The sequence below is a fragment of the Streptomyces griseoruber genome (assembly GCF_001514205.1).
Lineage (GTDB): Bacteria > Actinomycetota > Actinomycetes > Streptomycetales > Streptomycetaceae > Streptomyces > Streptomyces griseoruber.
This window is the reverse complement of record NZ_KQ948767.1, coordinates 240,343-298,013: the sequence shown is the minus strand read 5'-3', so window position 1 is coordinate 298,013 and position 57,671 is coordinate 240,343. Positions and strand designations below refer to the sequence as shown.

44 protein-coding genes, 1 tRNA gene and 5 pseudogenes (1 of these 50 running past the window's edge) are annotated in these 57,671 nt (G+C 70.0%); 30 read left to right on the top strand and 20 right to left on the bottom strand.

All coding sequences use genetic code 11. The features are described 5' to 3' along the window. Positions 1–1,561, bottom strand: the 5' portion of a protein-coding gene (locus AQJ64_RS16495) for a sugar ABC transporter ATP-binding protein (protein WP_059202738.1). It extends 8 nt beyond the left edge of the window; only the first 1,561 of its 1,569 coding nucleotides appear in the window; the start codon lies at positions 1,559–1,561; its stop codon lies off the left edge, out of view. A 226-nt stretch (positions 1,562–1,787) separates the two neighbouring features. Further along, the gene (locus tag AQJ64_RS16490; protein ID WP_055635943.1) at positions 1,788–2,546 is read right to left on the bottom strand and encodes an IclR family transcriptional regulator; all 759 of its coding nucleotides are present in this window, start codon (positions 2,544–2,546) and stop codon (positions 1,788–1,790) included. Between the two features lie 217 nt (positions 2,547–2,763). Between AQJ64_RS16490 and AQJ64_RS16485 the strand changes: the two genes are divergently transcribed. The 4 genes from AQJ64_RS16485 to gnd are packed head-to-tail and all read left to right on the top strand — an operon-like array spanning position 2,764 to position 6,664. Further along, positions 2,764–3,726 carry a cyclase family protein gene (locus tag AQJ64_RS16485; RefSeq protein WP_055635944.1) on the top strand — a complete coding sequence of 321 codons (963 nt, stop codon included), beginning with the start codon at positions 2,764–2,766 and terminating at the stop codon, positions 3,724–3,726. Next, entirely contained in the window at positions 3,726–4,814 is a 1,089-nt protein-coding gene (locus AQJ64_RS16480; protein WP_055635945.1) for an NAD(P)-dependent oxidoreductase, read from the top strand. The genes AQJ64_RS16485 and AQJ64_RS16480 overlap by 1 nt, the downstream gene beginning before the upstream one ends. After that, positions 4,811–5,764, top strand: coding sequence for an NAD(P)-dependent oxidoreductase (locus AQJ64_RS16475; RefSeq protein WP_055635946.1), 954 nt, complete (start codon positions 4,811–4,813; stop codon positions 5,762–5,764). Before AQJ64_RS16480 ends, AQJ64_RS16475 begins: the two co-directional genes overlap by 4 nt. Before the next feature lie 3 nt (positions 5,765–5,767). After that, positions 5,768–6,664, top strand: a complete 897-nt coding sequence (gnd, locus tag AQJ64_RS16470) for a phosphogluconate dehydrogenase (NAD(+)-dependent, decarboxylating) (protein WP_055635947.1) — start codon at positions 5,768–5,770, stop codon at positions 6,662–6,664. A 51-nt stretch (positions 6,665–6,715) separates the two neighbouring features. Here gnd and AQJ64_RS16465 read toward each other — a convergent pair whose 3' ends face one another. Both AQJ64_RS16465 and AQJ64_RS50820 read right to left on the bottom strand, forming a co-directional pair. After that, positions 6,716–6,871, bottom strand: a complete 156-nt coding sequence (locus tag AQJ64_RS16465) for a hypothetical protein (protein ID WP_157881022.1) — start codon at positions 6,869–6,871, stop codon at positions 6,716–6,718. Positions 6,872–7,177: 306 nt separating this feature from the next. Continuing rightward, positions 7,178–7,768: an FGGY-family carbohydrate kinase gene (locus tag AQJ64_RS50820; RefSeq protein ID WP_420876546.1), complete on the bottom strand. Its 591-nt coding sequence runs from the start codon at positions 7,766–7,768 to the stop codon at positions 7,178–7,180. A gap of 475 nt (positions 7,769–8,243) precedes the next feature. Between AQJ64_RS50820 and AQJ64_RS16455 the strand changes: the two genes are divergently transcribed. The 5 genes from AQJ64_RS16455 to AQJ64_RS16435 all read left to right on the top strand — a co-directional run bounded on the left by AQJ64_RS16455 (position 8,244) and on the right by AQJ64_RS16435 (position 12,807). Beyond that, on the top strand, positions 8,244–9,116 hold the full coding sequence (locus AQJ64_RS16455) for an NAD(P)-dependent oxidoreductase (RefSeq protein WP_240512757.1): 873 nt from the start codon (positions 8,244–8,246) through the stop codon (positions 9,114–9,116). Beyond that, positions 9,113–9,886, top strand: coding sequence for an SDR family oxidoreductase (locus AQJ64_RS16450; RefSeq protein WP_055635951.1), 774 nt, complete (start codon positions 9,113–9,115; stop codon positions 9,884–9,886). The genes AQJ64_RS16455 and AQJ64_RS16450 overlap by 4 nt, the downstream gene beginning before the upstream one ends. A gap of 75 nt (positions 9,887–9,961) precedes the next feature. Beyond that, positions 9,962–11,038: an L-idonate 5-dehydrogenase gene (locus AQJ64_RS16445; RefSeq protein WP_055635952.1), complete on the top strand. Its 1,077-nt coding sequence runs from the start codon at positions 9,962–9,964 to the stop codon at positions 11,036–11,038. Between the two features lie 49 nt (positions 11,039–11,087). Continuing rightward, on the top strand, positions 11,088–12,119 hold the full coding sequence (locus AQJ64_RS16440) for a 2-hydroxyacid dehydrogenase (protein WP_055635953.1): 1,032 nt from the start codon (positions 11,088–11,090) through the stop codon (positions 12,117–12,119). Between the two features lie 376 nt (positions 12,120–12,495). Beyond that, positions 12,496–12,807 carry a hypothetical protein gene (locus tag AQJ64_RS16435; RefSeq protein ID WP_055635954.1) on the top strand — a complete coding sequence of 104 codons (312 nt, stop codon included), beginning with the start codon at positions 12,496–12,498 and terminating at the stop codon, positions 12,805–12,807. Between the two features lie 16 nt (positions 12,808–12,823). On the opposite strand, the gene AQJ64_RS16430 is transcribed toward AQJ64_RS16435, so the two are convergent. Continuing rightward, positions 12,824–12,898, bottom strand: a tRNA-Met gene (locus AQJ64_RS16430). 240 nt (positions 12,899–13,138) lie between these two features. Between AQJ64_RS16430 and AQJ64_RS16425 the strand changes: the two genes are divergently transcribed. From AQJ64_RS16425 to AQJ64_RS16390, 9 genes are all read left to right on the top strand, one after another. Continuing rightward, positions 13,139–13,870 (top strand): TnsA-like heteromeric transposase endonuclease subunit, encoded by a 732-nt coding sequence (locus AQJ64_RS16425; protein WP_240512758.1) that lies wholly within the window; start codon positions 13,139–13,141, stop codon positions 13,868–13,870. After that, complete coding sequence (locus AQJ64_RS16420; RefSeq protein ID WP_055635956.1) at positions 13,867–16,002, top strand: DDE-type integrase/transposase/recombinase; 2,136 nt, start codon at positions 13,867–13,869, stop codon at positions 16,000–16,002. Before AQJ64_RS16425 ends, AQJ64_RS16420 begins: the two co-directional genes overlap by 4 nt. Beyond that, positions 15,999–17,126, top strand: a complete 1,128-nt coding sequence (locus AQJ64_RS16415) for an AAA family ATPase (RefSeq protein WP_055635982.1) — start codon at positions 15,999–16,001, stop codon at positions 17,124–17,126. Before AQJ64_RS16420 ends, AQJ64_RS16415 begins: the two co-directional genes overlap by 4 nt. Next, on the top strand, positions 17,123–19,654 hold the full coding sequence (locus AQJ64_RS16410) for a TniQ family protein (protein ID WP_055635957.1): 2,532 nt from the start codon (positions 17,123–17,125) through the stop codon (positions 19,652–19,654). Before AQJ64_RS16415 ends, AQJ64_RS16410 begins: the two co-directional genes overlap by 4 nt. A 169-nt stretch (positions 19,655–19,823) precedes the next feature. Further along, on the top strand, positions 19,824–20,906 hold the full coding sequence (locus AQJ64_RS16405) for a protein kinase family protein (RefSeq protein ID WP_055635958.1): 1,083 nt from the start codon (positions 19,824–19,826) through the stop codon (positions 20,904–20,906). A gap of 150 nt (positions 20,907–21,056) precedes the next feature. Beyond that, positions 21,057–21,797 carry an SUKH-3 domain-containing protein gene (locus tag AQJ64_RS45830; RefSeq protein WP_206189781.1) on the top strand — a complete coding sequence of 247 codons (741 nt, stop codon included), beginning with the start codon at positions 21,057–21,059 and terminating at the stop codon, positions 21,795–21,797. Between the two features lie 542 nt (positions 21,798–22,339). Continuing rightward, positions 22,340–22,543 (top strand): hypothetical protein, encoded by a 204-nt coding sequence (locus AQJ64_RS50815; RefSeq protein ID WP_055635960.1) that lies wholly within the window; start codon positions 22,340–22,342, stop codon positions 22,541–22,543. 97 nt (positions 22,544–22,640) lie between these two features. Further along, positions 22,641–22,784, top strand: coding sequence for a hypothetical protein (locus AQJ64_RS50810; protein WP_240512759.1), 144 nt, complete (start codon positions 22,641–22,643; stop codon positions 22,782–22,784). Between the two features lie 307 nt (positions 22,785–23,091). After that, complete coding sequence (locus AQJ64_RS16390; protein WP_055635961.1) at positions 23,092–24,231, top strand: lytic polysaccharide monooxygenase auxiliary activity family 9 protein; 1,140 nt, start codon at positions 23,092–23,094, stop codon at positions 24,229–24,231. A gap of 737 nt (positions 24,232–24,968) precedes the next feature. Here the strand turns inward: AQJ64_RS16390 and AQJ64_RS16385 are convergent. The 4 genes from AQJ64_RS16385 to AQJ64_RS16370 are packed head-to-tail and all read right to left on the bottom strand — an operon-like array spanning position 24,969 to position 30,665. Next, positions 24,969–26,948 carry an acetoacetate--CoA ligase gene (locus tag AQJ64_RS16385; protein ID WP_055635962.1) on the bottom strand — a complete coding sequence of 660 codons (1,980 nt, stop codon included), beginning with the start codon at positions 26,946–26,948 and terminating at the stop codon, positions 24,969–24,971. Then, the gene (gene mhpA / locus AQJ64_RS16380; protein ID WP_055635963.1) at positions 26,945–28,525 is read right to left on the bottom strand and encodes a bifunctional 3-(3-hydroxy-phenyl)propionate/3-hydroxycinnamic acid hydroxylase MhpA; all 1,581 of its coding nucleotides are present in this window, start codon (positions 28,523–28,525) and stop codon (positions 26,945–26,947) included. The genes AQJ64_RS16385 and mhpA overlap by 4 nt, the downstream gene beginning before the upstream one ends. Positions 28,526–28,544: 19 nt before the next feature. Continuing rightward, complete coding sequence (locus tag AQJ64_RS16375) at positions 28,545–29,483, bottom strand: fumarylacetoacetate hydrolase family protein (RefSeq protein WP_055635964.1); 939 nt, start codon at positions 29,481–29,483, stop codon at positions 28,545–28,547. A gap of 36 nt (positions 29,484–29,519) precedes the next feature. Beyond that, entirely contained in the window at positions 29,520–30,665 is a 1,146-nt protein-coding gene (locus AQJ64_RS16370) for a VOC family protein (protein ID WP_055635965.1), read from the bottom strand. Between the two features lie 135 nt (positions 30,666–30,800). On the opposite strand from AQJ64_RS16370, the gene AQJ64_RS16365 reads away from it, so the two are divergent. Continuing rightward, complete coding sequence (locus AQJ64_RS16365; RefSeq protein ID WP_206189782.1) at positions 30,801–31,436, top strand: TetR/AcrR family transcriptional regulator; 636 nt, start codon at positions 30,801–30,803, stop codon at positions 31,434–31,436. A 2-nt stretch (positions 31,437–31,438) separates the two neighbouring features. On the opposite strand, the gene AQJ64_RS16360 is transcribed toward AQJ64_RS16365, so the two are convergent. Together AQJ64_RS16360 and AQJ64_RS16355 are read right to left on the bottom strand one after the other, a co-directional pair. Next, entirely contained in the window at positions 31,439–32,221 is a 783-nt protein-coding gene (locus AQJ64_RS16360) for an LmeA family phospholipid-binding protein (RefSeq protein ID WP_079061707.1), read from the bottom strand. Between the two features lie 36 nt (positions 32,222–32,257). After that, positions 32,258–32,896 (bottom strand): TetR/AcrR family transcriptional regulator, encoded by a 639-nt coding sequence (locus AQJ64_RS16355; RefSeq protein WP_055635967.1) that lies wholly within the window; start codon positions 32,894–32,896, stop codon positions 32,258–32,260. A gap of 221 nt (positions 32,897–33,117) precedes the next feature. On the opposite strand from AQJ64_RS16355, the pseudogene AQJ64_RS50805 reads away from it, so the two are divergent. Beyond that, positions 33,118–33,513, top strand: a pseudogene (locus AQJ64_RS50805) (MFS transporter); the annotation flags it as partial. Between the two features lie 718 nt (positions 33,514–34,231). Here the strand turns inward: AQJ64_RS50805 and AQJ64_RS50800 are convergent. Both AQJ64_RS50800 and AQJ64_RS16345 read right to left on the bottom strand, forming a co-directional pair. Next, positions 34,232–34,531 (bottom strand): annotated as a pseudogene (locus AQJ64_RS50800) (DUF1330 domain-containing protein); the annotation flags it as partial. Positions 34,532–34,564: 33 nt separating this feature from the next. Beyond that, positions 34,565–35,254, bottom strand: a pseudogene (locus tag AQJ64_RS16345) (SDR family oxidoreductase); the annotation flags it as partial. A gap of 79 nt (positions 35,255–35,333) precedes the next feature. On the opposite strand from AQJ64_RS16345, the gene AQJ64_RS16340 reads away from it, so the two are divergent. Next, a complete protein-coding gene (locus tag AQJ64_RS16340) occupies positions 35,334–35,792 on the top strand; it encodes a winged helix-turn-helix transcriptional regulator (RefSeq protein WP_059202737.1) in 459 nt (152 codons plus the stop codon). 965 nt (positions 35,793–36,757) lie between these two features. Here the strand turns inward: AQJ64_RS16340 and AQJ64_RS16335 are convergent. Both AQJ64_RS16335 and AQJ64_RS16330 read right to left on the bottom strand, forming a co-directional pair. Continuing rightward, entirely contained in the window at positions 36,758–39,418 is a 2,661-nt protein-coding gene (locus AQJ64_RS16335) for an alpha-L-rhamnosidase (protein ID WP_055635970.1), read from the bottom strand. Positions 39,419–39,459: 41 nt separating this feature from the next. Further along, complete coding sequence (locus AQJ64_RS16330) at positions 39,460–40,506, bottom strand: LacI family DNA-binding transcriptional regulator (RefSeq protein WP_055635971.1); 1,047 nt, start codon at positions 40,504–40,506, stop codon at positions 39,460–39,462. A 250-nt stretch (positions 40,507–40,756) separates the two neighbouring features. Here AQJ64_RS16330 and AQJ64_RS16325 point away from each other — a divergent pair, with 250 nt between their 5' ends. From AQJ64_RS16325 to AQJ64_RS16295, 7 genes are all read left to right on the top strand, one after another. Continuing rightward, on the top strand, positions 40,757–42,091 hold the full coding sequence (locus tag AQJ64_RS16325) for an ABC transporter substrate-binding protein (protein WP_055635972.1): 1,335 nt from the start codon (positions 40,757–40,759) through the stop codon (positions 42,089–42,091). Next, on the top strand, positions 42,091–42,996 hold the full coding sequence (locus tag AQJ64_RS16320) for a carbohydrate ABC transporter permease (RefSeq protein ID WP_055635973.1): 906 nt from the start codon (positions 42,091–42,093) through the stop codon (positions 42,994–42,996). Before AQJ64_RS16325 ends, AQJ64_RS16320 begins: the two co-directional genes overlap by 1 nt. A 2-nt stretch (positions 42,997–42,998) precedes the next feature. After that, entirely contained in the window at positions 42,999–43,898 is a 900-nt protein-coding gene (locus AQJ64_RS16315) for a carbohydrate ABC transporter permease (protein WP_157881024.1), read from the top strand. Positions 43,899–43,926: 28 nt separating this feature from the next. After that, on the top strand, positions 43,927–44,514 hold the full coding sequence (locus AQJ64_RS16310) for a hypothetical protein (RefSeq protein WP_157881025.1): 588 nt from the start codon (positions 43,927–43,929) through the stop codon (positions 44,512–44,514). A 65-nt stretch (positions 44,515–44,579) separates the two neighbouring features. Continuing rightward, positions 44,580–46,697 (top strand): beta-galactosidase, encoded by a 2,118-nt coding sequence (locus tag AQJ64_RS16305; protein WP_055635976.1) that lies wholly within the window; start codon positions 44,580–44,582, stop codon positions 46,695–46,697. A 55-nt stretch (positions 46,698–46,752) separates the two neighbouring features. After that, positions 46,753–48,150: a glycoside hydrolase family 5 protein gene (locus tag AQJ64_RS16300; RefSeq protein ID WP_206189783.1), complete on the top strand. Its 1,398-nt coding sequence runs from the start codon at positions 46,753–46,755 to the stop codon at positions 48,148–48,150. Between the two features lie 11 nt (positions 48,151–48,161). Continuing rightward, complete coding sequence (locus AQJ64_RS16295; protein WP_063788789.1) at positions 48,162–49,931, top strand: family 43 glycosylhydrolase; 1,770 nt, start codon at positions 48,162–48,164, stop codon at positions 49,929–49,931. Between the two features lie 939 nt (positions 49,932–50,870). On the opposite strand, the pseudogene AQJ64_RS16290 reads toward AQJ64_RS16295, so the two are convergent. From AQJ64_RS16290 to AQJ64_RS49065, 4 genes and pseudogenes are all read right to left on the bottom strand, one after another. Next, positions 50,871–51,029, bottom strand: a pseudogene (locus tag AQJ64_RS16290) (transposase); the annotation flags it as partial. 138 nt (positions 51,030–51,167) lie between these two features. Next, positions 51,168–53,765, bottom strand: coding sequence for a SpoIIE family protein phosphatase (locus AQJ64_RS16285; RefSeq protein ID WP_206189784.1), 2,598 nt, complete (start codon positions 53,763–53,765; stop codon positions 51,168–51,170). A 631-nt stretch (positions 53,766–54,396) separates the two neighbouring features. Next, complete coding sequence (locus tag AQJ64_RS16280; protein WP_055635978.1) at positions 54,397–54,690, bottom strand: hypothetical protein; 294 nt, start codon at positions 54,688–54,690, stop codon at positions 54,397–54,399. Beyond that, positions 54,690–55,259 carry a hypothetical protein gene (locus AQJ64_RS49065; RefSeq protein WP_157881026.1) on the bottom strand — a complete coding sequence of 190 codons (570 nt, stop codon included), beginning with the start codon at positions 55,257–55,259 and terminating at the stop codon, positions 54,690–54,692. The genes AQJ64_RS16280 and AQJ64_RS49065 overlap by 1 nt, the downstream gene beginning before the upstream one ends. Before the next feature lie 104 nt (positions 55,260–55,363). Here AQJ64_RS49065 and AQJ64_RS16275 point away from each other — a divergent pair, with 104 nt between their 5' ends. Together AQJ64_RS16275 and AQJ64_RS52285 are read left to right on the top strand one after the other, a co-directional pair. After that, complete coding sequence (locus AQJ64_RS16275) at positions 55,364–56,434, top strand: polyprenyl synthetase family protein (protein WP_055635979.1); 1,071 nt, start codon at positions 55,364–55,366, stop codon at positions 56,432–56,434. Beyond that, positions 56,431–56,691: pseudogene (locus AQJ64_RS52285) on the top strand (GNAT family N-acetyltransferase); the annotation flags it as partial. The gene AQJ64_RS16275 and the pseudogene AQJ64_RS52285, both read left to right, overlap by 4 nt. Positions 56,692–56,719: 28 nt before the next feature. Here the strand turns inward: AQJ64_RS52285 and AQJ64_RS16270 are convergent. Then, positions 56,720–57,043, bottom strand: coding sequence for a hypothetical protein (locus AQJ64_RS16270; protein ID WP_157881027.1), 324 nt, complete (start codon positions 57,041–57,043; stop codon positions 56,720–56,722). Between the last annotated feature and the right edge of the window lie 628 nt (positions 57,044–57,671).

The following is a 57,671-nucleotide window of genomic DNA, read 5'->3' as shown; positions in this document are numbered from 1 at the left end:
TGCCCGTTCCGGTCAGCGCCGGCATGGCCGACGCGGCATGGGTGAGTTCGGTGACGGTGAGGTCCTCGCCGGACAGTTCCGCCGTCACGCCGCCCCGGACGAAGACCAGGGCGCGGTGGCACACGTCGGCGACCTCCTCGAAGTCGGTGGAGATGAGCAGAACGGCGAGTCCTTCGGCGAGAGCGTCGTCGAGGAGTCGGTAGATCTCGGCCTTGGCGCCGACGTCGACTCCGGCGGTGGGCTCCTCGAGGATCACCACGCGACGGCTCAGCCGCAGCCAGCGACCGATCATGATCTTCTGCTGATTGCCACCGGACAGGGTGGCGATCGGTGCCTCGGAGTCGGCGGGGCGCACGCCGAACCGCTCGACGAGCGACCGGGCCTCGGCCCGTTCGCGGCGGGGGCTGATCCAGCGCCAGGGGGAGCGGGCGTCGGCGCGGGGATTGGCCAGGAAGTTCTCCCGCACGGTGAGTTCGAGGGCGCAGCCCTCCTCCTGGCGATTACTGGTGACGAAGCCGATGCCCGCGTCCACGGCGGCGGCGACCGAGCCGGGACGGTAGGGCCCGCCGTCGAGCAGCACCTCGCCGCCGGTGAGGGGCCGGGAGCCGGCCAGAGCGCGGCCGAGGTCCATGTGGCCGGCTCCGGTGAGACCGACCATGCCGAGGACTTCTCCGGCGCGCAGTTCCAGGTCGATGGGACCGGCTCCCTCGGTGGTGACACCGGTCAGGCTCAGCACGGTGGAGGCGGGGGTGCCCGTGGTGCGGGGGGCGGGCGGGCGGTGGCTCTCCGGCTCGTGGCCGACGATGTCGTGCACGATCCGGTCGGGGCCGTGGTCGGCGAGGAGGCCCTGGCTGATGAGGTGGCCGTCGCGCAGGACGGCGAAACGGTCGGCCACCTGGTAGACCTCGTCGAGGCGGTGGCTGACGTAGACGATGGCCTGGCCTCGGTCGCGCAGGGTGTGCAGGACGTCGAAGAGCCGGGCGCAGTCCGCGGCGGGGAGGCTGGCCGTCGGTTCGTCGAGGACGATGAGGCGGGCGCGGGTGGCCAGGGCGCGGGCTATGGCGACGAGGGAGCGTTCGGCGCGCGTGAGGTCGGCGACGGCCGCGTCCGGGTCGAGGTGACCCGCCACGATGTCCAGGGCCTCGGTGCAGCGTCGGCGCACCTGCCGCCAGGAGACGAGCCCGCCCCGGCGGGGGTAGCCGGTGCCCAGGGCGACGTTCTCGGCCACCGTCATCCACTCCACCAGACCAAGGTCCTGGTGGATGAAGGACATCTCGGTGGACGCGGCGCTGGAGCCGAGGGGATGCCCGGCGACGGTGACCTGACCTTCGTCGGCGCGGTAGACACCCGCAAGGATCTTGATAAGTGTGGATTTTCCGGCACCGTTGTGTCCCAATAGGGCAAGGACGCTGCCACCGTGGAGGTCGAGGTCCACATCGGCGAGGGCGAGGGTGCCGCCGAACCGCTTGCGCAGTCCGCGGATCGTCACCAGTGGGCGGGAGGCCGCGTGCCCGTCGGGCGACGGAGGACTGGAGGCTGTGTCGTCGGGAGCGTCGTTCACGGACTTCTCCGGGGGATCTGCAGGCCGAGGACCACTCCATCGGCTCGACCAGAATCCTGAACTCGTTACAGCATCCTGGTCAATACTCCCGCTGACATTTGTTGCCTCAAAGTCGCCCCGAAGTGGCCCCGAAGTTAAGGCGGCCGCACGGAGAGGTTCCGTACGGCCGCCGTCACATCGCGATCACCCCGCGGGCCCCGGCCACCCGGGCGGGGTCAGGTCCGCCTCATCCGCCGCCCGCGGACATGCCCTTCGGGAGCATCGGGTTCTCCATCCCTGCCGCGATGGCGCGCAGATCCTTGAGCAACGCCTCGCGGAACTCGTCGTCGAGTCGCGCCTTGAGCACGGTGACACTGATCGCGAACGGCGCCGAATCGGTGCGGAACCCGGTGACCGGCACGGACAGGCAGAGGACACCCGCCGTGGCCTCCTCGTCGTCGATCGCGTAACCCCGCTCCCGGGACACCGCAAGGTCCTGCAGCAGTGCGGGCACCGAGGTGATGGACCGCTCACTGAGCGCGGGAAGGGTACGGCCGCGCAGCCGGTCCTCCGCCACCGCGGGATCCAGGGTCGAGAGGATGGCCTTCCCGGTCGCCGTGCAGTTCGCGGGGAAGCGGTCGCCGATGTTGGCGGTGAGCCTGAGCGGCTGGGTGCCGTCGTACCTGGCCAGGTAGAGCACGTCCAGGCCGTCCAGGACGGCCACCCGGGCGGTCTCCCGCGAGATGTGGGCACTGCGCCTGCACAGCTCGTAGAAGTCGCGCAGCTGGTCGACCGTGGACAGATAGCGGCCACCGAGTTCCACCAGCTTGCGCCCCAGGCCGAAGCCCGTGCCGTTGCGCGTGATCATGCCCGCCGCCTCCAGGGAGGCGCAGAGATTCCCCGTCGAGGACTTCGGCAGGCCCAGGGCACGCGCGATCTCGCTGACGGACAGCGGTCGGCCCTCCGCCTCACCGAGCACGTCGAGAATCGCCACCGCTCGGGTCACCGCCGGGACAAGGCTTCCCGGGTCGCTTGCGCTCACCGTCGTTTCCACCCATCATTCTGTTCGTCGTTCAGCATGTTGTTATTGTCCCTCGTCTGTCACCGAACGACAATGCCGTCGCCGCGCGCTTTGCCATCGAGATTCGCCGAGTCTCCCGACCGTAGCGCGCCTTCCGGGCCGGCCGACGACACCCTCCGAGCCTTGGAGCGCTGAGCAACTCATGACCAGCAGCCCAACCCATGCCCCGCCGCCACCTCCTCCCGACAACGGCCCTCGCCTCTCGCGCGAGGAGTTCGACTCCCTCTTCGACGCCGTACGAACGTGGGGCCGCTGGACGCCCGCCGACCGCGGCGCCTGGAACCGGGTCACCCCGGCCCACGTGCAGCGGGCCACCGCACTGGTCCGCAGCGGCACCACCGTCCCCATGGCCCTGCCCTGGAACACGACGCCCGGCCCGGACAACGGCAAGCCCGCCCTGCACTACATGTCCGACCTCGGCGACGTCGAGGCCCCGGAGCCCTCCTGCCACAAGGACTTCATCGCCGTCGACTACCACGGCAAGGGCGTCAGCCACCTCGACGCGCTCTCCCACATCGCCTACCGCGGGCGGCTCTACGACGGTCACACCGCCCGCGAGGTCGTCGACGCCGCCGGCGCCCGCTTCGGCGCGGTCTCCGCCCTGGGCCCCCTCGTCACCAAGGGCGTTCTGATCGACCTGCCCGCCGTGCACGGCACCGACTGGCTCGAGCCCGGCACCGCCGTGCACGCCGAGGACGTGCTCGCGGCGGAGAAGGCGCTCGGTGTGACGATCGGCGAGGGCGACGCGGTGCTGCTGCGCTCCGGTCACTTCCGGCGCCGTGCGGAACTCGGCGCCTGGAACCCCGACCACGCCAGTGCGGGCTTCCACGTGGACGCCGTACCCCTGCTGGCCGAGCGCGGGATCTCCCTGCTCGGCGGCGACGGCGACAGCGACGTACGCCCCTCCCCCGTCGAGGGACTGCACTCCCCCGTGCACGCCCTCACCATCACCGCCATGGGCGTACCGCTGCTGGACAACCTCGACCTGGAGGCGCTGTCCACCGCCTGCGCGAGGGAGGGCCGCTACGAGTTCCTGCTCGTCGTGACACCGCTGAACGTCCCCGGCGGCACGGGCTCGCCCGTCAACCCCGTCGCGGTGCTGTGATGGCGGCCTCCCGGCCGGCCGACGGCCGGTTCACCGTGGGTGTCAGCCGCGACTTCCTCGACGCGGACGGACGCAACGTATGGGGCGACATCCGGCTCGGTGAGCTGGACTCCGCGGGAATCGCCTGGCACTACCTGCCGCGTGACACCGACGAGCTGCTCGCGCCGGACATCGACGGCCTGGACGCCGTCCTGTTCGCCGCCCCCGCCGTCACCGCCCGCACGTTCACCGGCCTCAGCCGGCCGCCTCTTCTCTTCGCCCGCTTCGGCGTCGGCTACGACGCCGTCGACCTCGACGCCTGCTCACGCCACGGCGCCCTGGTCACCATCACCCCGGACGGCGCCCGGCGCCCCGTCTCCACCGCCGCCCTCACCATGCTGCTGGCCGTCCTGCACAACGTCACGGCCAAGGACCGGCTGGTGCGTCAGGGACGCTGGTCGGAGCGTGAGCAGTGGATGGGGCTCGGGCTCACCGGCCGCCGTATCGGCCTGCTCGGCCTGGGCAACACCGCCCGTGACCTGGTCGGGCTGCTGCGGCCGTTCGACACCGAGGTCATCGCCTACGACCCCTACTGCCCGCAGGAGACCGCCCGGGAACTCGGCGTACGTCTCGCCGACGCCGACACCGTGATGGCAGAGGCCGACGCGGTGATCGTGATGTGCGTGCTGACCGAGGAGACCCGCCACCTCGTCGACGCCCGGCGACTGTCCCTGATGAAGCCCTCGGCCGTACTGCTCAATGTCGCCCGCGGTCCGATCGTCGACGAGTCGGCGCTCATCGACGCGCTGTGTGCCGGTCGCCTCCGCGGTGCCGGACTGGACGTGTTCGAGACCGAACCGCCCGGCGCCGACAACCCGCTGCTCACCATGGACAACGTCGTCCTCAGTCCGCACAGCCTCGCGTGGACCGACGAGATGTCCGCCGGCAACGGCGGCAGCGCGGTCCGGGCCGTCCTGGACGTGGCCACCGGCCGGCTGCCGCGCTTCGTCGTCAACCGGGACGTGCTCGCTCACCCGTACCTCTCCGAACGGCTGGCCACGCTCGCGGCGGGCACGGACGAGCCCGCACGGGCGGGGGTCCGCTCGTGAACTCCCTTCCTGCACGGTCGGAGACGGTCGGCTTCGTCGGGCTCGGCGCGATGGGCCTTCCGATGGCGGGCCATCTCGCGAAGGCCGGCTTCGACGTCCTGGCCTGGAACCGAGGCCGCGCGCCACTCGACGCGGCCGTCGCCGCCGGCTGCCGGGCCGCCGGTCGTCCCGCCGAGGTCGCGGCCGGCGCCCGGACCGTCGTCACCATGCTCCCGGACCTGCCCCAGGTCCGTGCCGTGCTGGCCGGCCCGGACGGACTGCTCGCGGGCACGGACCCGGCCGCATCGGACCAGGCGATGAACACCCTCGTCGTGATGGGCACCGTCTCCCCCGTCGCCGTTCGCTCCCTGGCCGAGGAACTGCGTCCTCGCGGCGTCACCGTCCTCGACGCTCCCGTGAGCGGTGGGGTGACCGGGGCCCGCGACGCCACCCTGTCCATCATGGCGGGCGGGGCGCGGGACGCCGTCGAACGCGTCCGCCCGTACCTGACCGCCATGGGCTCGACCGTCCGCCGTATGGGCGACACGGGAGCCGGGTCGCTCGCCAAGGCGTGCAACCAACTCGTCGTCGCCGGGACCCTCGTCGCCCTCTCCGAGGCCGTCGTGCTCGGCGAGAGCGGTGGACTCGACCCGGCGACCCTTCTTCAGGTGCTGGCAGGCGGCCTCGCCTCCTCGGAGGTACTCACACAGAAGCGCCACCACCTCGCCGACAGCGACTTCACGCCCTCCGGCCCCGCCCGCTACCTCCACAAGGACCTCGGATTCGTCCTGGACAGCGCCACCGACACGCACGTGGAGCTGCCCCTGTCCACCACCGTCGCCCGCCTGTACGCGGCAGTCGACGACCGGGGGTTCGGCGACCTGGACAACAGCGTCGTCCTCCGCCTCCTGCGTGAAGGCAACGGGCCCGAGCTTCCCGGCCGCCCGCGTCACACCACCCCGAAGGACTGAGCAATGCAGACAGGAATCGTCGGCCTCGGACGCATGGGCGGCAACATGGCGGCCCGCTGGCGCGACCGCGGCCACGAGGTGATCGGCTACAGCCGCACCTCCCCGGACCGCGATGTGGACTCCCTCGAGCAACTGGTCGGCAAGCTCGCCGCCCCGCGCGTGGTGTGGCTGATGCTGCCCTCCGGCGACCCGACCCGCGAGGCGCTCCACCAGTTGGCAGGCCTGCTCTCCCCGGGCGATGTGATCGTCGAGGGCGGCAACTCCCGCTTCAGCGACGACGCCGAGCACGCCCGGCTGCTCGCCGAGCACGGCGTCGGCTACGTCGACTGCGGTGTCAGCGGCGGAGTCTGGGGCCGGGAGAACGGCTATGCCGTCATGTGCGGCGGCGCCGACGAGCACGTCCAGAGGGTGTGGCCGCTGCTGGAGTCGCTCGCACCGGAGGAGGACGGCATCTGCCACGCCGGCCCGGTGGGCGCGGGTCACTACGCCAAGATGGTCCACAACGGCATCGAGTACGGAATGATGCAGGCCCTCGCCGAGGGCTACGAGCTACTGGAGGCCAGCGAGTACGTTCCCGACGTGCCGAAGGTGCTCGCCTCCTGGCGGCACGGCACGGTCGTGAAGTCCTGGCTGCTCGACCTCCTCGTGCGCGCCCTGGAGCAGGACTCCGGCCTGACCGGTCTCTCGGGCCGGGTGGACGACTCCGGCGAGGGCCGCTGGACGGTCGAGGAGGCGGTACGGCTGGCGGTGTCCGCCCCCGCCATGACCGCCGCGCTCTTCGCCCGCTTCGCCTCCCGCAAGCCGGACGCCGCCCAGCTGAAGGCGCTCGCCGCGATGCGGCAGCAGTTCGGCGGACACGCCGTGCACGCGGTGCCGACCGTTGCGACGCGCTCGGCCTGACCCGGGGTCCGGCCACCACCGGACCGCCGTGTCCGATCAACCGGCCGCGGATCAGGGGGAGACTCGGGTGAACGGGTGGCGCCGGGGGACGACGGCACTGGTGGCCGGGGCGTTCTGCATCGAGAACCCGGACGCCGCGATCATCTCCACGGCCGCCCCCGACATGGCCACGTCCTTCGGGACGGTGCCCGAGGCTGTCGGCGTCACCCTGACCGCGTGTCCGGGGGCGCCAGCCGTCTTCATCCCCGTGAGCGGCTGGGCCGCGGAGCGCCGGGGCACCCGCCGCGTCTTCGCCCGGGCGATCGCGCTGTTCCCCGTCGCCTCGGCACGGTGCGCAGCGGCCGACGGCCTCACCGGGCCGGTGACACGGGGAGCCGCCGGGGGTGGGCATCGCCTTGGCCGCAGGGGCCCTGCGCGCGGCGGGACCCGCCTCTCCGTTCGGCCTGCTCGCCGTGGGGCCGGCGGCCTGTGCCGGGGAGACGCCGCGGCTGCGCCGGGACACGGGGGCGGCGGTCACTGCGACGGTCTCGCGTCGAGCGGCCGCCCTCCCGTCCCGTCGCGTCGGCCGGGCGGGTGGGGCCGGTGAGAACGCCGACGCCACCTGACCGTGACCGCTCCCGGACACCGGCGCCACGGACGCCGACGCTGTACGGAGAGCCCCCGCAGCATCTCGTAGCACCGCTCCACCAGGGGCCGGGCCCTGGCCGCTGTCCGGACGGCGGCCGGGTCCGGCGAGACGGTGCGATACGGACGGGCCCAGACGTCCGCGGGCAGGGCACAGAGGTGGGACACGGCGCCGAGCGCGCGCCGGCCGACGATCGCCGCGCCGAATCCGGAGCCGGCCGTGTCGTCCGTGATCTCCAACGGCGTCTCGAGTGCCGCCGCGACGGTCTCTGCCCACGGCGACGACCGAAGTGCTCCGCCCGTGGCGCGCACCGAGGTGATGGGCGCCCCGGCCGCGACCAGCGAGTCCCGTACCAGCGCCAGTTGCTGTCCCACGCCCTCGATCACGGCCCGGGTCGGATGGGTGCACGGGAGTGCCGGTCGGCCGGTGGAGTGCCGCCCCGTGCTCGGCCCGCAGCCGCCGGGCGATGTCCGCCGCACGGGTGTCGGCCAAGCTCAGGGCAGGGATCAGCGCAGGGATCAGCGGTTGGCCGGAGGCGTCGAGGGCGAGCAGTGTGTGGAGGGCCGCGCGGAAGGACAGCTCCTGCACGGTCGGCCCTCCTCGCGCGCACTGTTCGGCGCTCTCGCGCACCGCGTCGGCGACCACGGCCGGCTTTCGACGATCGGCACCGGCGGTACGCGCCGTCCACCGCGACCGCCTTGGTGGCGGTCGTGCCCGGGTCGACGCCGAGCACCACCTCGCCGACCTTGCGTAGGGCGGTCTCCGTTCCAACCCTGCGGACATCACGACGCCAACAGCATGTCGGACTCATGCCAATATGCTGTACGCCATAACCTTGCGACTTCCACACCTAGGCCAGTACCAGGAGGCTTCCCCTTCACCGGAGGCCAATATATTGTTTCTCGAACAGCATTTCGTTCAGGAGGTCAGGTGCCAGGAGATACAGAGGTCGGCGTGGCCGGACTCGGAGTCATGGGGTCCGCCATCGCCCGCCGGCTGCTCGGGTGCGGACGCGCGGTACGCGTCCACGACATCCGGCCGGAGGCCGTCGCCGAACTCGCCCGGGACGGGGCGGCCACGGCGCAGTCACCCGCGCTGCTCTCCCCGCTGGGCGCGGCGTCGGGCACGGTGATCCTCTCCCTCAATACCGCGGAGATCGTGGAGCAGGTGGCCTTCGGACCGGACGGGGTCCTGAGCAGGGCTCCGGACGGCGTGCTGGTGATCGACATGTCGAGCATCGACCCCGGACGCACCCGCGAGTTCGCCGGGCGTGCCGGGAAGCTCGGCGCCGGCTGGGTCGACGCCCCGCTGTCGGGAGGCGCACCGGGCGCCGAGCGCGGGGAGTTGACCCTGATGCTCGGCGGCGAGGAGGAACACGTCGCACGCGCGTTGCCCGTCCTCGGGGTCCTGGCCTCCCGCCTGACGCACCTCGGCCCGGCCGGTTCGGGTCAGCTGGTGAAGTCCGTCAACCAGGTCCTGGTCGGCTGCGGATTCGCCGCCCTCGCGGAGGCGGCCGCGCTGGTGCGGTCGGCCGGTCTGCCGCCCTCGCAGGTGCTCACCGCGCTCAGCGGAGGCAGGGCCGACTCCGCACTGCTGCAGGAGTTCTTCGTGAAGTTCGCCGAGGCCGACCTCTCCCCCACCGGGCGGATCAGCAACATGGTCAAGGACCTCGACGCCGCCCGCGACCACGCGCGCTCCGCGGGCGTGCCGCTGCCGGTCACGACCGCCGTCGCCGAACTGCACCGCTGGCTCACCGCGGCCGGTCACGGCGACGCCGACAACGCCGCTCTGATGCACTACTACGCTCCCCTGGAGGTACGGCCGTGAAGGCTCCCGCCCTGTTCGACCTCGCCGGCCGTCGGGCCCTGGTGACCGGTTCCAGCAAAGGCATCGGAGCCGCCCTCGCCACCGGGCTGGCCGAGGCGGGAGCCGAACTCGTCCTGAACGGCCGCGACGCCGGGGCACTGGAGCGGTCCCGGCGGAAACTGGCCGAGGAGACCGGGGCCAAGGTCCACACGGCGGCCTTCGACGTCACCGACGACAGCGCCGTACGCCGGGCGGTCCGGGAGATCGAGGACGGCGTCGGACCGCTGGACATCCTCGTCAACAACACAGGCGTGCAGCACCGCGAGCCGTTGCTGGAGGTCTCGGCGGAGAACTTCGAACGAGTGCTGCACACCAACCTCACGAGCGCCTTCCTGGTCGGCCGCACGGTGGCCGCCGGGATGGTCGAGCGCGGCCACGGCAAGATCGTCAACATCTGTTCCGTCCAGACCTGGCTGGCCAGGCCCGGCATCGCCGCCTACGCGGCCTCCAAGGGCGGCCTGGCGATGCTGACCCGCAGCATGTGCGCCGAGTGGGCCGGATCCGGACTGACCGTCAACGCGCTCGCCCCCGGCTATGTGGTCACCGAGCTGACCCGGCCCCTGGTGGACGACCCTGCCTTCGACTCGTGGATCCGGGGCCGCACCCCGGCCGGCCGCTGGGCCTCGGTCGAGGACCTGGTCGGCACGCTGGTGTGGCTCGCGGCGCCGGCGTCGGACTTCGTCAACGGCCAGGTGATCGCCGTCGACGGCGGGCTGACCGCGGTCGTCTGACCCACCGCCGCCGACCTCCACCCACGGCACGCAACCGAAGCAGCCGAAGCGTTCGGCAGAGAGCAGGACGAGGACATGAACTCAGGGACGATGCGGGCCGTGGTGGCGCACGGCGCGGGCGACCTGCGCCTGGAGGAGCGCCCGGTGCCGGTACCCGGCCCGGGCGAGGTCGCGGTCGACATCCGCTACGGCGGCATCTGCGGCTCCGACCTGCACTACTGGCGTCACGGAGCGGTCGGCGAGTTCCGGCTTCGCGAACCGCTGGTGCTGGGCCACGAGATCGTGGGCCGGATTCGCGAGGCGGGCCCCGGCACCCCGGCGCCGCCGCCGGGGACACCGGTCGCCGTGCACCCGCTGGCGTCGTGCGGCCGGTGCCGGCAGTGCGTCGCCGGGAGGCGCAACACCTGCCTGGACGCCGGCTACCTCGGCAGCGCCGCCCGCGATCCCCATGTGCAGGGCGGCTTCGCCGACGTGCTCGTGGTGCCCGCCGAGCGGGTGCTCGCGCTGCCCGAGGGCCTGGACCTGAGGCTGGCCTCGGTGGCCGAGCCGGCCGCGGTCGCCTGGCACGCCGTACGGCAGGCCGGCGATGTACGGGGGAAGCGGGTGCTGGTCACCGGCGCGGGACCCATCGGCTGCCTGGTCGTCGCGGCGCTGAGAGCCGCGGGCGCGGCCGAGATCACCGTGACCGACGTGCACGAGGCGCCGCTGGCCGTCGCCAGGCAGGTGGGCGCCACGTCGACCGTACGGGTAGGCTCCGGCGCCGACGGGCTGGACGAACTCGCCGCGGACATCGCGATCGAGTCCTCAGGCAACCCGGCGGGACTGCGTACCTGCGTGTACGGAGTCGACCGCGGCGGCCTCGTCGTGGGTCTCGGCCTGCTGCCGCCCGGGGACACTCCGGTGGCCGCCAACGCGCTGATCACCCGGGAACTGCGCCTCGTCGGCTCTTTCCGCTTCGACGGCGAGCTCACCGAGGTTCTCGGTGCAGTGGCCGACGGCCGCCTCCCGGTCGAGCCGGTAGTCACCTCCGTCCTCCCGGTGGCCCACACGCAGGAGGCGTTCGAGCTGGCGGCGGACCCTGCCCGCTCGTGCAAGGTGCTGCTGGACTTCGGCGAGGAGGGAACGGCCGGACGCGGAATCCGATCCACGTAGCACCTGTCCCACCACCAGCCCCGATCCCTCACGCTCAACGGAGTCGAACATGTCCGGCACACCCTCCCGCCGCCCCCGTGTGGCGGTCAGCCGCACCGGCCTGCCGGGGGACGGCGTCGAGCGCCTCGCCGCCCGCTTCGACGTCACCTCCTGGCCAAGAACCGCACCGCCGACGCCCGCCGAGCTGGCCGGGCTGGTCCGGGGCTGCGAGGGCCTGCTCGTTCTCGGCAGCGACCGCGTCGATGCCGCGCTGCTCGACGCGGCCGGGCCCGACCTGCGTGTCGTCGCCCTCGCGTCCATGGGCTACGACGGCGTCGACGTGGCGGCCGCAGTGGAGCGCGGCGTCGTCATCACCCACACCCCCGACGTGCTCGCGGAGACCACCGCCGACGTGGCGATGGCGCTGATCCTCATGGCCCGGCGCCGCCTGCCCGCCAGCATGGACGCGCTGCGCCGCGGCGCGTGGGGCGCCTTCCGCATGGACTCCTTCCTCGGCCTCGACGTCCAGGGGGCGACGCTCGGGTTGATCGGCTACGGCCAGATCGCCCGCGCCGTCGCCCGCAGGGCCGCCGGGTTCGGCATGCGCGTGCGGCACCACCATCCGCGACGCAAGGAGGACGACGAGCTGTCCCGCTGGGTGCCGTTCGACGAACTGCTGCGCACCAGCGACGTGGTGTCCGTGCACACCCCGCTGACGCGGGAGACCCAGGGCATGATCGGTGCCACCGAACTCGCCCGGATGAAACCGACCGCGACACTGGTCAACACCGGACGCGGCGGAGTCGTGGACGAAGAGGCGCTGCTGGCGGCGCTGCGCCGCGGTGAGCTGCACTCGGCAGGTCTGGACGTGATGACCGGCGAGCCTCGTACGAGCCCTTCCGACCCGCTGTTCAACGAGCCTCACCTGGTGGTCCTGCCGCACGTCGGCTCGGCGACGGAGACAACCCGCGCCGCCATGGTCGAACTCGCCGCCCGCAATGTCGAGGCGATCCTGGACGGACGCTGTGCCCCTACCCCGGTCCCAGGCACCTCGGGGCTGCCCGGGCGACCTCCCCGCGGGGCTGACGGGACGCGTCCCTGACGGCGGTTCAGCCGCATACGGACGCCGTCTTCGTTCTTCCAGAGCCCGAAGTCAGTAGCCTGGAGCCATCGTTGTGCCATGCTGCGCAACCGTCCCGACGACTTGCCTCACCGCATGGACGGCGAGTGAACCCGCCCCAGGCCGACCGCGGGTCAGACGGCGCCTCTGTGGGGACACTCTGTGGGGGCACTACCGAGGTCCGTGCCGACGCAGCTGACGGCAGGGAGGACGGCTTCGCTCCAGCGGGTGGCACGGGTACTGGCCGCTGCCCGACCCAAACCTGCGCGCCTCCGGGCGTTCGAAGGCCTCGGCGCGCGGGCGCCTGCGATTACCGCCAGGATCGCTGCGAGTTCACTCACGGGCAGGGGGAACAGCAGTGGCGGGTACGTACGAGTGGCCGCGGGGGGCGAGCGGCGCGGACTCCGTAGCTCTGGAAACGTGGCTCGGCCAGCACGGCTGGGAGGTCGACCCGACGGTGTTCATGGCCGGCGCGCGGGGCCCGGCGGTCCAGGTGCGCCGGATGGGCACGGACTGGGAGGACGGAGAGGCGGGCCTGCTGATCCTGCCGGGCGAGATCGTCGCGTACGACGGCGACCGAATACGGGTCGCTTCCCGGCCGGTCGAAACAGCCGACGCCGTCTCGCAGGCCCGGCGTCGTACATGCGGCCGGCCCCCTCAACATGGCTGAGGGGGCCGGTGCGTTGTAGCGCGGGCGGGATTTGAACCACGCGACCTCTGGGTTATGAGCCCAGCGAGCTACCGAGCTGCTCCACCGCGCGTCGGTACGCCCAGTCTACGCCACGCGGACCGGCTGGGCAGGGATTTACCCGGGAGGGGTGTAGGTTCCGGGTCTCCGTTAGCAGTGTCGGTCGATCTCTAGCAGTCGGCTAGCAACCTTCCGGGACGCGTTAGCACCGTCTGCGGTCGGTGGCGGTCAGTCCCGGGAACTTCTCGGTCATCCGGCCTCTTGGTCCTGGGCGGCTTCCTACGGTCAGCTCATGGTCACCAAGCGTACAAGCGTGAGGGCTGGCAGTCAGGAGTCTGCGACGGCTTCGATCCGGTACGAGGACGACTCGGTCCGCAGCGTCGAGTTCGAGCAGCTCCGCCGGGGCAGTTTCGACGGATCCGTGCCGTGGCGGCAGGTCAGGTCGGCGAAGGGTCACAAGCATCATCCCGGGGAGTACGCGTCGGCGACGACGCGTGGGCTGGTGGTCTATGAGAGCCGTCTGGAGCTGGCTCGGCTGCTGCTGGCGGACTTCGACCCACAGGTGGTCGGGATTCTTGCCCAGCCGTGCCGTCTGCGGGCGCGGGTGGGTGGGCGGTGGCGGCTGCACGTGCCGGACTTCCTGCTGGTGCTGGGGGACGGCAACGTGCGCGTGGTCAACGTGAAGCCGGCCGACCGCCTTCTTGATCCGGAGATCGCGGAGGCCCTGGCCTGGCCCGGGGACCTGGTGGAGGGCCACGGCTGGCAGTACGAGATCTGGTCGGGGGCGGATCCGGTGCTGTTGGCCAACGTGCGGTTCCTGGCCGCCTACCGGCGGGCCGGAGTTGTGCCTGACGAGGACATCGCGCAGGCCTGGGAGGTGGTGCAGGACGGGGATCCCCTCACGGTCGCCGAACGGCGCCTGGCGGCTGGCAGGCCGGTCGAGGACGTGCGGCCCGCCGTCCTCGCGCTGGTGTGGTCGGGGCGGCTCTCGGTCGACCTGAGCCGCCCGATCGACGGTGACTCGGTGCTGCGGAGGGCGGCATGAGCAACTGGGCGGTTCCGTTGCGGGCGGGACTCGCCCTGAGTTTCCAGGGTGAGCCGTTCACGGTGTCCGAGGTGCGAGGCCGCGAGGTCCTGCTCCAGCAGTCCGGGCCCGGCGGGGTGCGGTGGAGGCTGGTCGACGTGGCCGGTCTGCTGGCGGACCCGACTACCCAGCTGCTGGGCGAGTTGCCGAACGAGGAGGAGTCCACGGCCATCGCCCTCGGGCTGCTTGACCAGGCCGAGGAGGACGAGGTCACCCAGCGCTTCCAGCACGTCCAGGAAGTCCTCTGCGGCTACCGGCTGGGGTCGCAGGAGCTGGCACAGGAGGGCGAGCCGCGGCCGGAGTACGCCCCGGGCGTCCCGCTGATGCATCGCTACCTTGCCAAGGCCCGCGAGTTGGGGGTCGGCGAGAGCACCGTCCGGCTGTGGGTCACGCAGGTGAAGAAGTCCGGTCCGGCGGGCCTGGTCCGCGCGAGCAAGCTGCGTCGGAACGCGCAGGACAGGGTGGATCACCGCTGGCTGGAGAGCGCCCGGACGGTCCTGGACAGCTACACGAATGCCAGCCGGCCGGTCCGCGGGCTGATTCTCTTGGAGATCGAGGAGCGTGTCGCGGCCGAGTACGGCCGGGGCACGGTGAAGATACCCGCCCAGTCGACCGGTTACGAGGTGCTGCGCGAGCTGGACGCGGGGACGAATGCGTTCACGGGCAGCACCAAGGGGAAGCGGTCGATCGCGAACCGTCCGCAGACCGTCTACGGCCGCCTGCGGGCGACCCGGCCGGGTGAGTACGTGCTGCTGGACACCACCCGGCTGGACGTGTTCGCGATGGAGCCGGTGACCTGCCGCTGGGTGCAGTGCGAGCTGACGGTGGCGATGGACCTCTACAGCCGGTGCATCACCGGGCTGCGGCTCACGCCGGTGTCGACGAAGGCCGTGGATGTCGCCGCGGTGCTCTTCGAGACGGTGCGGACGCGCCCAGAGTTGTTGCCGGGAAGGAACCTGCCCCGGCTTGGCGTCCCGTCCACGGTGGTCGTCCCTGCGGAGAAGCTGGTCGACGCGGTGGGCAGGCCGCTGCTTCCGTCGGTTGCGGCTGAGACGGTGGTCTACGACCACGGGAAGATCTACCTGTCCAACCACGTCCGCAGCGTCTGCGCCCGGTTCGAGATCTCGTTGCAGCCGGCCCGACCGCTGACGCCGACGGACAAGGCGCCGATCGAGCGCTGGTTCAAGACCTTGAACCAGGGCCTGCTGGCGGCTCTGCCGGGCTACAAGGGCCCTGATGTCCACAGCCGCGGCCAGTCGGTGGAGGACTTCGCGTTCTTCTTCATCGACGAGCTGGAGATGATCATCCGGGAGTGGATCGACCTGACCTATCACCGGCGCCGCCACAGGGGTCTGGTGATCCCGGAGGTCCCGGGCCTGAAGCTGAGCCCGCTGGACATGTTCGACCACGGCGTCGCCCGGGCGGGCAACCTGCGGATCCCGGCACGGCCGAACTTCGCCCTGCACTTCCTCGAGCAGGCCTGGTGCACCATCCAGCACTACGGGGTGGAGCTGGAGGGGATGCGCTACAACGGAAGCGGCTTGGACGGGCTGAGGGAGGCCAAGAGCCCCTACACCGGGGTTCATGAGGGCAAGTGGCCGGTCTCCGTGGACCCGGACAACATCCGGCAGGTCTACTTCCAGCGGCCCGACCACTCCTGGCACGCCCTCCAGTGGGAGCACGCTCCCGCACTGGACGGGCCGGTGAGCCGCGAGGCCATGCGCTACGCGCGCAAACTCGCGCTCACGACGCATCGCTTCCCTGACCCGAAGCGGGCCCTGGTCGAGCTCTTGGAGCGTTGGGGAGTGGGCCTGACCGGGAACCGGGCCGAACGGCGGATGGCCGTGCGTCTGTCGGAGGACCGCCTCTGCCTGGTCGGCCCCGACGAGGTCGAGGACACGGAGGACCCGCTGCGGCTTCCGACGCTCAGGGCGATCGCCGCCCTGGAAGCGGCCCCCGCTGCTGCCGAAGCCGCCGATGACCTCGGCGGGGACGACGACGAGGACGAGGACCTGGAGGCCGCCTTCCCGGGTGAGACCAACGAGTTCATCGACGAGGACGACTACTACGCCGACACGTGGGAGAGCCGGTGAGCGCGATCAGCGGCACGGTGTTCGAGGGAGATGATCGCCAGTACGCGTTGACGCGCCTGTCCGGCTGGCTCGAGCTGGTCTTCGGGCCGGAACGGGTCCAGCCGCCCCGGCTGACGCGCCGGCAGATGGGCGAACTGCCCGAGCTGGAGCTGAGGCGCTACCAGGACCTGCGGGCCGTCTGGCATGCGAACCTCGGCCCGATCAAGACTCCGCAGATGATCGCCCTGCATGAAGCCCTCACCGAGATCGTGGACTCGAACCGGCAGGACGGCGACAAGGCCAAGCCCGCGGCCCTGCTCGACGCATACCCCGGCATCGGGAAGAGCACGGCGATTCGTGAACACGCGCGGGACTTCCATCGCGAGCAGGTTCGTCTGCACGGGCAGACCACGCCGGAGGGCCACAGGAGAGTCCCGGTCGTCTACGTCAACCTGACCGGCAACACGCAGATCCGCGGTCTGAACGCGTCGATCTGCCGGTTCTACGGCCTGCCGACCAGCGGCGACGCGGACACCCTCGCTGAGCGCGCGGTCGACGCGGTCCTGAGCATGAGGACCGCGGTCTTCGTCATCGATGATGTGCACTTCCTGGCCCCGGGGAAGTCCTCGGCGGTGCGGATGGCCAACCATCTGAAGTTCCTGTCGAACGTGTTCCCCGTCACCCTGCTTTACGTCGGGGTCGGCGTCGCCGACCGCGGGATCCTGCGTGAGGGCCTGTCGCCGCAGCAGGCCCTGCTCGCGCAGTTCGGCCGCCGCACCACCGCACTGACCCTGCGTCCTTTCCAGATCGACGACGACCAGGGGCGCAAGCAGTGGCGGGTTCTGCTGAAGACCATCGAGAAGAAGATCGTCCTGGCCGAGAAGCACCCGGGGATGCTCGTCGACCTGGCCGACTACCTGTTCGCCCGCACGACCGGACACTTCGCGTCGCTGATGGCGCTGGTCAACCGGTCCTGCCTGCGAGCCGTCCGCTGGGGCGAGGAGAAGCTCGACAAGGATCTGATCGACACGGTGAAGAACGACGCCGCCGCCGAGGAAGCACGCCGCGAACTCGAAGCGGCGATCGAGGCCGGTCTCCTCAGCGCCCGCCCGGGAGGCCCGGTTCGCAAGCGGCGGTCGGCATGACCTGGGCCACCGACCGCTTGCCAATCGTTCTGCCCCCGCTGCCCGGAGAGTCCCTGGACAGCTGGATCGAGGCTTATGCCCGCCGGCTGCGAACGTCCTCCACCGGCCTTTTGCGATTCCTCGGCCTTCCTGGCATCGCGGCGAGGCGCTTGGTCTTCCGCCTGGAGGAAGGGGACCTGAAGGCGCTTGCGCGGCTGGCCGACGCCGACGCGTCCGAACTCGACCGGATGACTTTGCGGTCCGTCGCGCGATCCGACCTGCTGCCGCAGCTCCCGCAGAGCGGGGATGAGACGGCCCCCGTCTGGCGTCACCTCGGGCGCCACAGCCGCTTCTGCCCCCACTGCCTGGCCGATAACGGGGGCCGCTGGCCACTGGCTTGGCGGCTGCCGTTCTCATTCGCCTGCCAACAGCACCAGTGCCTGCTGGTCGACCACTGTCCTGGCTGCCGGGACAGGCCACAGCTGTTCACCAATCAACAGCTCGGCCGCAGCACCAGCGGCGCCCACTGCATGCGTCTGGTCCTGCGCGACGGACGCAAGACGGCCTGCCGACACGACCTCACCCAGACGCCGGCACAACCGTTGCCACCAGACGGAACAGCCCTCGCCAGCCAGCAGCACCTGGGCGCGCTCGTCCAGACAGGGTCTCCTGCTCTGCACCATCTGTACTTCCTCAGCCGAAGATGCCTGCGCAGCCTGATGCTCAGCCCCCGAACGGAGCCCGAGGCCGTCAGGCTCGCACTGCGCGAATGCAACGGAGGGCTTCTGCCCGACAGCCCGCACGACCTGGCCGACGCCGGCCGGCTCGCGATCGGCACCACCCTCGCGATCTGGGCCTCGGACACCGCTTCGACTACCGGGAAGGCCGTGTTCGAGTGGCTCATACGAACCGACCAAGCCCACCGCCTGAACGTCTCTGCCACCAATCTGTCCATCGATCAGCGCCTCCTTTCCTGGGGACGTGCCAGCCCCGAGATCGTCAGCCGCGTGATCGCCGACGCGGACCAGGACCTGCCCCTGGACACGCGGCTTCGCTACCGGTCTGCGGCCCATCCCCGCAGGCCAGACCTCACGGATGCCGACATCCGGAAACGGGCGGACAAGATCCCGGCAGCCCTATGGCCTTCGTGGACTCTCCGCCTTCTCCCCAACACCCGCATCGACCCGCGAACCGTCGACGGCTTCAGGCGAGGCTGCCGCAGCAAGCTGCTGCTTGCAGGCGCCAAGTCACAGCACCACCCTTGGGCCCAGCCCTCCAACCGGTTGATCATCAAGATGGCGTTTCGACGCGTGATCGCCTCGCCCGAGCACGAGACCGCCATCGTCAGCTGCCTCACCCAGCTCGCCAGTCACCTCGACGATGAAGGCTCCCCGATCGACTACGGCAGACGACGCCACTTGTTCACGTCCGAGAGCATCACGCTCAACCTCGACGAGTACACGCAGCTCTGCCGCCGGCAGGGCTGGGCCCGTGGTGGAACAGGGCGAATCCACATGCTCAGGTGGATGCTTCTGAGTTTCCTCCTCGGCACCCACGCGGACCTGCCTCCGCGGAACATCCACGCCCGTGACGAGTTTCGCTACCAAGTCCCGCCGCTGATGCGCGGGTTCCTGCTGGAGCAGGCGGCCACAAACCTCGCTGCCCACCGGATCGACGAACCCGTGCTCTGGGAGCCCCCCACCGAATGGTGCGACTGGACCGACTGGCCTGGGGCTGCCCCCGAACAGATTTCCGACAGCGACTTCGACACCTTGATCGCCGACCGGACCTCGGCCGAGGAGACGGCCGCCGCCCTCGGACTGACCACAGAGCACGTCCGGCTCTACTGCGACGCCACCGGCACCACCCAGCCTCCACCCCGTGCCGCTTCCCCCGGCCTTGGTCGGCGTCGGCCTCGACGCGGCATGCTCGACCCGGGTTTCCTCCGCACCGCCCACTCCAGCGGAACTCTCAACCAGAGCCTGATCGCCCGCACCGCCGACTGCAGCCTCTCAACCGTCCAAAACGCCCTGGAAGAAGCCGGGATCCCCGCCACACCACGCCCCGAACCGCTCAGCCTTCGCATCACCCGCGAGGAACTCGAACAGGCCTACCTGCACCGACGCCTCAGCATCCCCGACATCGCCGAACAGTTCGGTCTCGACAGGCACCGCCTCAACCTGCTGGCCAAGAAGTGGGGCATCGAGATCCGCCCGAACAGCGCAACCAGCAACCCGTTCGCGCTCCTGCCGGACGCACCGGCCCTGTCCGCGTCGATGGCGGCCATAAGCAACGTCCGCAACTGCGTCGAACGCCTCAGACGCCTGGTCCGACTGCCCGGCCAACGGAACCTCTGCGCGGCCGCCAGGAGCCTCGGAACGCTACCGGCGACGCTCACGCATCAGCTCCATGCCTTGGAGAAGGCCGCAGGCATTCAGCTGATCGAACGGACCAGCCCCCTCGCAGCCACTCCCGCGGGCACCGCTCTCGTCCACGAAGCCGAGCATCTGCTCAACCTCTTGGACGCAGCGCAATCCTCCGTCACCTGACCGGCGGCTCGACCAGCATCGCGACGCGGTCCGCCTCGACGGCGAACGCGCCCCGGACCCAACTTCGGTCACTGCCAGGTCGTTTATGAGAGTGGCTGACCTTTTCAACGTAAGGTCAGTGCCGACGTGGGATTGCCGAAGCCCTGGTTCGGGCACCGAGGAGCCGTCGATGCTGGACCAGGGTTTGCAACGCGCCGCACGCTTGGCTGGTTACGAGACCGTGAGCACTCAGCTCTCGTTGCTGAGCGACTACCGGCTCGGGGAGGTAGTGGCAGCCGCTACCCCGCTCGGGTCAGGCATCGGCGGCAGGTCGGCAGAGCTGGACGTCAACGGAACCCGCGTCTTCGTCAAGCGGATCCCTTTGACGGACATCGAATTGCGCCCGGAGAACGTGCGGTCGACGGCGAACGTCTTCGAGCTGCCGATGTTCTACCAGTACGGGGTGGGATCAGCCGGGTTCGGTGCCTGGCGGGAGCTCGCCGTGCACACCATGACCACGAACTGGGTTCTCGGCGACGAGTATGCGGGATTCCCGTTGATGTATCACTGGCGGGTTCTGCCTGACTCTCCTCCCGAGGGATTCACCGACGCGTTCGATGGCCTGGAAGGGGCCGTTGCCCACTGGGAGGGATCACCCGCGGTTCGTGACCGGCTGGAGGCCATCAGCCAGTCCTCGTGCAGCCTGGTGGTCTTCCTGGAGCACGTGCCGCACACACTCGCCGGATGGCTGGCTGACCACCGCGAAACCGCCATGCCGGATGGCGGGGACGGCTCGCCCTACCGCTGGGTGGAGGAAGCTCTGATGGACGGAGCTGACTTCATGAGTTCTCGCGGACTTGTCCACTTCGATGCTCACTTCGCCAACATCCTGACCGACGGCCGCCAGCTCTACTTCGCCGACTTCGGACTTGCCCTGAGCTCCCGCTTCGACCTTACGGCGGACGAGTCCGACTTTCTCGCGGACCACCTCTCCTACGACCGCTGCTACACCGCGAGCCACCTGCTCCAATACCACTTGCTCGACGGCGTGCGCGGTGACACGGAACGCGAAGTCTTCCTGCACGACTGGATCGCGGGCCAGCGACCTGGCGACATCCCGCCCGAGATCACCGCCATCATCGACCGGCACGCACGCCCTACCGTCGTCGTGGACTCCTTCTTCCGCCACCTGATCAGCGAGAGCAAGCAGACGCCGTTCCCGTCCGCCGAGATCGAGCGGCAATTGGGCGCTGGCGCCACAACCCAGAGCTGATCCACACCCTCGCTGGCCCCCAGCCCCACCACCACGACTGTCCGGCCGCCACCCGCAACAGCGGGATGCCAGGATGTCCGGGTGGTCAGCGCTGAAGAGTGGATTCGAATCCGTCGCGGCCTGCGGTTCGGGCAAAGGTTCCGAGGGACGGTGACGGCAGTCCCGAGGCCGGGTGCGATCGGGATCTTCGTCGACATCGGTCTTCCGGTCGGAGGGTTCGTCGATGTTCTGCTTCTGCCGACGGTCGCAGAACGCTGGCCAGGCAAAGGAACCGAGGCCGAATTCGAGGTCTGGTGGGCCGATCAGCGACAGCAAGTGCGACTCAAGCCAGTTGACCCGCAGTTCCTGCGTGACGACTTCGCCCACTGGCAGGCGGACTGGCGGCCCGGCTGGCCAGAAGACGTGCCGGTGGACAAGGCATGGGTCGATGCGGCGGCGACGTATCTACGGGGAACTGGCGTGATCGAGGAGACACTGCGCTCAGCAGGCTGGCGGCCGGGACGGCACATCTCGACGGACCACTGGCGCAAGACGCTCGAGAAGACCGGCCTGGTCCGCATGCACGATGCCGCTGAAGCCTTCTTGGCGGAGTTCGGTGGCCTGGACATCCAGATCAGCGGCCCCGGGATCACCTGCGCCAAGACCCCCTTCAACTTCGACCCGGACAACCTGATCGGCGAGGAAGACCGCTTCGCCGACTGGAGTCATACCATCGGACGCGCCATCTTCCCCCTCGGCGAACTCGATGAGGGCAGATTCTTCCTCGGCATCGACGAGAACAGCGAGATCTACCTGGTCGAGACCTGGCTGGCTACGTTCGGCTCTGCCCAGGACGCGCTGGAGAAGCTCATCCTGGGCATCGCCCCGGAGCGGATCGAGACTGCCGACTGAACAGCCCCAACCGGACCGGACTCCACTCCGACGATGCTTCCCGGCGGGCCACCCGATTGCTAAAGATCAGCCGATCGACACATTGCTAACGCCACGCGGAATCCACAGTCTCAGCAGGACCTCCTGCTAACGAAGCGGCCGAACCTACAAGGGGCGGGAATCGGGGTGCGCGCGAGGCGACCAAATGACGGGACACCAGACCAGAACCATCCACCCCACACAGGATCACCGCTCCGTCACATCCGCGCTCGCGGCGCTCGGGCTGGAGTGGGCGGCGGGGTAAAAGACGGTGTGGGCGCAGCCGACAGGGGGTGACACCGGCCTCCGTCTGCTGGCCGGCAGGGACGGAATGGCCGCAGCAGCGCCCTGCTTCCTTGCGCTCCAGGGCTGATGTCATCCGATGCGGTGGACACCTTGGGCAGCGCAGGGGCGGCGGTCCGCACCTGCGCTACCGCACCTGATTCTCCTGGGCCGAGGCGCACGTACGCCGACGCCGCGGCGACGTCCTGATCGAGGCCGCCCCTGCCGCCGACGGCTATCCGGTGGAACTCGCTGTCCTCGCCGTACGCGCCGCCGACAGCCTTCTCGCCACCGCCCTGCGCTACGCCCGGGCACTGCAGATCGCCGGCACCGGCCGGTTCACCACGCGCTCCGGGCACGACACCTGCTTCCGGGCGCCCGCCGATATCGTCGCCGTCACCGAGCGGCACCCGCGGATCGCGGCCATCACCATGAATCAGCCGTGACGAGCAGGCCCTGCTGCGCCACGAAGCCGACGGCTCCGGCCGGGCATCGTGGGCGCTCGCCGCAGAACGGCTCCGCCCGGACACCGAGCAGGAGGCCATGGCATTCCTCCAGCTCCACCACGCGCTGCGCCGGGCGCTGCCCCGCCACCGCGGTGACCTGGACGACATCGCCGCGCTCGCCCGGCCCCTGATGCCACGATCCGTTCGTCGTCGGGCCCCGGTGCGCGGCGTTCCGCGATGATCTGGGCGTTGTACCAGCCCACCACCTCGCGCGCTCATGTACCGGACACGGCAACCTCCTTGCATGCTGGTCACGTTGGGAAGAGGCCGTTGTCCTTCGGGACCGTCGTCGCTCTGCGGCGCAGCCCCGGGGTGGCGCCGTGCCTGGCAAACCCGTGGCATGCGCGACGGGCCTTCTTGTGCCCGCCTGAAACGCCACCCGTGCGGGCTAATCCGGGTGGCTTCAGGGAGCCGGGGGTGAGGGACTGAAGAGCACCCTTCCGTCCACTGCCAGCTTTCGCTGCCCTGAAAGACCGAGGTGATTGCGGGTGACCCCCGACTCCAGTACCCCCATCAACGGCGACTACTACGACCCGAAGGACCTCACGGCCGCCACGACCTACCGGACCGACGGCTCCGAGGTCCTCCACGGCATCTCCCTGCGATGGACCACCGGAGGCAACTCCGGCGGTGACACCACCCCGCCGGACTGGGACGACGGCCGGGCTCCGTACCCGCACGTGTACGAGGTGTGGCTCAACGGCCGGCCCGCCCAGACCCTCTATCTGGACTGGCCGACCTGGTGGGGCGGCTGGAAGCTCGCAGCCAACCACTGGGTCACTCTGGGAACCGATCCGGGCGACACCTACCAGGTCAGGATCCGGGCCCGGCGTGGCAACGGCAGCTGGAGCCCGTTCTCCGAGGAGTGCACCGTGCCCGGCCGCGCCGACGACCCGTACCAGCCGATCCCGGTCGCGGTGTCCGACGACCGCAGCGGGGATGTCGCGCAGCCCAGGCACGGCAACATGGCCGACCCTCCGGGCCGCTCCCTGCTCGCCCTGAAATCCGCGGAGGGCGGCGGCGGCCACGCCTGCACGAGCGCCTTCTGCGACCAGGTCCGTGCAGCCTGCGCTCCGGACGTGTGGTGGTCGGAAGTCGTTCCCGGCAAGGAACGGATGTGCGCGGACTACCCGTGGAACCGGCACGGCCACTACCTGGAGTACCGGAAGTTCAGCACCGGCGCCGACGACGGCAAGGTGGCCTCCGCGGGCAACCCCCGCTTCGCCGGCCTGGACCTCGTGGGTGACTGGCCCACCACCGCCCTCGACGCCAGCGCACAGGACCTCACCTTCTCCTACGAGCACACCGCCAACCACATCGGACCGACGTGGACGTACCAGTTCTTCGTCACCAGGGACGGCTGGAACGCATCAGCCCCGCTGTCCTGGGCCGACCTGGAGCCGACCCCGTTCATGGTGGTCGTCCACGGCCGAAACCCCGAACAGGCATGGACCACGGCGGCGCTGGCCGGACGCAAGACCGGCCGACACGCGATCGTGAACATCTGGGGCGGGCACGGCGGCGTCTGCACCACCGGCGACCCGGAGAGGTGTTGCGACCACGTCGACCAGGACCAGCGGATGACCGGTGAGTTCTTCGTGTCCGTCTCGGACGTGGTCTTCGAATGATCTGACGGGGAGCCGGGCTCTGCCCACTCTCACTCCCGGACTCCACTGCCTGCGGCGACACGGTGGCCGGCGGAAGGGTGACCGTCAACCTGGACGGAGGGTGCTGGTGATTGCCCATTCCGACAGGGGGAAGCCGCCCCGACCTGGAAGCGGACCTACGGGCACCACCCGCACCGGGAACCCCTCACGGCCCTGCTCAGGAGGCTGCGCACGCCGAGTTCGCCGGAGACGCCGCCCAGAGCAGGTGGCCCGGGGTGAAGTCGACCGCCTCGGGGGTGGGCGTCGACTGGCCGCCGGGGTGGACGGCGACCTGCGGGCAGCCGGGGAAAGGGCAGCCGCCACCCTCACAGGGGGCTGCCCACGCCCGGCCCGCACAGGACGCGCGTGAGCCGGCGGCCGCTGAGGCTGCCGCGTACATCGCAGCGATCAGGGCCAGTACGGCCACCCGGGCCGGCCCGGGTGGCCGGGTCACCGGGTCGCCGGAGCGCAGGTGGAGCACGGCGGCCGCCGCCGATCAGCACCGCCGGCCCGCTCGCGGCGGCCACGCCGAGCGGCCGCCGGGTCAGCCCCACGAGCAGCCGGCGACCGCGGTCGGCTCAGCGCGCCGACGACGCGGTGGAGCCGGATCGACATGCCGAGATGGGCCCGCCGCCTGCCGTACGAACGGCACCGCGGTCGGCTTGGTCAGGCCCAACGGCAGGAAGACCAGGGCGAGTACGACCAGGAGCACGGTGTGCTCACGCGATGGCCCTGCCCTTCCGGCGCTCCTCGCCCAGACCGGCGTAGTAGTCGATGAGCTCGGGGGCGTCCACCGTGGCCGGGTTCACGACCTGCTCGGCAGGGGCGCCCTGGAGCAGGCGTTTGACGGGCACCTCCAGCTTCTTGCCGGTGCGGGTGTGCGGGATGCCCGGCACTTGGCGGACCTCGTCGGGGACGTGACGGGGCGAAGCACCGGTGCGGATCGCGTCCTTGATCCTCTCGCACAGGGCGTTGTCGAGTTCGATACCGGGCGCGGGGACCACGAACAGCGGCATCCAGTAGCCGCCGTCCGGTTCCTCCACGCCGATGACCAGGGCCTCGGCGATCTCCGGGAGGCGTTCGACGGCGTCGTGGATGTCGGCGCTGCCCAGGCGTACGCCGTTGCGGTTCAGGGTGGAGTCGGAGCGGCCGTGGATGATGACCGAGCCGTGGCCCGTGATGGTGATCCAGTCGCCGTGCCGCCAGACGTCCGGGTAGGAGGAGAAGTACGCGTCGCGGTAGCGGGTGCCGTCGGGGTCGTTCCAGAAGGACAGCGGCATCGACGGCATGGGGCGGGTGACCACCAGCTCGCCGACCTGGTCCACCACCGGCATGCCCTCGGCGTCGTACGCGGCCAGCGCCACCCCCAGGTGGGGTGCGGACAACTCACCTGCCCAGACCGGGGTGTTGGGCGCGCTGCCCGCGAAGCCCGACACGATGTCCGTGCCGCCGCTGATGGAGGCCAGCAGCACCCCCTCCCCCACGTGGTCACGGACCCAGGGGTAGGCGGAGGCGGGCAGGGCGGAGCCGGTGCAGCCGACTACGCGGATCGAGGACAGGTCGTACACCGAGGGGTCGATGCCGAACTTGGCCATGGCCAGCAGGTACTGGGGGCTGGTGCCGAAGACGGTGACGCGATGGCGGGAGGCCAGCTCCCACAGAACGTCGGGTTCGGCGAACGGCACCGGGCTGCCGTCGTACGTGCACGTGGTGGCGCCGGTCAGGAGGGTGGAGGCGACCAGGTTCCACATCATCCAGTGGGTGGTGGTGTACCAGAGGAGGCGGTCGCCGGGGCCGAGGTCGGAGTGCAGGCCCAGGGTCTTGAGGTGCTCCAGCAGGACGCCGCCGTGGCCGTGGACGATGCCCTTGGGCAGGCCGGTGGTGCCGGAGGAGAACACGACCCACAGGGGGTGGTCGAACGGCACCGGCACGCAGATGAGTTGCTCGGCGCGGGTCGAGGCGTCCTCCCAGGGGAGCACCAGCGACGGGTAGTTCTCCGAGAGGGCCGGCAGACCCACGTGGTCCACCAGCACGGTGGCTTTCAACGTGGGCAGCGCACGGGCCAGTTCGAGGGCGGCCTCGCGGCGATCGTGGGTGGTGCCGTTGAAGAGGTAGCCGTCGGCGGCGATCAGGACGGTGGGTTCGAGCTGCGCGAACCGGTCGGCGGCGGCCTTGGGGGCGTAGTCCTGCCCGCACACCGACCATACGGCGCCCAGGCTCGCCGCCGCCAGGAACGCGACGATGGCGTGCGCGGTGTTGGGCAGATAGCCGACGACCCGGTCGCCCCTGCCGACGCCGAGGTCGCGCAGGGTGGCGGCGACGGAGGCGACCAGGGCGCGCAGCCGCTCGCCGGTCACCTCGTACCCGGAGCCGGTCTCGTCGAGGGCGACGATCGCCACGTCGTCGTCGGCGAGGTTGCGCAGCGCGTGGCGGGCGTAGTTGAGGGTGGCGCCCGGGAACCAGCGGGCGCCGGGCATCCGCTGCTCGGCCAGGACCTGTTCGTAGGGGGTGTCGGCGTCGATGTCGAAGTACTCCCACACCGCGCCCCAGAAGGTCTCCAGGTGGGTGACGGACCAGCGGTGCAGGGCTGCGTAGTCGACGCCGTCCAGCCCGACGTAACGGGCGAAGTCCGCGATGCGGCTGGCCGCTGTCGTCTCCGGATCGGGGGTGAAGAACGGGTCCGTGTGCGACGTCGTCATCGCGTGGTGCTCCTCAACAGGGAATGCGCAGCGGTCCGTTCGGACGGAGCGGGGCTTCGCGTGGTGTGCAGCAGGGGCGCCCAGTCGGCGGTCGCCGTGAAGTCCCGGCCGTCCGACGGAACGACGTCCATCACGACCCGGTCGGGCCGGAGCAGCACCGCGTCCGCGCGTCCCGCGCGCAGCCAGGCCGCGAGCGTGCCGTCGTCGCCGAGTTCGCTCACGGGGATCGCGCGTGTGCCGAGGCTGTGGGCCAGCGCGTTCAGTGAAGGGCCGGGTTCCGCCGCGGTCAGCACGGTGAAGGAGTTGCCGAGCACCTCGTCGAGACGGGTGCGCCGTCCGTCGACGCTCACCCAGGGCTGCGGGCACTGTGTGCCCGCAAGGCTCCGGCGGACGCCGCGCCGCACGAGCGGTCCGGCGGTCAGGGGCCGGCTGAGGTCGCGGCCGACCAGTTCGGTCAGGCCCGGAAGGCGGAACACCGCGGACAGCACACTGCGGCGGATCGTGGCGGCGGCGTCCTGGCCGCCGGTCATGGCCCAGCCCATGGCGACCGCGAGCCGGACCACATGCCGTGCGTGCGGCCTGCGTTCGGTCTCGTACGTGTCCAACAACCGTTCCGGCGCGCCCTGTCGCAGCACCCGGGCGAGCTTCCAGGTGAGGTTGTGGGCGTCCCGCAGGCCCGAGCACAGGCCCTGTCCGATGAACGGCGGGGTGAGGTGGGCGGCGTCGCCGAGCAGGAAGACCCGTCCGCGCTGCCAGCGGTCGGCGACGCGCGCCCGGAAGGTGTACTGCGTCTCGCGGACGATCTCGAAGTCCCCGTCGTAGGAGGTCGGCAGCCACGGGGCGATCAGCTCGCGGACGGTCTCCTGCCCTTCCCGGATCCGGAACTCCCAGCGGTAGCGGGTGTCGTTCACCCGCATGAAGGTCCCCGGCTTCTCCGGGTCGCAGACCTGGTCGACGCCTTCCCAGCAACGGACGGGGCCCGTCGTCTCGGCGTCGATGACGGTCCAGCGCTCCTCGAAGTGCAGGTCCTCCCAGGTGCCGCCGATCGCCGCGCGGGTGAGGCTGTTGGCGCCGTCGCAGCCGAGGACCGCCTCGGCCCACAGCTCGTGATCGCCGGTGTCGTCGCGGTAGGTCACCCGGACGGGGCCGGTGGTGTCCGGGCCGACGCCGGTGACCTCGACGCCACCGCGCAGTTCGCACTCCGGGTGCCGGGCCAGCTCGGCGCGCAGCACGCCTTCCAGCTCGGGCTGGTCGAACATGCTGGACTGCGGATAGCCGTGGTGGCCCTGCTGGGAACGCCGGAACTCGGCCATCACCCGGTGCCGGGAATCCAGCAGCCGCAGCCCGTCGGCCGCGCGGGAGATCGCGGTGAACTCCTCGCCGATGCCCGCGGCCTGGAGGATCCGGTGGATCTCGTCGTCGTTGGCGACGGCGCGCGGGAGCGGGTAGACACCCTGGTGGCGTTCGAGGACGACACTGCGGACCCCGTGCCGGGCCAGGAGCAGGGCGGAGGTCACGCCCACCGGCCCGGCCCCGACGATCACGACGGGCACACGTGCGGCTTCATCGACGGTCATGTGCGGCTCACCTCGGGTGTCAGTTCGCGTCCGCGACGGGCGTACGCTGCTCGCCGAGGTCGATCCGGCCGTCCGGGGTCGCGATCGTCGCGGTGATGACGTCCCCGGTGTGCAGGTAGTGCGGGTTCTTGGCCTGGCTCTTGAAGAACGCCTTCCACTTCACGGCGGGCGGCAGCAACGAGCCGATCTTCTCGACGGCCTTCGGCGGGGCCTTCAGCGCCGTACCACCGGGGGTGCCGGTGAGCAGCAGGTCGCCTGCGTCCAGGGTCTGGAAGCGGGCGAGCAGGGTCAGCGCCTGCGCCGGGCGGACGATCATGTCGGCGAGGGTGCGGTCCTGTCGCGGCTCGCCGTTGACGCTCAGCTTCAGCCGCAGGTCGAGGAGGTGGGCGAAGTCCTCCGGCTCCAGCAGCGTCAGGTGGGGGCCGGTGGGTGTGAAGGTCGGGTACGACTTGCTCTCGTAGAACTGCGTCCTGGTCAGCTGCACCTCGCGGGCGCTGATGTCGTTGGTGATCACCAGTCCGGCGACGTACGACGGCAGGTCCCGCTCCTCGACCACGGTGCCGACGGGCAGCGGCGCGCCCATGACCAGGCCGAGCTCGATCTCGTAGTCGAGGAACGTCACGTGGGAGGGCCGGACGACGGCCTCGCAGGGGCCGCTGACGGAGCCGGACGCCTTGCGGAAGAAGGCGGGCGGGATCTCCCCCTTGAAGCCCGAATCGCGGGCGTGGCTGCGGTAGTTGACCATCTGGGCGACCACGCGGCAGGGGGTGGTCACCGGGGAGATCGCCACCAGGTCGGCGACCGGCGTGCCCGCCTCGCCGGAGGCGGCGGCCTCCCGGACGGCGGCGCGGTCGGCCAGCAGCTCGGCGGTGGTCGCGGCCTTGGTGTCGACGGGGACGGCCCGGTCGCCGCGGACGACCCACCAGCCGTCGGCGGTGCGCAGGACATTGGTGCTCATGTCAGTGCCTTCGTGAGGGGGCGGGAATGCGGAGGTTCAGGAGTTGGCGGCCCTGAGCAGGCCGAACAGGCGCGCCGGGTCCATCTCGTTGTCACCGCGCAGCGCCTCGACGACATCGCGGACCCGCTGCGGGGAGGGTCTCGCGCCGAGGAAGTCGCGGGTGGCCGGCGGGCCCCACTGGGCGAGGCCGCTGGTCGACATGGGCGCCCAGCCGGGCTGGACGTCGCAGGAGAACAGGTCGCCGTCGGCGAAGTGCTCCAGCATGAAGTGGTCGGGGTCGCGCCAGTAGTCGAAGAGCTGGCTGCCCTGGATGTGCCGGCCGATGCCCCAACTGCGCTTGTAGCCACGCTCCTTGAGGTACTCACCGCCGGCGGCGATCGAGTCCAGGTCGGTGACCTGGTAGGCGGAGTGGACATAGCCGTTGCCCGGCCCCAGGTGCATGGCCAGGGTGTGGTGGTCGGCGGGCACACCGCCCAGGTCGCAGCGGATGAACGCCATCGTCGGGCCCCGGCCGCGCTGCCCGTCCAGGAACAGGAAGTCGGACACGATCATGCCGAGCGTGTCCAGGTACCAGTCCAGGGCCCGGCCGAACACACGCGTCTCCATCACCACATGCCCTAGACGCTGGATGCGGGAGGGCTCGCGCGGCGGGCGCTGGGTGGCGTTCGTACGACGGTGATCCGTGCCGAAGTTGAGGAGCAGCGGCCGCTGTTCCGGCAGCGCCGGGAGCCGTTCGCCGCAGTGCACGACCCGCACCGGGAAGCCCGAGGGGTCGAGCAGGTCGACCGCCTTTCCACCGCCGGGAACGTCGGCGTCCCGTACGGACGATCCGGTGGCACGGGCCAGCCGGTCCAGGTCGCCCCGCTCTGCGGCGCGGAACACCGGGCCGGTGAAGCGGGAGGTGCGCCCCGTGCGGATCACCATGCAGGGCGGGCCGGCGAAGGTGCCGCGCAGCCACAGTTCCCGCTCGGTGCGCGCTGCGATGCCGAACCCGAAGTCCCGGGCGAAGACCTCGGCGCGGTCCAGGTCGGGCTTCTCGAACTCCAGCCAGGCCAGGTCGGCCACCTTGATCACGGGATTCCGGGAGCGACCGGGGTGTTCGCCGCGCAGGGCGCCCTGCTCGCTGTGGAGGTCCTGGTGGGCCGTGATGACGTTGGCCCCGTTGACGCGGATTTCAGACACGGTGCCCTCCGAGCAACATTGCCGTAATGAGGAAATCATCAACTGTGACGGTTCTGTCGTCAAGATGTTCGCGGCAGGAAATGATGAATTCATCAGGACTGCGACAGCCATCGTCCCGACGGTTAGACTCTGCGCATGTCTACGTCAGCCCTGCCCAGCAACCGGTTCGAGCGGCGTCGCGCGGAGACCCGCAGGGCTCTCGTGCGAGCGGCCCGGCAGATACTCGCCGAGAGCGGCGACACCAGCGCGAGCATCCAGGCGATCGCCGAGCGCGCGGACGTGGGCTTCGGCTCCTTCTACAACCACTTCGACTCCAAGACGGAGTTGTTCGAGACGGCGGTGGTGGATGCCCTGGAGGAGTTCGGCCAGAACTTCGACGAGCGCCTGGCCGGGATCGACGACCCGGCGGAACTCGTCGCGGCCGGCTTCCGGCTCAGTGCCCGGATGGCCGATTCCCACCCTGAGCTGATGCAGGTCCTGCGCCGCCGCGGCCTCGGTCACATCCACGCGGACAACGGCCTGACCCGCCGGGCGCTACGCGATCTCCAGGTCGGCATCGCCTCCGGCCGCTTCACCACGCTCGACCCGGTGGTCGCCCTGTCGGCACTGGGCGGAACCCTGCTGTCCCTGGTGGAGCTGCGTTTCGCCCGGCCCGAGGTGGACGGCGACGAGGCTGCGGTGAACCTCGCCGAGATGGTCCTGCGCATGCTGGGCCTGTCGTTGGACGATGCCCACGAGGTCGCCCGCCGCCCCTTGCCCGACCTCGACTGACCTCACGCGGACGGCGAGTCCGGGCGGAACGTGACCGAGCGGCCCGTGAAGCGGGCGTCGATCCCGTCCTCGGTGGTGGTGACCGACCGCAGATGCAGCCCGTCGGGAACGCTCCGCAGCGGAATGGGCTCGTCCAGGGCCTTGTCGAGCAGCGCTTTCAGCGGGGGGAGCAGTTCACCCTGCTCTGCGCGTGCGGCTGTGAAGGCGATGCGGTTGCCGCTCGCCGCCGAGACAGCCGCGCTCATGGTCACGTCGCCGACGATCGGCAGACTCGCGGTCGCGTTGACCCGACCCGGCTCGTCGCCCTGCGACACCTCCACGCCGAGCGCGCTCGACACGTCCGCGTACGACAGATGGGCGGCCGCCCGAACGCTGCGGGCGTGTGCCTCGTCGGCGTTCCCCGAGGTCTTCAGTCCGTCCATCCCGACCGTCAGCTTCGTCACCGGCAGGGGCCGGGTCGTGCCGTTCGCGGGGATGTCGTGGGCGGTGAGATCGACGTGGTCCAGACGGCCCTCGGCGAGCTGGGTCAGCATGGGAAAGCCGCTGACGTGCACCGACGGCCGATCGGCGGTTCCCATGCCGTCCTGGAAGGCCTCGGCCGTACGGCTCTCCGCGCGGGCCGCGGCGATCCGGTCGACCGCGACGGCACCGACCAGCAAGGCCGCGAGGGACGCGGCGACGACGATCAGGCGCCGCCCGCTCCGGGTCGGGGGGCTCACGTACACGGCGCCGTCGCCGGAGTGGGGCTCGCCGACGTGCTCCCCGTCGGGCTGGGACTGGGACACGGTTCTCCTCTTCTGGTCGCGGTTCGGGAAGTGTGTCTACACGGCGTCACCCTCGGGCCGGACGAGCCCGCGGACACAGGTGGCGGCGCGGTCGCCGTCCACGCCCATCGCGATCAGGGCGGCGGTCGCGGTGGCCGTGCCGTCGTCGCTCCATGCACCGCCGTTCACGCAGTCCAGAAGCCCTAGCAGGTACCCCTCCAGCGCCCGGGTCAGCACGGCCGGCGGAACGCTGGCCCGAAAGACCCCCTGCTGCCGACCCCGGAGGATGATCGCCTCGGCCATGTCGCGCGCGGGGGCGAGGACTTCGGCAACCCGTTCGGCCCCGAGGTCCTGGGGGGCAAGGCGGAGCAGGATGCGATAGCGGTCACCGACGGGCCATACGGCGAGGACCAGGCGCGCCATCTCCGTGACGGCATCCGTCACCGGTACCCGCGGGACCGCGAGTGCCTGCCGCAACGCCTGTGCGGCGTCCTCCACCAGCCCCTCCACAAGCGCGGCCCGGCCGTTGAAATGGCCGTAGACCGTACGGCGCACCACGCCAGCCGCCTCGGCGATGTCACTGAGGCTGCTGTCGGGGTCACGGCCGAGTTCCTGCCGGGCCGCTCCGAGGATGCGGGCCCGCGTGAGCAGGGTTCGGCTGCGTTCCGGGGCGGTTGAAACGGGTGTGCGGGTCATGTCGGACCTCCGGTCGACGGGGAGGGCACCAACTCAATAGTTGCACATTAACGGGCAACAAACTAGCCTGCACATCCACGGGCAATTAACTGCTCCCGGTGCCGCGCCCACTCCCGTCCGCGCCCGCACCGCACCCCTCGGCCCGCACCCCGAAGCCTCCGCTTCACCTCCTGCCGAGGACCCTGACGATGCCGCTCTTCGCGAAGACACCCGTCGAGTAGATGACCGAGCCCTGTCCACGCCGCCGGCGGACCCTGCTGGTTCTCTGCCTGAGCCTGCCGATCGTCGCCATGGCGAACACGTCACTGATCGTGGCCGCCCCGACATGACCAAGGACCTGGGGCCGAGCAGTAGTGACCTCCACTGGGTCATCGACGGCTGCACCGTTCCCTACGCCGCGCCGATGCTCGTGCTCGACGCGACAGGCGACAGGTACAGCCGCCGTGGTGCGCTCGTCCAGGGCCTGCTGATCTTCATCGGCGATTCGATGATGGGCGGCCTGGTCGACGAGACGAACCTCGTTCATCGTCGCCCGAGCGATCACGGGCGCCGGCGCCGCCGTCGTCCTGCCGGCCACGCCCTCGCTGCTGGTCGCGATCTTCCCGAGGGCCGTACGACCGGCATGCAGGACGGGCCGGCGGGCACTTCGGCCGGGAGCAGCAGGCCGCGGAGCCGGACCGATCCCTTCTGCCGGGAGGCCCCCGGAAGCCGGGTGCGTGAGGCCTGATACGTCGATCGCCGTGCCCGGCCCGTCGCCGTTCGGCTCGCCGCCCGGCATGAGGTCCGCCAGGCCGGCCGCGTCGGCGTCCGGGCCGCGCGGCAGACCGGGGTACTTGGGCCCGTAGATCGCCCACAGGCCCAGCGCGTCGTCCAGGAGCGCCGCGCGGTCGGCACGGGTCATCCTCTCGACCGCGCCTGGAACCATCTGGGTATCGCCCGCGATGTAGCGGACATGCTGGACAAGGAGGAGGAACATCTGGGTGGACGCGCTGGCGATGCCTCCCCCGTTCGGCCACTCGTCAGCCGGGTGCAGTCGGTAGACGCACTCGGCCGTCACCGCGAGCACGATCGGGAAGCTTTGCCGTGAGGGACTCCAGGCACGGGGCGCACTGCCCGACACGCGCGCCGATCAGCGCGGACGCGGTCCGCATGTCCGGCGCGGTCTCGACTCCCCACTGGCTGGGGTCGGCGAATGCGGATCCTCGCTGGAGGGGCCGCTGCCGTAGTGGTGGAGGGTGCCGGCGTTGGCCGCGGCGTACGCGGCGCCCCGAGTACGGCTCTTGTTTCACGCCCGGCCCTTGCGACCCGATGAGCGCGACGAAGAGCAGAGCACTCCTAGACCGGGCGAGAGAAGCCCGCAGGCGGTGCGCCCTCGGCGAACAGCATGGTCACCCGGGCCTTGCCTTCTCGTATCTCCCGGGCCCGCCGGTACTCGGCGGAGTCGTACCACTCCCGGATCCGGTCCATGTCGGGAAACTCGATGATCACGAACCCGGAGGAGTCCCAGGTGCCTTCGACGGGCTTGGGCGTGGGTCCCCCGACCAGGTAATGGCCGCCGTGGTTGCGGATGGACTGCTGGGCCACGGCCGCGTAGGCCGCGCCGGCCTCCTCGTCGAGCACATCGAAGTTGACGACGACGTAAGCGGGCGTGCGATTCCGTGTCCCGAACTGCGGGTAGAGCGCGCCGACGCCTCCGGACAGACCCGCGAGCACGGTCTTGCTCGTCTCGTCGGCGACGATCTCAGGGGTGCCGGCGGCGACACCGTCGAGGGCGATGCGTGCGATGTCGGCGGGGTCGGCCTTCGGCGCGTCGAGGCCGGTGGTCATGTCGGTGTCCATGTACCCGACGTGCAGTGCCGAGACCCGGGTGCCCTGCGGGGCGAGTTCCTGGCGCAGCCCGTTGGTCATCGACCAGGAGGCCGACTTGGCGGCGCAGTAGGCACCGAAGTCGGGGAAGTTGACCCAGGAGGCGACCGACAGGATGTTCAGCACCGCGCTGCTGTCGTGAGAGCCGAGTTGGGGGGCGAATGCCCGGGTGACCGCCAAGGTGCCGAGGTAGTGGGTGTCGATCTCCAGGCGGATGTCCGCCAGGTCGCCCGTCAGCAGCGACGCGTTGGTGGCCGAACCGGCGTTGTTGACCAGGATCGACACGTCGCCGGTCGCCTCTGCCGCGGCGGCGATGGAGGCGGGGTCGGTCACGTCGAGGGCGATCGGCTTCACGCCGTCGAGGTCGACGGCTGCGGGATTGCGGGCTGCCGCGTAGACGGTCGCGCCCCGGTCGCGCAACTGCTTCGCCAGGTGACGTCCCAGGCCACGGTTGGCCCCGGTGACCAGTGCGGTCTGTCCTTCGATCTGCATGACGCAACTCCCTGCTGGATAGGTTTTTCCAACCTAGACCATCTGAGTTGGGAGAAACAACCCAGGGTAGGCTTGGAGCATGGGCAAGATTCCGAATGACAGCTGCGCCATCGCCCGCAGCCTGGGCGTGCTGGGTGAACGCTGTACGTTTCTGATCCTTCGCGAGGCCGTGGCGGGGTCGAGCCGCTTCTCGGAGTTCCGCAGCGGGCTCGGTGTGGCGCCGGACGTTCTCACCGAACGCCTGAACACGCTGGTCGCATACGGCGTGATGGAGAAGGTGCCCTACCGGGAACCGGGCGAGCGGGCTCGCTTCTCGTACGTGCTCACGGATGCGGGCCGGGAACTCCTCGTCGTCCTGCTCGCCCTGCAGCAATGGGGCGACAAGCACCTGCCGTGGCCGGACGGGCCGAGCATCCTGCGCCGGGTCGAGGGCACCGAACGACCGGTGCACGTCGGGTTCATCGACGATGACGGAAACGAAGTCGACGAAAGCTCCGTGGCACTGATCCCCACCGCCGCCTCCCCAAGCCGGAAGTAGCGCAGCTCCCAGTTCCACGCCACCCTCCCAGGCTCCACGACCAGACGTGAACGCACGCCGCAGCCCTTCCGGCCCGCTCCGTTCAATGCGGAAGCAGGCGGTGGTCTTCGCCGGAGGCGGCCGCGCCATGCAGAAGGCCTCCTGGCCTTCGAGAGCGCGCCGCGGACTTGAGTCGTGGACATGCGTCCGGCATCGGTGTCGCGGTAACCGGGTACCACCTTCGAAGACACCCGAGGGGACCAGTGCCACCAGCCTTCGTTGACGCTGGAGTTGAACGGGGTGGTGATGCCTTGCACGACTGCGGGCTGGTCCTCGCGGATGGGCCTTGGCCAGGCCCGGGAGGCCGGCGGTCGTGAGTTGCTCAAGCCAGCACGGCAGCGGGGTGGCGTCGCGGGTGTCGAGCAGGGCGGCGAACTGACGCACCAGGCCGTGGGTTCGGTTCTGGGTAGTGCTCGAACAGCCGCGGGAGGGCCTCGGCTGCGCGCAGGCTGCGATGGGTGCAGCAGCCGGGCTCCACCACGGTCGGCGAGCAGTACCCCGGCCCTCTCCACCAGGTGCTGCAGCGGCGGGCTGCTACGTTGAGAGCGTACCGTCAACCCCTCGACCTGCTCGGCAAAAGCTCGCCGGGCGCAGGCCGGCCGGCACAGAACAGCACACCGACAGCCCGATCAGCACCGGACGCCCACCAGCAGCGACATCGGCCAGTATGCATAGCGACTGTGCACCCGCGCAGAACCGCGACCCAGTCCGGACACGCGACCGTCAAATCGCGAGTGCAGGCCGCGATGCGGACCACGCCGCCCGCCGTCCATGTCGTGAAGTCAGCGGCCTTAACAGTCGGTCAGAGCGCGGGATGGCAGCACGACCGAGGGCAGAGCACCCGCTCGCCGCTGCCCGCGTTCACGCGACAGCCGTGCAGGGCCCGGTGCACACGCGGCCGAACTGGCTACACGGGCGCACCGCCGTCAGTCGGTGACCGCCGAGTACTCGAACCGGCCCGGCCCTGCCGTCAGTTCCTGTCCGTCGGGCAGGACCACGGTGGCCGTGCAGGTGGGCGGTACGTCGACCGTGAGGTGGAGCGAGGCGCCCTCGGCGCGCCAGTCGACCGCGATGGTGCCGCGCGGGCTGTCGAAGGTGCCGCGCGCCCAGTCGACCGACGCGTGGGGCACGGGGGCGACGACGAACCGCTCCCAGGCCACCGAGTCCGCCGCCTGTCGCAGGCCGAGGGTGTGGGTGTGCAGGAACTGGATGACGGCGCCCTTGCTGTAGTGGTTGAGCGAGGCGTTCGCGTTGCCGTCCTCGTCGACGCCGTCCCACTCCTCCCACACCGTGGTGGCGCCGCGGTCGAGCATGCCGAGCCAGGAGGGCGAGGTGCGCTGGAGGAGCACCCGGTAGGCGAGGTCGGCATGGCCGGTGTCGGTGAGGACGGGCAGCAGGTCGGCGGTGGACAGGAACCCGGTGCCCAGGTGTGTGCCGGCCTTCTCGATGAGCTCGGTCAGCCGCGCGGTGACGGCGTCGCGCAGGTTCTCGGGCGCCAGGCCGTAGGCGAGGGCGCGGACGTAACTCGCCTGGGTGTCGACGGTCGTACGGCCGGTGGCGTCGAGGAACTCCGTCCGCCACGCCTCCTTGATCCGCGCCCCCAGTCCGGTGTAGCGGGCGGCCGCGGCGTCGTGGCCCAGGACCCGGGCGATCCTGGCGAGCGTGGTGGTCGACCGGTACAGGAACGCGGTGCCGACCTCGCCTTTGTCCGCTTTCATCCATGCTTCGGGGGCGTCTTCAGTCGAGTCGACGGGCGAGCCGTCCTCGGTGCGGGGTTTCGGCTCGGCCCACTCGCCCCAGTGGAAGGAGCCGTCCCAGATGAACTCCTCGTGCGGCAAGGGTGCTTCGGAGCGGGCCACGCGGGAGGGGTGGCGGGCGGTGCGGGCGGTGGCGGCCGCCCATTCGACCCAGCGGACCATCGCGTCCCAGTTCTCGGCCAGTACCTGCCGGTCGCCGTAGGTCCGGTACAGCTCCCATGGCACCAGCACGACGGCGTCGCCCCAGCCGGCGGAGCCCGTCATCATGTCCAGCCGCTTGTCGCCGCCGAGCTTGATGCGGCGCCCGTCCGGCGAGAAGTTGGCGATACGTCCGTCGTCGAGCTGGTCGTCGCGGACCGAGCGCAGCCACTTGCGGCTGAATCCGGAGACGTCGTAGAGGCGGGCGGCGCTGGGGAGGAAGACCTGGTAGTCGCCGGTCCAGCCGATGCGTTCACGGGTGGGGCAGTCGGTGGGCACGTCGACGGCGTTGCCGCGGAAGCTCCAACGGGCCACCTCGTGCAGGTGGTTGAGGTCCGGGTGGGAGCAGGCGAAGGTGCCGGTGGGTCGCAGGTCGGTGTGGACCACCCGCATGGTCAGGCTTGAGGCGTCCAGTGGGACCTCGCCGCGCTGAAGGCGGGCGTAGCGGAAACCGTGCACGGTGTGGCGGGGTTCGAAGACCTCGTCGGCGGCACCGGAGGAGACGGCCTCGTCGTGCTGGACGAAGACGGTCACGGGGTCACCCGGGCGCTGGATGTCGAGGTGGGTGGTGGTGAGGTCGCCGGTGGCGGGGTCGAGGTGCTCGCCGTGGTCGATGACGGTGCGTGTCCCGGCAGGGCCGAGGTCGGTGAGCGCGATCCAACCGGAGGCGTTCTGGCCGAAGTCGGCGATCCAGGCGCCGTCCGGCATGCGGGTGAGGGAGGCGGCGGGGCGGTCCTCAATGACGCGTACCGGTGGAGCCGGGGACCAGTCGATCGGGGGCGCCGTCACAGCGTCGACGAGGACTGGCCGTTCGGGGCCGCGGGCCGCGAGAAAGTCGGTGATCTGGCCGTCCATCAGGTCAGCTCGGGTGATGGGGCTCGGGGTCGACATCCAGCGCCTGTCGGTGCGTACGACCTGGCGCGAGCCGTCGGCGAGTTCCAGGTGCAACTCCAGGCGAACGGCGAGGAGTTCACCCCACCCGGCAGGTTTACGGAAGGCTCCGACCTGCCCTCGGTACCAGCCGTCGGAGAGCACGATCTCGAGCGTGTTGACCCCGAGGAGCAGGGACGCGGTGACGTCGGTGGCCTGGGCGTACAGGGTCCGGTCGTACGAGGTCGAGCCCGGAGCGAGCTCGACGGTGCCCGCGCGCTCGCCGTTCAGGAGGACCTCGTACACGCCCAGGGCCGTGGAGTACAGACGGGCGCGGACCACCTCGGCCGCGGTGAAGGTGGCACGCAGGACGTGCGCTGGGCGGGCGCCGGAGGGCAGGAGCGCCTTCTGCGGGTCGCCGGCCGGTGTGATCCAGTGTGCCGTCCAGTCCCCGTCGAGGAGACCGGCCTCGAAGGTGTGCCAGTCACTCCACGGCGAGGTCAGCGCTTCGCCGCGCCAGCGGACGCGCCAGCGGACGCGCTCGCCGCTGCGCAAGGGCGGGGCCGGCCAGTCGACGTACAGGTGGTCATGGGCGGGGGTCGTCAGCGGCGGCCGGTCCTCGACGTGGATCTCCAGTTCGTGGGCCGCGTGGGCCGGTATCCCGGCGGAGGGCTTCCACGACAGGCGGGGGCTGCAGCCGGAGACGGGGAAAAGGTCGCCGCCGAAGTCGATGGCGAGGTCGTACGGAGCAGGCGTGGCCATCGGTGCCGTCGCCTCCCTTTCTGTCTGGGTGGCCGGTCGGTTCAGGGCGTGGAGTCGCTCGGAGCCGACAGCACCCGGGTCGATTTACGGACCACCAGACGGGTGGCCAGCTCGACGTGGTGGGAGTCGATGCCCTCGGCGGCCGCCAGGCGCAGAGCGGTGCGCAGAGCCACGGTTCCCATCTCCGGGACGGGGCCATGGATGGTGGTCAGCGGCGGTGAGATCACCTGGGCCAGCGGGGTGTTGTCGAAGCCGACGATGCTGAGGTCGTCCGGAACGCGCAGTCCGCGCAGCCGGGCGGCTTCGATGACGCCGGCGGCCAGTTCGTCTGAGGCGGCGAACACCGCGGTGGGCGTCGGCTCGACGGCCAGCAGCCGTCCACCGTGCTCGACGCCCTCAGCGGCGTGGAACGTGCCGGCGTGGCGGATCAGCTCGCCCGGCACGGGCACGCCGGCCGCCTCCATCGCGCTGCGAAACCCGTGCAGCCGGGCCTGGTTGGACCAGGCGTGCTCGGTGCCGCCGAGGTAGGCGATGCGGCGATGGCCGAGGGAGAGCAGGTGTGTGGCGGCGGCGTTACCGCCGGCGAAGTTGGTCGCGCCGACGCTGACGATCGAGCCGTCGGGGAGGGACTCTGGGTCGAGCAGTACGACCGGCAGCCGGACCCGGTTGAGGGCTTCGAGAATCGGACCCGACAGGGTGTTCGCCGTGACCGTGATGACCGCCCGCCGACCGGCGGCGACCAGGCCACGGGCCCAGGCTACGGGGTCGGCCGCCGGATCGTGGTCACCGCGTCTGCTGACCACCACCGCGACGCCCTCCTGGGACCCGGCGTCCACCACGCTCTGGATGATCTCGGTGTGGTAGATGCTCAGCCGTTCGAAGCCGAAGAACAGCTCGACGGTGGGGTGGGCGCGCAGGTTGTCACGGTTGCCGCCGTAGTTGTACTGACGCATCAGGTCCAGCACCAGGTCGCGGGTCTGCTGGGCCACGTCGGGGCGCCCGTTGATGACCTTGGACACGGTGGCCACCGAGACGCCGGCGTACTCGGCGATCTGCGCCAGTGTCACGCGACTGGAAGCGGATGCCATGACTCCCCCTTTGACGAACGTGCCGGTCAGGCTACTTCCTAATAGGCAGGACCCTATCACCGAAACTTTTTTCGGCCATCTATCGGGCCTATCCTCGACGATCTTCTGCTGAAACAAGCCGTGTTCAAAGGGTTGACGAAGATCTCGACCCATATCTAGCGTGCACCGTCAGTGAGGCAGAGGAAATCTCTTTCGCTCAATCATGTTGTGAAGTTTCGAAGCACCCACTGGCCCATGGAGGAGGCTCGCGATGAGGCGAGACCACACGGTGGAGGCGGCTTCGCCGGCCACCACCCCATTCCTTTCCCGCCGCGGTTTCCTCGGCGCCCTTGGCGGCGGGCTGGCCGCCACCACACTGGCCGCCTGCGGGTCGGGCGGGAGCAGCACCTCGGGCGGAGGCTCCGAGATCGTCTTCATGAACCAGTCACGGGGCCAGGCCGCGACACTGAAGGCGCTGGCCAAGCAGTACACCCAGCAGACCGGCGTGAAGATCAGGATCGACGACGTCGGCCCGACGGACTTTCTGACCAAGCTCCAGTCGAGCTCGCAGTCCCGCGACATGCCGGACATGTACTCGGTGGTGGACGGCCACTCCATGGCCCCCTACTACAAGGCCGGCTGGGCCATGGACCTCACCGACCAGATGAAGGACGGCTGGGGCGACACCTTCCGGCCCGCCACGCTCAAGACCACGACGTTCGGAGCCGACAACCCGCAGCATGTGAAGCCGGGCATCTACAGCGCCCACTGGGAGACCCCGGCTCTCGGGATCTTCGTCAACGCCGCGATGTACCAGGCCGCAGGGCTCGATCCGGACCAGGCGCCCGCCTCCATGAGCGAGTTCATCGACCAGATGCGGAAGATCAAGAAGTCCGGCAAGGGCCCCTTCTGGTTCGCGACCAGCCTCTCCAACCAGGTGATCCAGTCCTACGCGTCCAACTACATGTCAGACGAGGAGCTCAACGCCACCTTCGTGGGCAAGAACAGCTGGAAGAGCGAAGGCTGGCGCAAGACTCTGCAGCTCGTGGTCGACCTGCGGGACGCCGGCGTGATCGCCAACGGCTCGCTGCCGAGCGGCACCACCGACAACCCCAACGTGGAGAAGGCCTTCTTCAACACCCAGGGCGTCGCGGCCATCTTCGACGGCACTTCGGCCGTCGGCGTGGCGCGCGCGACGGCCCCGGACTTCACGGACTTCCGCTCCTTCCCGCTGCCCAAGGCCGATGACGGCACCCAGACCCCGCGCCTGGTCGGCGGCGCGGCCAAGGGGGCGGCGGTCAATCCCCGCAGCAAGAAGGCGGCCGAGGCGCTGAAGTTCCTCAAGTGGCTGACCGCTGCCAAGCAGCAGCAGGCCTGGGCCAAGGGGGTCCCGCTGATCCCCTCTGCGCGCGCCGTGTCGGACAAGGACGTCCCCGCGCAGCTGGCGGGCATCGCCGCGAAGATATCCGACGTCCAACTCGTCCAGAACCAGATTCTGGAACAGGTCAACACCGCTCTGCAGAAGGGCACTCAGGCGCTCGTCCTCAAGGAGCGCACGGTCGACCAGGTCCTCGGCGACCTCGACGCGGCGCAGAAGAGCGCGTAGTGCGGCGGCGCAGTCGCGTGCTGGCGGCCTGGCTCTTCCTGGCGCCGGCGCTTGCCATGATCGCCCTGTTCACGGTGGTCCCGTTCGTGCAGGGCATCCTGCTCAGTTTCCAGTCCTGGGACGGGGTGAGCCTGGACACGCCGTTCGTGGGGCTCGACAACTACCGTTACGTGCTGCACGACACCCAGTTCTGGGGCTCGATGAAGAACGCCGTCCTGTACGGCGTGGTCGGCCTGGTCGTCGCCAACGCGGTGTCGATGGTCATGGCCCTGGCCGTGCACCGCGCCCGTCGCGGGTCGGCGTTCTTCCGCACCGTCTTCTACCTGCCCGGGGTGTTCTCCACTGTGGTGGTGGGTGTGATGTTCTCGTGGTTCCTCGACCCGAACATCGGGGTCGTCAACCAGACGCTCAAGGCGGTCGGCCTCGACGGGCTTCAGCACAACTGGCTGGGTGATCCCAAGACCGCCGTGATCGCGGTCGCCGCCGTGTTCGTCTGGTACCACTGGGGATTCGGCTTCATCCTCTTTCTGGCCGGCCGGCAGGACGTGCCCAAGGAGCTGTACGAGGCCTCGTCACTGGACGGAGCCCGCGGACTGGCGCAGTTCCGCTATGTCACCTGGCCCGGCATGTCCCACGTCACCGGCATCGTCAGCGTGCTGACCCTGCTCAGCGGCCTGCAGATCTTCGGCACGGTCCAGGTGCTGACCAACGGCGGTCCTGCCGGCCACACCGAGGTCCCCACCCTGCACATCTACCAACAGGCCTTCCAGTACACCGAGTACGGCCGCGCGGCCGCGATGTCCGTCATCTTCGGGCTGTGCCTGATCGCCCTGGCCTGCCTCCAGCTGTGGGCCTCGCGCAGGCTCGGCGGAAGCACCGACTCCCGGACGGAGAAGGGACGTTGACCGTGAACACGCTTCTCGACCGGGCACGGGAGCCCGAGACGGCGGGGCCGCTGCCGAAACCGACCCCACGACTCCGCCCCAGCCGCTCGCGCGGCCCCCGCATGGCCCTGTACGCGCTGCTGATCGCGGGCGCGCTGGAGGCTCTGCTGCCGGTGCTGTGGGTGCTGAGTGGATCCCTGCAGAGCGCCAAGCAGCTGTACAAGGGGACGGACCCGATCCCCCGCCCCTTCCAATGGAGCAATTTCGCCACCGCCTGGAACGAGGGCGGGTTCAGCCAGTACCTGCCCAACAGCCTCCTCTACACAACGGCGGCGGTCCTCGGGATCTTGATCATCGCGAGCCTGGCCGGATACGCCCTCGCGCGCATCGAGTTTCCCGGCCGAGGCGCCGTCGTGGCCACCATTCTCGTCATCATGATCATCCCGATGCCGGCCTCGTTCATCGCCCAGTACAAGCTGCTGATCACGCTCGGGCTCGCCAACACCCGGATCGGCTACATCCTCGTGCTCATCACCGGCGGGCTGCCGATCTCCATCCTGATCATGCGCGGGTTCTTCGCCAGCCAGCCAAGGGAGCTGGAGGAGGCCGCCGCCATCGACGGCGCCTCCCTGCTCGGCACCTTCTGGCGGATCATCCTCCCCCTGGCCAAGCCGGGTCTCGCCGCGGTGGCCGTCATCCAGGCCATGGGGGTCTGGAACGAGTACCTCATGGGCCTGGTGCTGTTCAACGACAGCTCGCTGATGCCGGTACAGCGAGGGCTCACCAACTTCGTCTCCGCGGACTCCCCGCAACAGCAGATCCTGCTCGCCGCCTCACTCATCGCGGTGCTGCCGATCGTCATCTTCTACGCCGTCGCGCAGCGGCACATCATCAGCGGGCTGTCGGCGGGAGCGCTCAAGTGACCAGGCAACGACCAGGGAGGCAGCTGCAATGATCATGCGAGTTCGCCGGATGCGTCCCACCCTCGCGAGAGCCACCGCGGCCTCGGAGGCGCCGGTGCTCGCCGCCACCCTGCCCAACACCCAGGTCCGGGCCGCCGACGCCTCGTCCGCGACCGGTCGACCGCGGGTGGACATCAGGGAACTGCCGGTGCCGCCGACCCTCCCGGCGGACGGGGCGTGCACCCACCCCACGGGCTGTGTCTCGGCCGGCTGGGGCGGAATCGGTTCACCCGGCCCGACCAGGGACCCGAAAGTACGTACTTCTCGGAATCACGTACGCGGGGGCGCCGGACTCAGGTCCCGCGAGCGTCTACCCATCATCAACGGCGCCGGGAAGGGGGAGCGCGTCTCCAACACCGCACTCGGCTGCATTCCAGGCACCGCGCCGGCCCTCGCCTGCGTCACCTGGACCGAGGACCCGACGCTGACCGGGCGGCACACCGGTACCAAGCGCACCGGCCCAGGCGGCTTCACCCTCGGCCCGTCCGTGATGCTCGGCAACGACTTCCAGGCCGTCGGCACGCTCACCACGACCATCGACGGGACCACGCACACCCAGCCGGCCAACGGCAGCTGATACGGGGCGGCGGAACCTCCCCTCCGCCGCCCCTCCACCAACTTCGCCTCCAGGAGGCCCCCTTCATGGCGGACCTGCCCGCCCACGTCCTCTTCGGCGCCGCGTACTACCACGAGTACCGGCCCCCCTACGGCACCGATCATGCCGACGAACGGCTCAAGGCCGACCTCGACCTCATGGCCGCGGCCCGCTTCAGCGTCATCCGCGTCGGCGAGTCGGTGTGGTCGACGTGGGAGCCGGAGAACGACGTCTTCGACCTCGACTGGCTCCAGCCGGTCCTCGACGGCGCCCACGAACGCGGCATCTCCGTCATCCTGGGCACACCCACCTACGCGGTCCCGCCCTGGCTGGCACGCCAGTACCCCGAGATCGCGGGCGAGCGGCGCTCCGGCGAACGCATCCCCTGGGGCGCCCGCCAGGAGGTCGACTACACCCACCCCGCCTTCCTCTTCCACGCCGAGCGGGTGATCCGCCGAATCCTCGCCCGCTACGCCCGGCACCCGGCGGTGATCGGTTTCCAGGTCGACAACGAGCCGGGCCTGGAGCTTTTCCACAACCACGGCGTCTTCCAGCGCTTCACCGACCACCTCCGCCAGACGTACGGCGACGTGGAGACCCTCAACCGCGAGTGGGGCCTGGTCTACTGGTCGCACCGGCTGACCACCTGGGCCGACCTGTGGCGGCCGGACGGCAACACCCAGCCGCAGTACGACGTCGCCTGGCGGGAATTCCAGGCCCGGCTGACCACCGAGTTCGTCGCCTGGCAGGCGGCCCTCGTCCGCGAGTTCGCGGCACCCGAGCAGTTCGTGACGACCTGCGTCTCCTACCCCCGCCCGGGCATAGAGGACCACGAACTGAACGAGGCCCTGGACATCGCCGCAGGCAACCCCTACTACGGCATGCAGGACGCCCTGTCGTACGGCGAACGGGCCTGGTCCGTCTCCCAGATCGGGGACTGGATGTACGCCTCCCGCCAGGCGCCGTTCCTGGTCACCGAGACCAACGCCGGCACCATCGGCCCGCCCTGGGACAACCGCCCTGCCTACGACGGCCAGTGGCGCCAGGCCGCCTGGGCACTGGTGGCGCGCGGAGCGCGGATGATCGAGTACTGGCACTGGCATACCCTGCACTTCGGGACCGAGACCTATGTGGGCGGCATCCTCCCGCACAGCGGCAGACCCGGTCGCACCTACGACGAACTGGCCCGGCTGGGGGCCGAGTTCGACACCTCCGGCGCCCTGGTCGCAGGGCTGGAACCGGACGCGGACCTCACGCTGGTCTACTCGACGCCGAGCAAGTGGCTGATGCAGAAGTACCCGCCGCTGGCCGACCCCGACGGCGGCCCCGACACCAACGCCTACCACGGCATCTTCGACCCCTTCTACCGCGGCACCTTCGAGTCGGGCCGCCAGGTCCATATCGTGCACGCCCGCCAGCTCCACGACCCGAGCGGTGAACGCCAGGGCCCGAGCCCCGAGGAGGCGGCACGCCGCCACCCCGTCCTCGTCGTGCCCGCCCTGTACCTGGCCGCCGACTCGACCCTGGACTGGCTCGCCGACTATGCGCACGCCGGCGGCCACCTCGTGCTCGGGCCACGCACCGGCTACGCCGACCACGAGGGCCGGGCCCGTCACGAACCGGCCCCGGGGAGGCTCGTCGAGGCCGCCGGGGCGAGCTACGAGGAGTTCAGCAACCTGACGGCCGACATCCCGCTGCGCGCGGCACCCGGCAGCCCGCTGTACCTGCCCGAACAAGCCACGGCCACCCGCTGGATCGAGGGACTCACCGCCCTGGACGCCGAGGTGCTCACCACGTACGACCACCCGCACTTCGGCCGCTGGGCAGCCGTCACCACGCACCGTCACGGCGCCGGCCGGGTCACCTGCGTCGGCACCGTTCCCAGCGCCGAACTCGCCCGAGCGCTGGCCAGCTGGCTCGCGCCTACCCCCCGCAGTGGCTGGCGGGACCTGCCGCCGTCCGTCACGGCCGCCACGGGCACCTCTCCTGACGAGCGCCGCATCCACGTCGTCCACAACTGGAGCTGGGACCTCGCCCACGTCACCGCGCCGGAGGCACTGACCGACGTGCTGGACGGCACCGCCGCGCCCGCCGGAACAGAACTGCGCCTGGGGCCCTGGGACGTACGGGTCTTCGTCACCGTCGACGCGTCTACCCAGGCCTGACAGCGCGACACCACCCAGCCTCACCCCTAGCCACATCAAGAAGGATGCCACCTCTTTGACCACCACACCTTCCTCCGCCCCCAACCCGCTGCTGAGGGTCTCCGGCACCCGGCTGGAGACATGCGACGGCACGCCCGTCCGGCTCCGGGGCGCCGGCCTCGGCGGCTGGATGAACATGGAGAACTTCATCACCGGCCATCCGGGCAACGAGGCCGCGATGCGCTCCGCGGTACGGGAGGTGCTCGGCGAGCGCCGCCATGAGCTGTTCTTCGACCGCCTCCTGACGGCCTTCTTCGGCGAGGTCGACGCCGCGCTGCTTGCCGCAAAGGGCGTCAACTGTCTGCGTCTACCCGTCAACTACCGCCACTTCGAGGACGACGCCCACCCGTTCGAGATCCGTGAGGAGGGCTTCGCCCAGCTCGACCGCGTGGTGGACCTGTGCGCGCGGTACGGCATCTACACCGTCATCGACCTGCACTCTTTGCCTGGCTACCAGAACCACCAGTGGCACTCCGACAACCCCACGCACCTGACGTTCTTCTGGGACCACCCGCACTTCCAGGACCGGGTGGTACGGCTGTGGGAGGTCATCGCCGACCGCTACAAGGACAATCCTTGGGTGGCGGGCTACAACCCGGTCAATGAGCCCGCCGACGACTCCGGCCAGGTCCTGCCCGCCTTCTACGACCGCCTCGCCGCAGCGATCCGCGCGGTGGACCCACACCACATCCTCTTCCTCGACGGCAACCACTACTCCACCGACTTCGACGTCTTCGACACCCCCATCGACAACGCCGTCTACACCTGCCACGACTACGCCCGCGCAGGCTTCGCCCGCAGCGGCAGCTACCCGGGCGAGACGGACGGCACCTGGATCGACAAGGAACAGGTCGAGGAGGCCTTCCTGCGCCGCACCGCCTACATGCGCAAGACCAACACCCCCGTCTGGATAGGCGAGTTCGGCCCGGTGTACACCGGCGACCCGGCGCGCGACGAACAGTGCGCCCAACTGCTCGCCGACCAGCTGGACATCTACCGAAGGCACGAGGCGAGCTGGTCCATCTGGACCTACAAGGACGTCGGCCTCCAAGGGCTTGTCCATAGCGCACCGGACAGCGCCTACCAACGGCACTTCGCCGACTTCATGGCGAAGAAGCACCGCCTGGGCGCGGAGGCATGGGGCTCCCCAGACGGCGTGATCCGTGAACTGGCCAAGCCGCTGGAGCAACTGATCGCCGACGAGTTCCCGGGCTTCTCGGGCCGGCCGTTCAGCACCCGCCAATGGGCGGACGTCCTCCTGCGGCACATCCTGCTGGGGCAGCCCCTGATCCAGGAATACGCCGGACTCTTCCACGGCCTCGGCGACGACGACCTCATCGCCCTGGCCGACTCCTTCGCGCTGGAGCAGTGCGTACAGCGCGACTGGCTGCTGGACGCACTCGCCGACGGATAGGAGACCGAACGATGCATTCTTCCCAGCGCGTGATGTGCAATCCCCTCGACCTCGCCTACCGCTACCAGGACATTCGCGCCTCCGGCAGCCGCGACGGCACGGACCACGGTGAGCCGCGGCGGTCCGTCCACCGAGAGGCGGCGGACCCTTCCGTCGTGCTGTACCGGGGCCGCTTCTACATGTTCGTGTCGATGTCGGCGGGGTTCTGGCACTCGGCGGATCTGCTGCGATGGGAGTACCGCGCGACGTCCAAGCTGCCCGCCCTGGACTACGCACCGGATGTCCGGGAGATCGACGGAGCCCTGCACATCAGCGCGTCCAGGAAAGAAGCCAACTGCCCCTTCTTCCGCAGCGTGGATCCGTTGGCGGACGACTTCGTCGAGGTCACACCGGGCACCTTCCCCTTCTGGGACCCGAACCTGTTCCAGGATGACGACGGCGCCGTCTACCTCTACTGGGGTTGCGACAACAAAACACCCCTCTACGGGGTGCGGCTCTCGGACACCTTCGAGCGAATCGGCGAACCGGAGCCCTTGATCCGGGCCGATGTCGCCGCTCACGGCTGGGAACAGGTCGGGGAGGACCTTGCCGCCACACCGACGCGACCTGAACAGGACCAACTCCTCGCCCTCCAGGGCAACCCGTACATCGAGGGCGCGTGGATGACCAAGCACGACGGAACCTACTACCTGCAGTACGCGGCGCCCGCCACGCAGCTCAACACCTACGCCGACGGCTACTACACGGCCCCATCCCCGCTGGGCCCCTTCCAGTACTCACTCGACAGCCCGTTCTCTTCGAAACCAGGAGGTTTCATCACCGGGGCGGGCCATGGAAGCACCTTCCAGGACCGTCACGGAAACTGGTGGCACGCGTCGACCATGCGCATCTCGGTGAACGACGACTTCGAGCGGCGCATCGGGATCTTCCCCGCCGGGTTCGACCAGGACGGCGTGCTCTTCTGCAACCAGAACTTCGCCGACCACCCCTTCGTCCTCCCGGACGGTCCGTTCGACCCGTGGACACCCCCGCCCTGGATGCTGCTGTCCTACAAGGCGCGCACCACCGCCTCCTCAGCCGCCCCCGGCCACACCCCGGCATCCGCAGTCGACGAGGACATCCGCACCTGGTGGGCGGCAGGGGGCCGCAAACCCGGGGAGTCTCTGACCATCGACCTCGGCGTGAGCAAGACCGTGCACGCCGTGCAGGTCAACTTGGCCGACCACGGGCTGGGAGACATCGCCCCACCGGTCCCCGAAGGAGCGGACTGGAACCCTCAGTTCTGGCGCGGAATCTTTCCCCGTCATCAGCCGGCCGAGACCCTGGTGGAGGTCTCGCAGGACGGGCAGCGATGGACCGTTGTACGCGACCACCGAGAGACGGACACCGATGCCCCGCACGCATTCATCGTGCTCGACGCACCGCTGCGCGCCCGGTTCGTCCGGGTCACCGGCGGCCGCATGCCGTTCGACGGCGTCTTCGCGGTCAGCGGTGTACGGGTCTTCGGCACGGGTGACGGCGTGGCCCCGCGCCCGGTTCGTGCCCGGGCCGGCCGCGTCGACGGCCGCACCGCGCATATCGAGTGGGACCTCGCCACCGCGGCCACCGGCTACAACATCCGCTACGGCCGCCATCCGCAGAAGCTCTATCACAGCTGGCTGGTGTACGAGCGGACCTCTCTGGACCTGCGCTCGCTCAATGCCGACGCGGAGTATTGGGTGGCGGTGGACGCGTTCGGCGAAGGCGGCATCGCACCTGGCGAGACGGTGCCGCTCATGTGATCGCGGGCGGCGCGGCCAGAGGTCGCCTTCAACGGTGCACGGCCGAGCGGCACCGCACGCTCGTCGGACAGGCTGTAGGTCGCGCGCGCCCGGCGAAGGCGCGGTGGTGGATGAAGTCGACGACTCGGCCCGCCTGAATCAAGCAAGCAGGAGGACTGTCGGCGTTTCGTGAAGACGAGGCTCGCGAGTGTTGGATCCGCACTGCAGCAGGAGGGGACCACCTCGAGGAGCTGGCGGTTGAGGAGTGGAAGGGTGCACAAAGTGGAGCCGTGGGAAGACAAGTTCACGGAAGTTGAGGACCGCATTCGTGTATCTGTACCTGGTGAACAGCTCAGGAAGAGTCGTCTTCCGCAGACCTCACTGCGGTGACCGTCCGTACCCGGCCCGGGAGCGTACAGGCGGATGATCCGAAGGCGGTCTGGATCGCCGTCGAGTCCAGCAGGAGCCCGATGGTGTGGTGCAAGTCAGTGCGGACACCGCCGCTGACCGTCACATCGGGGAGGTCGAGTGCCGGTGCTGTCAGGTGTGGACGCCCGGGAGAGACCGATCCGGCTCTGCCCGAAGAGCGGGGACCTGGCCCGGCTGCACCGGCGATCGCCAGGCGTGTGGACGGTCACGTAATTGGTGGTGGTCGACCCGGACGACGTCCTGCTCGGCGTTTGCTGCGCGGGCCTGGGAAGCGGTACGCCAGCCCACGGAACGGGTCAGGATCGTCAGCCCCGATGCTGCCACCCAGGCCGAAGCTGTCTGCGACGTTGTCACCCATTTCTACGGAACCTATCTGGACTGGATCGACCCCGAGCCCGGCGACGACCATGCTCCCCACTTCACATCTCACGAGCCTGCCGGACAGGATGCCCTGAAGACGCTGGGGATCAGGACCGCCGAGCGGCTTCGCAGCCCGTTGGCGGCATTTCGTGACCGCTGGCGGGAACTGCACGCCTCGAAGTCCTCGCACACCTTCCGCATGATCTCTTCGCAGCGTGTCAGCGTCTCGTCGTTGAACACCCCGCGCCGGTACTTCGTCACGAACACCAAGTGCACATGCATCCCCGAAACGACATGCCTGCCACGCCTGTAGTCGTTCTGGCCATCCATGAGACCGTTCGTCATAGGAGCTTGGCCGGTAAGACGGGCACGCGTGCCCGCACCGCGCGTTGAGGCAGGAGGCCCCCGGAAGGGTCGGACGCCCCCGGCCGGAAGCCCTGGCCTTCAAGCCAGGGAGCACGTCAAGTCTCAGGGTTTCGGTAGCGCCTGCTCGGCCCAGATCACCTTGCCCTGGGGCGTGTACCGGGTTCCCCAGCGCTCGGTCAACTGCGACACCAGGAACAGCCCCCGGCCGCCTTCGTCGGTCGTCAGCGCATACCGCAAGTGGGGCGAGGTACTGCTGCCGTCAGCCACCTCGCAGATCAGTGTGCGGTCGTAGATCAGCCTCATGTGGATCGGCTCGCAACCGTAGCGGACAGCGTTGGTGACGAGCTCGCTCAGCGCCAGTTCCATGCTGAAGCCCAGTTCGGACAGCCCCCACTCGTCGAGCTTGTCGGTCGCCGCGGCGCGTACCCCGGCGACGGCGGCCGGATCGGGGGGCACGTCCCACTCGGCGATCCGGTCCGGCGGCAGCACATGGGTACGGGCGATGAGCAAAGCCACGTCATCCGTGGGGCGTTCGGGCAGCAGCGATCCCAGCACGGCCTGGCAGCTCTCCTCCGGCTCGCGCTCAGGGTGACCCGCCAGGGCTTTGCGCAGGAGTTCCATTCCTTCGTCGAGGTCGCGGGTCCGGTCCTCGATGAGACCGTCGGTGTACAGGACGAGCTGGGAGCCTTCGGCGATGTCCAGCTCAGCGGCCTGGAAGGGCATGCCCCCGAGCCCCAGTGGCGGACCCGGCGGCAGGTCGGGAAAGGTGACGTTTCCGTCAGGATGGACCAGTGCGGGAGCCAGGTGCCCCGCGCGTGCCATGGTGCAGCGGCGCGTCGTAGGGTCGTAGATCGCGTACAGGCAGGTGGCGCCCACGACGGCGGCGGGGCTGTCCGTGCACGATTCGTCCTGGTCGATGCGCCCGACCAGGTCGTCCAGATGACTCAGCAGTTCATCGGGCGGCAGATCGAGCGTGGCGAAGTTGTGCACTGCGGTCCGCAGCCGCCCCATGGTGGCGGCGGCGTGCAGGCCGTGACCGACCACGTCACCGACGACCAGCGCCACGCGGCTGCCCGGGAGGGGAATCACATCGAACCAGTCTCCGCTCACCCCTGACTGGGCCGGGAGGTACCGGTAGCCGACGTCGAGGGCGCTCTGCTCGGGCAGGCCTCGCGGCAGCAGGCTGCGCTGGAGGGTGACCGCCAGGGCGTGCTCGCGCGTGTACCGGCGGGCGTTGTCGATGCTGACCGCGGCACGAGCCACCAGTTCCTCCGCCAGTGAGAGCTCCTCCTGGTCGAAGGGGGCGTGCTCCTCGGAACGCCAGAAGTTGACCATGCCCAGCACGACACCGCGGGCCTGGATGGGAGCCGCTATGAGCGAATGGATGCCGTAGTCCACTATCTGTTCGGTGCGCTCCGGGTCCTGCAGATGCCAGCCCGTTGCGGTGGAGAGGTCTGCCACCAGTTCCGAGCGGCCGCTGCCGTAGCCGCGTGCCTGGGGGGTGGAGGGCAGGAAGTCGATCAGCCGGCCTTTCTCGTAGAGCGGCTGGTCGTCCCGGACACCGCATACGGCGACGCGTCTCATTCCCTTTGCCGTGCTCGCCGGTTCCTCGCCGTGCAGTACGGCGTCGGCCAGGTCCACGGTGACGAAGTCCGCGAAACGAGGGACGGCGATCCGGGCGAGTTCGTCGGCCGTCTGGATCACGTCCAGCGTGGTGCCGATGCTCAGTCCGGCGTCGTAGAGCAGCTTCAGTCGCTCACCTGTGATCTCGGCCCTGCCGGACACTGCCCGCAGCTCCGTGGAATCGCGCAGCGTCACAACCGTGCCCTTGGGGCCTCCGCCGCAATCCGTGAGCCTCTGGTTGACCACCAGCAGCCGCGATCCGGCCAAATGCACCTCGTCATTGGCCTCGCGGCCGGAGCTGAGCAACGACATCATTTCAGGCTCGAGGGTGGGCATCTGGGACACATGCTGCCCCTCTGCGTCCGGGGGCAGCTCCAGGAGCCGCCTGGCCTCGTCGTTCGCCAGCAGCAATCGCCCCTCGTCATTGACGATGAGCACCCCTTCGCGCACGGAGTGCAGCACGGTGTCGTGGTGCTCGTACATGCGGGCCATCTCGTTCGGGGCCAGGCTGTGCGTCTGCCGTCGCAGCCGCCTGCTCACCAGCACCGTGGCGGCGGTGGCCGCTCCGAGTGCGCCTGCCCCGGCGGTCAGGATGATCGGTATTTGCCGCTCCACCAGACCGGTCACGTTCTTGACTTTCAGCCCGGCGGAGACGAGGGCCACGACGTGGCCCCGGGCGTTCCGGATGGGCACAGTCGCCTGGACTTCCTGGCCCAGGGGGCCGTGCACGCTTTCGGTATAGACCTTCCCCGCCAGCGACGGCTCGATCTTTCCTACGAACCGCTTCCCGATCCGGTCCGGCAGGGGATGGGTGTAGCGGATCCCTTTCGTGTCCATGACCACGACGAAGTCGACGCCTGCGGACTTGCGTCCCGCTTCGGTCAGCGGCTGCAGGACTTTCGAGGGATCGGGGGCTCGCAGGGCGGGCAGCACGCCCGGGGAATGCGCGAATGTCTGCGCGACGGCTATGGATCTCCGTTTGGCCTCGGCGCTGGTGTGCCGCTGTGACTGCAGGACAAGGGCGAAGACGGCGAATGCCACGAGCAGCACCACCAGCGTCACCTGCATGAGGAACATCTGCCCCGCGACGCTTCGCGTGTTCTTCCGCACCAGTGACCATAGCCGCGACGCATACGAAACTCGGGCAAAACGGTCTTCCATCCGGCCTTTCTAGCATTGGTCACCCCGCTTAGTCACGGGCCTGCCTTTCGAGCGACCCGTGCCCGCCGACACCTCATCGCCTCTGCCACCACATCAGTCACTGAAGTCGAGGAACGCCCCCGCAGTACCAACAGCCCCACTGGTCGTCGGCTTCGCACGTCGGGCCGGCCGAACCGCCCGGTGCGCACCTGCCGGGGGAACGTCCAGCCTGCGCGGGGCGCTGAGGGCGCTGCGCACGGCCGAGGTCATTTCGGGCGGGCCGTAGACGTACCCGTCACGACGGTTATGCCGGGACCAGGGGCGCGGGCTTCGCGGCTCGGACGGCCGTGCCCCCCCCACTCCCCCACTCCCCCATGGCCGGTGAGCAGGCCGATACCTCCTCCGGCAGAGCTCCAACCGGCGTCCATGATCCGCGAGATCGCCCGTTCGACTCGCCACCGCTTGGCGAGGACGGCGAAGCGGTCCTGGTCCTTGCGGCGGGACACCTGCGAGTCAGGGGTGGGTCAGGCGCGACTGTCGTGCGGCGTGGCCATGGCGACCATGACGGTCAGCGTCTGCCTCGCATGTCGACCGCCAGGTGCCGCTTCCTGCCGTTGATCAGCGTGCGCCGTCGAATCCGCGGGTGGAAGACCCGTAGACCGTGCGCCAGGGGATCCCGAAGCCGACGGGTACCGCCCTCCACTTTGCGGCGCGGATGCTTCTCCGGAGGTCCGCTCATGGGCAGTTCGCAGGCGGGGACGGGCAGCAGCGGTTCGAGGACGGCCCGTTCGGCCTCCGTGGTGTCGCGGGGATGGCGCCGCAGGCGCACTGCCGGCGGCCGGGTCTCGTTGATGGTGTTCATCAGCGTTCCATGCGGGTCAGGACTTCGAGGGGGCCTTGAGGCCGCCGAGCTGCTCCAGGACCAGGCGGATCCATTCGCCGTCCGGTCTTCTTGGCGTGCGGGGCGATGATCCCGGTGATGACGTTGGTGCCCCGGTGCAGTTCCGCTTCGAAGATCGCCTCTCGTAGGAGATCCAGATCTCGCTCTCCTCCGACATCTGAAAGCCGTCCCGCCGGTGGTAGGTCATTCGGCGGCAGTCCTTCCTTGACCGTGACAGTCCGCAGGAACCTCGAGCCGCCCAGACCTGTGACGGCGTGCGCTTGGTCGGCTAGCGGACGGTTCTGCCGGCCCCGGGACTGCAGAGCGCGGGCCCGGTCCAACGGGATCGGCTTCACCTGCTGTTGGGACGGGCCGACCTCGACGAACGCGAAGCGGCGCAGATCCGGGACATCCTGCAGATGACGCGGGCACGGCAGGAGTCGGAGTGGATGATCACGTCTCGCTGGGAGCAAGTGCGGCGGGTTCTGCACGAAGCCGGCTTCCCGCCGGCCACGGATTGCGCTCTGCGCGGACGAAACGGTCAGGGCCACCCAGTACACCTCATGGCTCCATGAGCAGCCACAGGCACCGGCCCCCTACCATCGCAGGTGTACGGCATTGTCCTCCGACAGCGCCCGAGCAGGAAGAACGCGGGATGACCCAGCAGATCCTTGAGCGTGCGAACGGCCACGAACAGCGGTTCAACACGCTCTTCGAGGCGTACTTCGACACGGTGGGCGCCGGACTTGATGCGCCGTCGTTCAGCCAGTTCGCCCCAGAGTGCCTGGGGTTGCTGAGGGAGTTGTCCCTGCGGGGCGGGAAGCGGATGCGGGTCGTTGTCCTGCATGAGGCGGCGCGTCTGGTGACGGACGATCCGGTCGAGGGACTTGATGCCGCCGCCCTGAGCATCGAGCTGTTGCAGACCCACGGCTTGGTGCATGACGACCTCATCGATGACAGCCCCACCCGCCGCGGCGGTCCGTCCACCTACTACGCCTACCGCGAGCGGTTTCCCGGCCGCCCGCAGACCGCTCTCGGTCTGACCGTGCTTGCGGGTGACCTCGCCCTCGCCCTGTCGCTGCAGGTGCTGCTGGAGGCGAAAGTACCGGCCGAGGTGCGCCAGGCCATGGTCGAGGTGCAGACCCGTGCGGCGGCCGACACGTTCGTGGGCCAGATCATCGACATGGAACGCGACTTCGCCGCCGCACCGGACGAGGAGGTCCTGCACTGCGTGACCGACTACAAGTCCGCCCGCTACTCGATCCTCGCACCCATGCAGCTCGGCCTCCTGGCCGCAGGCGAGCAGCCTGCGCGTATGGAGAAGAAGCTGCGTGAGTACGCACGGCTGGTGGGGATCGGTGGACAGATGCGCGATGACTACCTGGACCTGTTCGGGGACGCGGCCGTCATGGGAAAGCCTTGCGGCACCGACCTGCGCGACGGCAAGCACAGCTACACCGTCCGTGCCCTGCTGGCAGTCGTCGACGACAGAGAGCGTCGCATCGTGCAAGCCGCGCTCGGTGACCCGTCCTGCACGCCGCAGACCATCGCCGCCGTCCGGGAGATCGGGGAGCGCCGCGGCGTGCCGAGGATCATGCAGGCGGACATGCGCCGCTCTGCACGACAGGCGTCCGAGATGGCCGCCGGCTGGCGTACACAGTGGCGGGAGGAGGCGGTCACCTTCTTCGAGCAACTGCCGCTGTGGAGCGTTGAGCGGGCCATGTGAACGGTTCCACGGAACAGGCAGGATCGACGAGGATCGTCGGCGGCGGTCAGGATCCCGCCCCGGCCCGAAGGAGGCCTGGGGCTCGGATCGACCTCGCGGGCCTGCCCAGGCCCGGACCGCTCGCCGGGTGGGAGGTGCGCACGACCGAGGCCGTCGGATACCTGAGAGCGATCGAGAAGGACACGCTCTGGATCAGCCACATCGGCGTTGCCCCGGTATTCCGCGGTCAAGGCCGGGCGTCGCGCCTCCTGGAAGGTGCCCTGGACGACAGCAGCGGACGTGTCGTCACTCTCGCTGCCGCGCCCTTCCCGCCACGCGATGGCCAAGTGGGCCGAAACTCTTTCCCAGAACCCACCTCAAGATCGCTAAGTGGGGCCGGTCGACGTTCCTGTGACCGGCCTGCCCCGGATCGCGGACAGCCCCGCCGGGGCTGCTGCCGTACCGGTACCCCTCGGCACTGCCGCGCCGCCGGACGACGTCGCGCCGTACGCCAGGGAAGTCCGCCTTCCCGCCGACGTCGATCAGGTCCTTCTTCTCGGCGCGGACGCTGAAGGCGATACGGCCGCCGACGACGCCCGCGTTCTCCACCACCGGCCGCAGCCGGAACATCCCCCGCGGCCCCCCGCCCACGCAAACGCAGGCGCCGCCCCGCTCCGGCGTCTGCGAATCGAAGGCCGGGACCGGCGCTGCGGGGGCTTGCGGCCGACACCCTCGCCGCCCGCGCCCGGCCATCGCGTCGACGTGGGTGCGGCTGTCGGCGAGGAGTTCGTCAAGGACTCCCGCGCAAGGTCGGCGACACTCCCGGCGCGGGGAGCAGCCCGTACAGCGGCTGGAGCTTCTCCACGAGCCGGGGAACGTCCCCGCGGATGCGGGGACGACGGGAACGGGCCCGAACGGTGAAGCACCACACATGACCCACATCACCCACTAACGCCACTAGTAGTGCAAAACGTACGTCACGTCCATGCCAATTACCGCTCCGACCTGCACATTGAGAGCCAGCTCACACCAACAGCCGCACCACCGAATACGACCACAACTAGCACAAGGGGTCTTTGCGGACGGCCTCCGACCCTGCTTCTCTGGATGACGTCGCACGGCGCCGACGAACCCCTTGGGTCCCGGCGCCGACGCATGCAGCCACCCACCGCACCTCACGCGGAGCGGCCACGCACCGCGTGACTCCCGCATGCAGACGACCGCCATGTCCCCGAAGAAAAAGGTTCCCGCGTGTCCA

Coding starts and splice junctions, on each gene's coding strand:
- AQJ64_RS16485 (WP_055635944.1), top strand. CDS start 2,764: ATGACCAGCAGCCCAACCCATGCCCCGCCGCCACCTCCTCCCGACAAC.
- AQJ64_RS16480 (WP_055635945.1), top strand. CDS start 3,726: ATGGCGGCCTCCCGGCCGGCCGACGGCCGGTTCACCGTGGGTGTCAGC.
- gnd (WP_055635947.1), top strand. CDS start 5,768: ATGCAGACAGGAATCGTCGGCCTCGGACGCATGGGCGGCAACATGGCG.
- AQJ64_RS16445 (WP_055635952.1), top strand. CDS start 9,962: ATGAACTCAGGGACGATGCGGGCCGTGGTGGCGCACGGCGCGGGCGAC.
- AQJ64_RS16440 (WP_055635953.1), top strand. CDS start 11,088: ATGTCCGGCACACCCTCCCGCCGCCCCCGTGTGGCGGTCAGCCGCACC.
- AQJ64_RS16420 (WP_055635956.1), top strand. CDS start 13,867: ATGAGCAACTGGGCGGTTCCGTTGCGGGCGGGACTCGCCCTGAGTTTC.
- AQJ64_RS16410 (WP_055635957.1), top strand. CDS start 17,123: ATGACCTGGGCCACCGACCGCTTGCCAATCGTTCTGCCCCCGCTGCCC.
- AQJ64_RS16405 (WP_055635958.1), top strand. CDS start 19,824: ATGCTGGACCAGGGTTTGCAACGCGCCGCACGCTTGGCTGGTTACGAG.
- AQJ64_RS50810 (WP_240512759.1), top strand. CDS start 22,641: ATGGCATTCCTCCAGCTCCACCACGCGCTGCGCCGGGCGCTGCCCCGC.
- AQJ64_RS16385 (WP_055635962.1), bottom strand. CDS start 26,948: ATGACGACGTCGCACACGGACCCGTTCTTCACCCCCGATCCGGAGACG.
- mhpA (WP_055635963.1), bottom strand. CDS start 28,525: ATGACCGTCGATGAAGCCGCACGTGTGCCCGTCGTGATCGTCGGGGCC.
- AQJ64_RS16375 (WP_055635964.1), bottom strand. CDS start 29,483: ATGAGCACCAATGTCCTGCGCACCGCCGACGGCTGGTGGGTCGTCCGC.
- AQJ64_RS16365 (WP_206189782.1), top strand. CDS start 30,801: ATGTCTACGTCAGCCCTGCCCAGCAACCGGTTCGAGCGGCGTCGCGCG.
- AQJ64_RS16355 (WP_055635967.1), bottom strand. CDS start 32,896: ATGACCCGCACACCCGTTTCAACCGCCCCGGAACGCAGCCGAACCCTG.
- AQJ64_RS16340 (WP_059202737.1), top strand. CDS start 35,334: ATGGGCAAGATTCCGAATGACAGCTGCGCCATCGCCCGCAGCCTGGGC.
- AQJ64_RS16335 (WP_055635970.1), bottom strand. CDS start 39,418: ATGGCCACGCCTGCTCCGTACGACCTCGCCATCGACTTCGGCGGCGAC.
- AQJ64_RS16330 (WP_055635971.1), bottom strand. CDS start 40,506: ATGGCATCCGCTTCCAGTCGCGTGACACTGGCGCAGATCGCCGAGTAC.
- AQJ64_RS16325 (WP_055635972.1), top strand. CDS start 40,757: ATGAGGCGAGACCACACGGTGGAGGCGGCTTCGCCGGCCACCACCCCA.
- AQJ64_RS16310 (WP_157881025.1), top strand. CDS start 43,927: ATGATCATGCGAGTTCGCCGGATGCGTCCCACCCTCGCGAGAGCCACC.
- AQJ64_RS16305 (WP_055635976.1), top strand. CDS start 44,580: ATGGCGGACCTGCCCGCCCACGTCCTCTTCGGCGCCGCGTACTACCAC.
- AQJ64_RS16295 (WP_063788789.1), top strand. CDS start 48,162: ATGCATTCTTCCCAGCGCGTGATGTGCAATCCCCTCGACCTCGCCTAC.
- AQJ64_RS16285 (WP_206189784.1), bottom strand. CDS start 53,765: ATGTTCCTCATGCAGGTGACGCTGGTGGTGCTGCTCGTGGCATTCGCC.
- AQJ64_RS16280 (WP_055635978.1), bottom strand. CDS start 54,690: ATGAACACCATCAACGAGACCCGGCCGCCGGCAGTGCGCCTGCGGCGC.
- AQJ64_RS16275 (WP_055635979.1), top strand. CDS start 55,364: ATGACCCAGCAGATCCTTGAGCGTGCGAACGGCCACGAACAGCGGTTC.
- AQJ64_RS16270 (WP_157881027.1), bottom strand. CDS start 57,043: ATGTTCCGGCTGCGGCCGGTGGTGGAGAACGCGGGCGTCGTCGGCGGC.